Consider the following 52995-nt stretch of genomic DNA (forward strand, 5'->3'; position numbering starts at 1 on the left):
AGTTCGGCAGCCCGGGGGAGGACAAGGCCTTCAGTGTCTCGGTCGCACCTGACGGCACGGTCTACGCGGGCGGAACCGCCGCCGGTGCGATGCCGCAGGCGACCTCGGTGGGCGGCTACGACGGCTGGGTCGCGGCGCTCGCACCCACCGGAGAGCTGCGCTGGCTGCAGCAGTTCGGCTCGACCTCGGGCGACCAGGTCTCGGCCGTGACGGCGACGTCCGACGGGGTCGTGGCGGCCGGCTACACCGGTGGCACGCTGGCTTCCTCGATTCCGGCCGGAGCGACCTCGGCCGGGGGCGTCGACCTGCTCGTCGCCTCCTTCGCGGCCGACGGCACACCGCGCTCGCTCGCTCAAGCCGGCAGCGCGGGCGACGACCGCGCATCCGCTCTCGTGCCCGTGGGCGACCGGATGCTCGTGGCCGGGTTCACCGACGGAGCGCTCGGCACCCCGGCGGGCGGCGTCGACGTCATCACGGCCGAGGTCGGCGCCGACGGTGTTCTCGACCCGGCGACCTTCGCACAGTTCGGCAGCCCGCAGCGCGACGGCGCCGACGAGTACGACGAGGGCAACCTCTTCGCCTCGGCGGGCGTGCCGGCGACGGCGGATACGGCGGGCTCGGTGTGGGTCCAGGGCGCGACCTACGGCGCGGTCGACGGCGCGACGAACGCGGGCGGCTCGGACGTGTTCCTGCGGGCGGTGCCGGTGGCGGCGCTCGGGGGCGGCACCGGGCCGGTCGACGGCGGCGGCGACGGATCGGGGTCAGGCTCTGGTTCGGGTGCCGGTGGGGCCGGTTCGGGTTCGGCAGGCTCGGGCTCGGGTTCTGACGGGGCGTCGGGCACGTCGAGCGCTTCCGGCGGTTCCGGCGGCTCGGGTGCGCTGGGCCTCACCGGGCTGGACGTGACGCGGGCAGCTGCGCTCGCCCTCCTGGTGCTGATCGGCGGCACGGCGGCCGCCGTGTGGTCGCGTCGACGCCGTCACGCACCGGCCGGCCACTAGGCGCGGTTGCGGCGGGCGTCCCCTGCAGGGCGCTCGCTGCAACGCGACGTCAGTCTGCGGGACCCACGGGCGAGGGTGTTTTCACCGGTCGGTCGGCTTTCGCCGCCTGGGGCAGACGGGGACAGCCAGGGCGCGTCGTCGCGGTGCCATCAGCCCGGTGACTTCGACGCGCGGGGGCGACGATCCCCAGCTCAGAAGTGGCGGAAGCGGTCCGGCGCCAGGTCCCACGGATCCTTGCCGAGCAGTTCGGCGACCGCACGGAACACGCACGACTCGATCGCGAGGCGCCGGTGCACCTCGTCGTCCTGGTGGAGGCGCGACATCCGCTCGATCGGAAGGCGGAACATCACGACCCTGTTCTTCGACACCGCCCACCGGTCGACGTGGTCGGGCGAGCCGACGCCCTCGCGGGGCATCGTCGCGATCTCGAAGCTCACGGTCGCGAGCTCGTTCGGCCAGACGCTGCGGAGGTACTCGGCGGTGGAGGCCACGGTCTGCTCGAACAGGTCGATCCGGGAGCGGAGGAACGGCAGGTGCGGCCCCGCGACCGAGGAGCGCAGGTCGCGTCCGTGACGATTGCGGGTGCGTGCCCGGATGGCCGCGGATCGCGGCGCCCGGCGGGATCGAGCCATGCCCCCAGTCTACGGCGGCAGTCGGCCGTGCCGACGGCGGACGGGGGACGGCCGGCTGCGCACGGGGACGGCTCGCGGCGGACGGGGGATTGCCGGCCGGCGACACGGCTGCCCACTGACGGCTCCCCGAGCCGCCCCGCGGGTACCGTTGAAGGAATGACGACCAGGGAATGCTCACGGCCTTCGTGCCGCGGTGAGGCCACCGTGACGCTCACGTACGACTACGCCGATTCGCTGATCGTCGTCGGCCCGCTCAGCCCGGTCGCCGAGCCGCACAGCTACGACCTCTGCGCCCGCCACATCGAGCGGCTCTCCGCGCCCCAGGGCTGGCAGGTCATGCGGCACGCCTACATCGAGCAGTAGCAGGTACCGAGCAGTAGAGGGCACCAACCAGGGCTCAGCGGTCGGGGAACCCGTTCGGCAGGCCCTTGAGGATCGGGTCCACCCGCGCCAGCCTTTCCCGCTCGAGCACGAGCGCCCGGTACTCCCGGTCGCGCCGCACCGCGGCGACCGCCACCAGGAACAGATACGGATGCACGTTCGGCAACGGGGACACGTACGGCGCGGTCTCGCGCGCCAGCTCCTCGGCCAGCCGCCCTGCCGTCGCCGGGTTCATCGCCCCCGCCTGGGTCAGGTACTGCGTCACCCGCCGGGACAGCCTGTCCGGCAGCTTCGCCACGTCGGCGACCTCGGCCCAGCCGGCGAGCTCGGGCGGAACCCCGATCGTGAACGGCACCGGGCGCGCCACGCGTTCGTGCTGGCTGTAGGTGCCGGCGAGCAGGTCGCCGAGCCGCTTCGAGCGTGAGTTCAGCAGCGAGACCACGAAGGCCAGGCCGCCGAGGGTGAGGTAGATCTCGACGACCCCCGTGAGACCGCGGATGACGGCGTGCCGGAGCGAGGCGGCCCCGCCGTCGTCCCGCACGATCCGGGCGCCGATCGCGAGCTTGCCGAGCGACTTGCCGCGGGTGGCGACCTCGACGGTGATCGGTGCGATGACCAGCCAGAGCACGAGGAGAGAGGTGAAGAGTGCCTGCGTGGCGGCGGGATCGATGCCGGAGTTCTGCAGCAGCGCAGAGAACGCGAGCACCGAGAGCAGGTAGCCACCGACGTAGACGACGAAGTCGATTCCTCCGCTGGCGGAGCGGAGGAGGAAGCTCGCCGGCCGCACGTCGAGGGCGACCGCCTCGCCGCTGATCAGCTCACCGTCGTCGACAACGGTGCCGGATCCTCCCGCGAACGGCTGCGTCATGAATATCATCTAAGCAGATGGATATCGACGCCTACTCCGCAGCCCACCGAGACGAGTGGGATCGACTCGACGAGCTCGGCCGCCGTCGCTCGTTCACCGGGCGCGAGGCCGACGAGCTGATCGAGCGCTACCAGTCGGGCTCGACGCAGCTCTCGGCGATGAAGACGGTGGCCGGATCGACGGGCCAGGGTGACCGCTTGTCGGTCGCGCTCTCACGGGCGCGGCTCCGGTTCACCGGCACCGGGGCGAACGTGTTCCGCCAGATCCCGGCGTTCTTCGCGCTGCAGCTGCCGGCCGCGCTCTACCGGTTGCGCTGGCTGACCCTCGCGGTCGCGGTCGCGACGGTGCTGATCGCGGCGCTCTACGCGATCTGGATCCTGCAGGACCCAGCGGTCATCTCCGCGATGGGATCGGATGCGGATCTCAAGAAGTTCGCCGACGAGGACTTCGTGAACTACTACTCCGAGAACCCCGCCGCCTCGTTCACCGGGCAGGTCTGGACCAACAACGCCTGGATCGCGGCGCAGTGCGTCGCCTTCGGGGTGCTGGGCGTCTACGTGCCGGTCGTCATCCTGCAGAACGCCCAGAACCTCGGGGTGAGCACGGCGATCATGTTCCAGTACGGCCAGGGCGACAAGTTCTTCCTCTACATCCTCCCGCACGGCCTGCTCGAGCTCACGGCGATCTTCGTGGCCGCGGCCGCGGGGCTCAGGATCTTCTGGGCCTGGGTCGCTCCTGGCGCCCTCACCCGGGGCCGGTCGCTCGCCGAGAACGGCCGCTCGCTGTTCACCGTGGCCATCGGCCTCGTGTTCGTGCTCTTCGTCTCGGGCGTCGTCGAGGGCTTCGTCACCCCGAGCGCCCTACCGGCCTGGGCCAAGATCGCGATCGGTGCGCTCGTGCTGGCCGCGTTCCTGTTCTACATGCTCGTGATCGGGCGCCGCGCGGCGCGGGCCGGCGAGACCGGCGACCTGGCCGAGTTCGACGCGGGGGCCACGCAGCTCGTCGCGGGCTGAGCGAGCCGCGGGGGTCACCAGCCCGGCAGACCCGGGCAGGCCCAGACAGGCCCCGGCAGGCCCCGGCGGGTTCAGAGCCGCCCGGCCGCCTTCAGCGCGATGTACCGGTCGGCGAGAGCCGGGGGAAGATCGGCGGGCGAGCCCGTGACCACGTCGGCGCCGAACTGCTTGAGCACCGTCGTCACCCGGGCGACGTCGAGCAGCGCCCGTTCGGCGGCGGCCGCGCGGTAGACCTCTTCTCGATCCGAGCGCCGGTGCACCCCGGCGAGCACGTCCGGGTCGGTGACCGAGCTCACCACGACCATGTGGTTGCGGGCGAGCTGGGGCACCACGGCCATCAGCTCCCGCGAGATGCCGGGCGCGTCGATCGCGGTCGCGAGCACCACGAGCGAGCGCTGCGTGGTGACCTGGCGCACGAGTCCGGGCACGGCCGTCCAGTCCATCTCGATCAGCTCGGGCTCGACCGGCGCCATGACGTCGACCATCCGCGAGAGCAGCTCGGGCCCGGATGCCCCGTGCACCCGTCCGCGCAGCCTCCGGTCGTAGAGCACCAGGTCGACCCGGTCGCCGGCGCGCGTGGCCAGGGCGGCGAGGAGGAGGGCGCTCTCGAAGGCGGTGTCGATCCGAGGCTCGTCGTCGATCCTGGCGGCCTGCGTGCGGCCGGTGTCGACCACGATCACGACCCGGCGGTCCCGCTCCGGGCGCCAGGTGCGCACCATGACGTCGCTGTGCCGGGCGGTAGCCCGCCAGTCGATCGACCGCACGTCGTCGCCGCGCACGTACTCGCGCAGGCTGTCGAACTCCGTGCCCTGGCCGCGGATCATCACGCTCGCACGGCCGTCGAGCTCGCGCAGCCGCGCCAGGCGCGAGGGCAGGTGCTTCCGGGCGTTGAACGGGGGCAGCACCCGGATGCGCCCCGGCGCCTGCAGGGTCGCCTGTCGGGCGGCCAGGCCGAGCGGCCCGAAGGAGCGGAGGGTCACCCGGTCGCTCCGCCGCTCTCCGCGTCGGAACGGCGTGAGACCGATCGTGATCGCCCGGCGTTCGCCCGCCGGCACGCTGAGCGGCGAGCGGGTCGTGCTCGCGCCGGCCGAGGGCTGCCAGGCGTCGCGCACGACGGCCCTCAGCATCCGACGGCCCGTGTTGGTCACGTAGAGCGTGCTCGCGACCGTCTCGCCGAGCCGCACCCGGGAGGGGAGCGTGCGAGCGAGCGCGACCCGTCGCGGCGACCCGGCCGCGATCAGGTCGATCGCCGCGAGCACGACGACGAACAGCAGCCAGCCGGCCAGCGCGGTCAGCGCCTGGTCGTAGAGCTCGCCGAGGAGCACCACCGGCACGATGCCGAGGGCGACCAGGGCGACGAGCCGGCCGGAGACCGTCATCAGATCGGCACCTGCACCTGGGTGAGGATCGAGCGCAGGATCGAGTCGACCGACACGCCCTCGAGCTCGGCCTCGGGCCGCAGCTGGATGCGGTGGCGGAGCACCGGCAGCACCATGGCCTGCACGTGGTCGGGCGTGACGCCCGGGTAGCCGTTCAGCCAGGCCCAGGCCTTCGAGGCGGCCAGGAGCGCGGTGCTGCCTCGCGGGCTGACCCCGAGCTTGACCGAGGGGCTCTGGCGGGTGGCCCGGGACAGGTCGACGATGTAGGCCAGAACGTCGGGCGAGGCCTGCACGCCGACGACCGCCTGCTGCGCGAGCTTCAGCTCGGCCGCGCTGAGGACGGGGGTGACTCCCGCGCTCACGAGATCGCGCGGGTTGAAGCCGTTCGCGTGTCGCTGCAGCACCGCGACCTCGACGTCGCGCTCGGGCAGGTCGAGGACGAGCTTGACCAAGAAACGGTCGAGCTGGGCCTCGGGCAGCGTGTAGGTGCCCTCGTACTCGATCGGGTTCTGGGTCGCGGCGACGAGGAACGGGTCGGGCAGGGGACGGGTGACACCGTCGGCCGAGACCTGGCGCTCCTCCATCGCCTCCAGCAGCGACGACTGCGTCTTCGGGGGCGTGCGGTTGATCTCGTCCGCCAGCAGGATGTTCGTGAAGACCGGCCCCTCGCGGAACGAGAACTCGCCCGCCTTGGCGTCGTAGATCAGCGAGCCCGTGACGTCGCCGGGCATCAGGTCGGGCGTGAACTGCACGCGCTTGGTGTCGAGGCTGAGCGCCTGGCTGAGCGAGCGCACGAGCAGGGTCTTCGCGACGCCGGGCACGCCTTCCAGCAGCACGTGGCCGCGGGCGAGCAGCGCGATGATCAAGCCGGTGACGGCGCCGTCCTGGCCGACGACCGCCTTGCCGACCTCGGCGCGCACGCGGCCGAGAGCCTGCCGCAGGTCGTCGGCGGTCGGCTGGTTCTGATCGGTCATGCGGGGTTCCTTACTCGTGCGGACGGGCGGGGGTCGCGGGTGGGGGTGAGGGTCTGGGTCACAGCCGAGTTCGCGGCCGTGGTCGGGGTCATGTTCAGGGTCATATTCAGGGCCTCCGGGCACGCTCGACCTGCTGCTCGAGCAGCAGGAGGCGGTCGGAGAGGGCGAGGAGATCGCTCTCGCTCTGCGGCACGGCACCGACCAGTGTGTCGTGCACCTGGTCGACCGGCAGGCCGGTGAGTGAGGAGACCGTCCGGCTGACCTCGAGCACGCTGGCGTGGCGGGGGAGCCCGAGCAACCCGGTGAGCCGGGCGATCGTGCCGATCCGCAGCGCGTCGAGCGCTCGGCCGTAGGCGCTCTGGCGGGCGTAGAGCCTCGCTCGGCCCTCCATGGTCTCGCTCGCGCGCACGGTGACGGGCAGGTTCTCGACGACGACCGGGCCGAAGCGCCGGCCGCGCCAGATCCCCGCGGCGATGACGGTGACGATCAGCAGCAGGATGACCGGGGTCACCCAGCCCGGCGTCAGGTCGCCGAGGGTCGGCACCGGTGACCCGTCGGCGGTGAGGTCGGCCCCCGTGGGCAGGTACCAGACCAGCGTCGGGTTGGCGCCGAGCACGCCGAGTGCGAGGGCCGCGTTGCCGCTCTTGGTGATCACGTCGTTGGTGAGCGAGTCGCCGGCGCCGTAGGCGGTGACCGTCGTGCCGGCCGTCCCGACGGATCCGGCTCCGGACTCGCTCGTGATGACTGCGAAGGAGTCGCCGTAGGAGGGGAAGCACTCCGAGACGGTCGTATCGGGGTCGGTGGAGATGACCCGGTAGGTCGAGGTGGGCTGGGAGATGCTTCCGGCCCGTACGGCGGCCGGCAGATCGCACTGGGCCGCGACCTCGTCGGCCGTCTCCGCGGCCCCGGCGGTCGCGATGTCCGGCGCGAAGCTGTCGAGCTCGGCGGTTCCCGGCTCGAGCAGCACCACGTCGGTGTCGAGATCGGCCAGCTCGTCGAGGCGCGAGCCGTCGAGGTAGCCGTAGGGGTCGCTGAAGAGCAGGGTCGCCTGCCCGCCGGACGACTGCGCCGCGTCGACGGCCGACTTCGCCTCGTCCAAGGAGTCGGCCCGCACGACGTCGACGCCCTGCTGCCGCAGCACCTCGGCGAGGGCCCGGCTGCCCGTGGGGCCGGCGTTCTCGATCGAGTAGCGCCCGGTGTCGGGCACCGAGGAGGCGGTGAGGCCGATGCTGATGATCGCGAAGAGGGTGGCGACGACCGCGATGACGATCCAGAACACCCCGCGCCGGGCCGTGGTGCGGAACCGGGGGGTCTCGACCGGCGCCTCGACGATCTCGCCGGGGGCAGGCACGGGCGCAGGTGCTGCTGTCGTGGCGCTCACGAGACTAGCTCGCCGGGGAGTCGGTCGAGGGTCGCGGGCCGCGCGGACTGGAGGTGCCGATCGAGCGCGGCGACCCGGTCGTAGTCGCCGCGGCCGGCGCGCTGCTCGAGGTAGCGCACACCGTCGAAGAGGCGGGCGCAGGTGGAGAGCTCGTTCGTGGCGTCCGGAAAGGCGGTGCCCGCGCGTCGGGCGAAATCGACCGCCGTCGTGCCCGGAGCGGTCAGCACGATCGTGCGCTCGGTGAGCTGACGGGCGAGGGCGCGGAAGGCCTCCTCCACGGCGAGGTCGAAGTCGCCCTCGGCGGCGGCTCGCTGGGCCGAGGCGCGCAGCTCCGCGGCGCTCCGGGAGTCGTCGGCGCCGAACAGCGCGCCCGAGGCCACCTGGCTCCGGCGGTTGAGCCTGGGCCGGCCGAAGACGAGGAACGCGACGACGATCAGCGCCACCACCACGATCACGACGATGAGCGGTACCAGACCGCCGAGGCCCGACCCGTCGGGCAGGCGGAGGGAGTCGAGCCAGTCGCCGATGCCCTGGGAGAGCCGGTCGAACCAGGTCGGCCTGGCCGCCTGGTAGGGCGGTTTGCCCAGTTCGTTCACGAGCCAGTCGCGCGCCTCATCGGCGCCGGGCTCGACGGGCACCTCGGCCACGATCGCGCCGACGACGGCGGAGAACAGACTCATGGATCGACCTCAGCCCTGCGTGCCGTAGGGAGGCGGCGGCGGGTAACCCGGGCCGGCGAAGCCGGGCTCGGCATAGACCGGCGCCGCGGGCCGGGGGAGGTAGGGGTCGGGCCACTCGTCCGAGCCGTCCTGGCGCTGCTCCACGAAGCGGGCGAGCTCGATGTCCAGACCCTCCTTCCGCATCCGGAGGTCGATGTAGATCACGGCGACGGTGGCGGCCTGGATGGCCGCGGTCAGCGCGCTCAGCACGATCGTGAACGCGAGGAAGAGCACGTAGAACACGATCAGGATCGCGATTCCCGAGCCGGTGTTGTTCGGGTCGACGAGCGTGATCAGGATCGGCGCGATGAACGAGAAGGGGGTGCTGATGATCTGGGTCGCCAGGTAGCAGATACCGAAGACCAGCACGATCACGCCGAAGGTGCGCCAGAAGTTGCCGCGGGTCAGCTGCCACGACCGGCGGATCGCGGCGCCGACGCCGACGCGCTCGAGCACGATGACGCTCGGCACCGCCGAGAGCTTCGTGCCGAGCCACGCGGCGAGCACGAGCATCCCGAGCCCGAGCAGGAAGCCGAGGATGAGGCCGAGTGCGAGGAACGAGGTGCCGAGTGCGGCGAACAAAGCGATGACCAGAACGAGGATGCCGATGCCCACGACCGCGGCGGCGAAGATGATCGCGAACCACCCGGCGAGCGGCAGGATGCGGCGGAAGGCCGCCTTCCAGAGCTCACCGAGGCGGCGCTTCTCGCCGAGCGTGGCGCGAGCCACCTCGAGCACCAGCACACCCTGGAGCAGGGCGCTGCCGAAGAGGGAGAGGACGAGGGGGATGACGAGCGAGAGCAGCACCACGAGGACGTTGCCGGAGTCGATCGTCGCCGCGTCGCTCGTGCCCGCAGCCGAGACCGCGCGGCTGACGGCCCAGACGGTGGCTGCCCCGACGAACAGCACGGTGATCAGGGTGATGGCGACCTGAACAATCAGGCCGCTGCCGAAGGTGGCCTTCGGGTTGCGCCGGACGACCTGGAACGAGGCCCCGAGCAGCGTGCCGAAGCCGAGCGGCCGCAACGGGATGAGCCCGGGCTTGGGCGGCGGCGCCCACTGGCCCGGCGCGGCGGCCGGCCCGGCCGCGTACTGCCACGACGGCTGCTGCCCGTACTGCGGGGCCCCGTACTGCGGCACCCCGTATTGGGGAGCGCCGTACTGCGGTGCCGGCGGCGCGTACTGCCCATACTGCGGTGCGCTGCCCGGGGCAGGCGGAGGTGCGTACTGCCCGTACTGCGGCTGAGTGGATGCGGCGGGCGCCTGTGGGGCGGGCGGCGGCGCGTACTGCCCGTATTGCGGTTGCGCAGGTGCGGCGGGCGCCTGCGGGGCCGGCGGCGGTGCGTACTGTCCGTACTGCGGCACAGCGGGTGCGGCCTGGGGTGCCGACGGCGGTGCGTACTGTCCGTACTGCGGCACAGCGGGTGCGGCCTGGGGTGCCGACGGCGGTGCGTACTGCCCGTACTCGGGTCCGGCCACGCCCGTCTCAGGCGCCCCCTGCCCGCTCACTCCCGCATCCGGCGCCACCGCCGGAGTCGCCCCCGTGCCATCGCTCCCGGGCGCCGCCCACTTGCCGTCATCGCTCATCGCCGCCACCGCTCATCGATCTCGCTCATCGGTCGTTCCCGGCTTCCGCGCCGGTGGGACCCACCCCGTCCCACGTCCTCCATGCTTTCACACTCCCTCGGAGTTTTCTCGGCATGTGGACGGAGCCTCCCCGGCGCGCGCCTGTGCAGGAGCGGGCCTCGACTACTCTGGTCGCCATGGACCCTCGCATTCTCGTTGTCGACGACGACACGGCCCTTGCGGAGATGATCGGCATCGTCCTGCGTGCCGAAGGATTCGACCCGACCTTCTGCGCCGACGGCAGTGAAGCCCTCGACGCGTTCCGGGCCGCGAAGCCCGACCTCGTTCTCCTCGACCTCATGCTCCCCGGAATGGACGGCATCGAGGTCTGCGGCCTGATTCGCGCCGAGTCGGGCACCCCGATCATCATGCTGACCGCCCGCACCGACACCTCCGACGTCGTGAAGGGGCTGGAGTCCGGCGCCGACGACTACGTCGTGAAGCCGTTCAACCCCAAAGAACTCGTCGCGCGCATCCGTACCCGCCTGCGCCCCGCACCCGAGAGCACGCCCGACCTGCTGCAGATCGGCGACCTCCAGCTCGACGTCGCCGGCCACGAGGTCAAGCGCGGCGACGAGCGCATCAACCTGACCCCGCTCGAGTTCGACCTCCTGCTCGCGCTCGCCACGAAGCCCCAGCAGGTGTTCACCCGCGAGATGCTGCTCGAGCAGGTCTGGGGCTACCACTACAAGGCCGATACGCGCCTCGTGAACGTGCACGTGCAGCGCCTCCGCGCCAAGGTCGAGGAGGATCCGGACAACCCGAAGATCGTCATGACGGTCCGCGGCGTGGGCTATCGCGCCGGCGCCTCGTCATGACCCGGGCCGGATGACCCGCCAGACCCGGCTGGGCCCCGCGGTCCTCCGCGGTTGGCGCAACTGGCCCCGGCAGATCGCACGCCTGTGGCGGCGATCGCTGCAGTTCCGCACGATCGTCATCACCGTGACGCTCTCGGCCATCGCCGTCGTCGTCACCGGTACCTACATGTCGATCAGCATCGGCAACGACCTCTTCCAGTCGCGCCTGCAGCAGGTGCTGGTCGAGTCGAAGAACGCCGCCACCGCGGCCCAGACGATCTTCGACTCCTCGGACGCCTCGGGCGAGGCATCCACGATCTCCCTGCTCAACTCGGCCAAGTCGGCCATCATCGCCTCCTCCTCGAGCCGGTCGATCGCGCTCTACGCGACCCCGGGCCAGGCGGCGGGATCGACCACCGTCCTCTCCTTCGCGAGCCCCGAACTCGCGAACTCCGCGGTGATCACCCAGCAGCTGCAGGACGCGGTGGCCTCGAACCCGGACGGCGTGCAGCAGTACTGGCAGTCGGTTCAGCTGCCGGACGACCAGGGCGGCACGGATCCCGGTATCGTCGTCGGCTCGCCCCTCACCATCCCCGGCGCCGGGGCGTTCGAGCTCTACATCGGCTACAACCTCGCCGAGGCAGAGCAGACGCTCGTCTTCGTGCAGCAGACGCTCTGGCTCGGCGGGCTCGCGCTCGTCATCCTGATCGGCCTGGTCGCCTGGCTGATCGTGCGCATCGTCGTGCAGCCGATCAGGATGGCGGCCGACACGAGTGAGAAGCTCGCCGCCGGCCAGCTCGAGGTGCGCATCCCGGAGCGGGGCGAGGACGTGATCTCGACGCTCGCCCGGTCCTTCAACGGGATGGCCGACAGCATGCAGTCCCAGATCACCCAGCTGGCCGAGCTCTCGCTCGTGCAGCAGCGCTTCGTCTCGGACGTCTCGCACGAGCTCCGCACCCCGCTGACCACGATCCGCCTGGCCGGCGACCTGCTCTACGACCAGCGCGAGAGCTTCCCGCCGGCCACCGGGCGCACCGCCGAGCTCCTTCATACACAGACCCAGCGCTTCGAGTCGCTGCTGGCCGACCTGCTCGAGATCAGCCGCTTCGACGCCGGTTCGGCCGAGCTGAACACCGAACCCACGAGCCTGGTGCGACTGGCCGAGGATGCGATCGAGCAGATGGAGCCGCTGGCCGAGCAGGCGGGCTCGCCCCTCCGCCTGGTCGCGCCGGGCGGCTACTTCGAGGCCGAGGTCGACGCGCGCCGCATCCGCCGCATCGTGCGCAACCTGCTCGGCAACGCCATCGAGCACGGCGAGGGCAAGCCGATCGTGGTGAGCGTGGACAGCGATCAGGAGGCCCTGGCCCTGTCGGTGCGGGACTACGGCAGCGGCATGACCGAGGCCGAGGCCGAGCGCGTCTTCGACCGCTTCTGGCGCGCCGACCCGTCCCGGAAGCGCACGATCGGCGGCACCGGCCTCGGCCTCGCCATCTCGCTCGAGGATGCGACGCTGCACGGCGGCGCGCTCGAGGTCTGGTCGCACCCGGGCGCGGGCAGCTGCTTCCGGCTCACCCTTCCGCGCGTGCGCGGTCTCGTGGCGGGCGGATCACCGCTGCCGCTCGAGCCCGCCGACGCGTTCGGCGAGGCCGCCGCGGTCGCCGAGCTCCGACCGCCGACGCATCCCGTGCCGGCGCAGCCGGTCCCTCTCTCCGCCGAGCCGCTCTTCAGGGACACGCTCTCCACGAACTCACGGGAGGCCGATCGTGGCTGAACCCAAGACGCGAGCCCCTCGCCGGTCCTTCCGCGGTGCGCGCAGTGCCTCCCGCGGCGCCCTCCGCGGCGCGGCGGTCGCGCTCGCCGCCGTGCTCCTCGTCGCGCTCGCCGCGTGCAGCGGCATCCCGCGCACCGGCTCGGTCGAGGCGGGCAACGCGATCGGCACCGACGACCAGATCGACGTCATCTTCCTCGCCGCCGACCCTGTGCCCGGCGCGACCCAGCAGGAGATCCTGAACGGCTTCATCCTCGCCGCCAAGAGCCCGCAGGACGACTACGCGATCGCCCGCCGTTACCTCACCCGCGACGCCGCCGCGACCTGGAAGCCGAACGAGTCGACGACGGTCGACACCGGCAGCCGCCCGATCTCGGCGGTCGGCGACGCACGCCTGCAGATGAGCGTCACCCCGGTCGCGACGGTCGACTCGAACGGGTCGTACACCGAGAGCACCTCCAGCGCTCCGGCCCCGCTCACCTTCGACTTCACGCAGGACGACGGGGAGTGGCGCATCAACGCGCTGGCGAACGGCATCGTGATCGAGGACCTCTTCTTCGACCAGGTCTTCAGCTCGCACGCCCTCTACTTCTACGACCCGAGCTACACCTATCTCGTGCCCGACCTCCGGTGGTTCCCCACCTCGGCCTCGGTGGGCACGCGGATCGTGCGCGCGCTGCTCGCGGGCCCCTCGAGCTGGCTCGGCGGGGGAGCGGTGGTGACGGCCTTCCCCGAGGGCACGCAGACCTCCTCGGTCGTCACGACCGGGGGGCAGACCCAGGTCGAGCTCTCCAGCAACGTCCTCCAGGCCGACGCCAACGACCTTCAGCGGATGAACTTCCAGCTCAGCGCGAGCCTCAGTGACCTCGCCTCCGCCTCGCGGGTGGCGATCTCGGTCGATCAGAACGTCGTCCCCATCCCGGGCTCCGACGTGTCCGAGCCGAACGTCGCTCCCCGGGTCGACGCCCAGCCCCTCGTCCTCCGCGACGGGTCGTTCGGCTACCTCTCGGGTTCCGGGGTCATCCCGATCCCGGGTGTGAGCGACCCGGTGCAGGATCTCGCCCCGCAGGCGGTCGCCTACTCGAAGACCAGCGGCACCGCTGCTGTCAAGGCCGCGAGCGGCGCCGTCTACGCTGTGCGCCTCTCGGGCGGGCAGGGCGTGCCGACCCTGCTCGACCAGCGGATCGACCTGATCGAGCCGGCCGTGGATCCCTTCGGCTACGTCTGGTCGGTGCCCGCCGATCAGCCCACCGCGCTCACCGCCACCGGCGCCAACGGGTCCCCGATCACCGTGCCGACCACCTGGGACGGCGCCTCCGGCATCACCTCCTTCGAGGTCTCCCGCGACGGCACGCGGGCCCTGGCGTACCTGACCAGCGGAGGGCTGCCGAAGCTCGTCGTCTCGGCCGTGATCCGCGACCCGAACGGCGTGCCGCGCGGGCTCGGCGAACCGATCGCGCTCTCGACCTCGGCGGGGACTCCGATCGCCGCCACCTGGGTCGACCAGCTGACCGTGGCGTCGCTCGCGGTGCTGCCCTCCGGGGAGACCCGGGCGAGCGCCCAAAAGCTCGGCGGCCGCAGCACGACGCTGGGGGCTCCTCCCGCGGGCGTGGCGATGGCCGGGGGCAACGACCTCGAGGGCCTCCGAGTCCTCTCCTCCTCGGGCGACCTCCTGCAGCAGCGGGGGAGCGCCTGGCAGGCCGTGGTCTCGGGGATCGGAAAGCTCGCTACGCAGAACTGAGTCGCGGCGGCGCACCTACTCCTCCACATGCCGGCTCCTCCACAAGCCGGCTCCTCCACAGGAGGGCTCATCGAGTCCGCCGTCCACAGATCTGCCGGTGGGCGGTCGTCTGGGATGCCTGGCAGCCAGCATTGCTGCATGTCCATCACCCTCTCGTTCCGGCCACACCCCTGGATCGCCGACGCGGCGGCCCTCCTCTCCCCGGTCGGCTGCGCCGGCTGCGGCCGGCGAGACCGCGGGGTCTGCGACGACTGCCGTGCCGAGCTCGTCCCACGGCTCGAGTACGTGAGCGCCCCCGCGCTCGGAGTGCCGGTGCGGGTCGCGCTCGACTACGGCGGCGTCACCGCGCGCGTCCTCCGCGCACTCAAAGACGGCGGGCGAACGGATGCGGTGGCCCCGCTCACCCCGGCGATGCGCGCGCTGCTGGCCGGCATCCCGCCCGGGGTTCGGCTCGTGACCATGCCCTCGGCTCCGTCCGCCGTCCGCCGGCGCGGCTACCGGCCGGTCGATCTCCTGGTCCGAGCGGCCGGGTTCCCGCTGCCCCGGAGGCCGGGACTCGTCCTCAGCCGCGAGGTGGCCGACCAGGCGGAGCTCAGCGCCGAGGAGCGGCGGGCCAACCTGCGGGGCGCGATGCGCGCATCCCGAGCCGTCGCCGGCAGGCCGGTCGTGCTGGTCGACGACGTGCTCACCACCGGTTCGACCCTGATCGAGGCCGAACGTGCGCTCGTCGCCGCCGGATGTCCAGTCGTCGGCGCGGCGTGTCTGGCCTACACAGTGAAACGGAAGGTGTCCGGCAGGTAATTGGGTGGTGACTCGCGGGGGTGCCCGTACTAGCTTGGGGGGACAAGGCGCGAACGGTCCCGGCTTGTCGGTACCACCGCCATCAATACGGCTAGGAGGTCTCCATGGAAGTCAATGTCACTGGAAGAAACCTAGGGATCACTGATCGCTTTCGCGAGTACGCGAGCGAGAAGGCGGAGAAGGTCGCCCATCTGTCCGACAAGGCTCTCGCCCTCGAGATCAAGGTCTGCCGGCACAACTCGGCCAACGGCACCCAGAGCGGGGACGACCGGGTCGAACTGACGCTGATCGGGCCGGGGCCGATCGTGCGGGCCGAGAGTGCGGCGTCGGACAAGTACGCCGCCTTCGACTTAGCCCTCGCCAAACTCATGCAGCGCGTGCGGCGGGCGAAGGACCGCAAGAAGGTGCACCGGGGTCAGCACCGGCCCGTGTCGCTCCACGAGGCGAGCACGGGTGGCTTCAGTCTGATCGACGTCGAGCCCGCGAGCCCCGACCTGATCGACGGGCGGCTGCGGAGCTCGTCCGAGGCGGCTTCGGCCGCGGGATCGGTGGATGCCTCCGGCGAGGTCGACGCGACCGACACCGACGAGGAGTACTGCCCCGTGGTCATCCGCAAGAAGGTCTTCGGTGCCGCGCCGATGACGGTCGACGACGCGCTCTACCACATGGAGCTCGTCGGCCACGACTTCTACCTGTTCATCGACGCGGAGTCGAACCGGCCGAGCGTGGTCTACCGCCGCAAGGGCTGGGACTACGGAGTGATCGGGCTGGACGAGAACGCTGCGGCGTTCGCGGAGCTCGAATCCGAGACGGTCGGCCAGGCCGCCGGGTAGCCACGGGGGTGCGGAGCTCTCCCACTGCGATCGCAGCGGATGCGCCGCCGACGTCCAGGTGTGAGCAACTAGTATGGCTTACGCTTGCGCGGAGCGCGCAGCACCGAATGCAGTGGGAGAGACTCCGTGGCCTCAGTCCTTGAAAAGGTCCTTCGTGTCGGCGAGGGCCGAACCCTTCGCAAACTCCAGAACTACGCGAAGGCGATCAATGCGCTGGAAGAAGACTTCCAGGCGCTGTCCGACGAGGAGCTCAAAGACGAGACTCCGCGACTGCGTGAGCGGTTCGAGGCCGGCGAGAGCCTGGACCACCTGCTCCCCGAGGCGTTCGCGGCGGTCCGCGAGGCGGCCAGCCGCACGCTGGGCCTCCGGCACTTCGACGTGCAGCTGATGGGTGGCGCGGCGCTCCACCTCGGCAACATCGCCGAGATGAAGACCGGTGAGGGCAAGACCCTGGTCGCCACGACCGCGGCCTACCTCAACGCCATCACCGGCAAGGGCGTGCACGTCATCACGGTGAACGACTACCTCGCCGGCTACCAGAGCGAGCTGATGGGACGTGTGTTCCGTGCCCTCGGCATGACCACGGGCGTCATCCTCGCCGGGCAGACGCCGGCCGAGCGCCGCGTGCAGTACGAGGCCGACATCACCTACGGCACGAACAACGAGTTCGGCTTCGACTACCTGCGCGACAACATGGCGTGGCAGGCCTCGGACATGGTGCAGCGCGGCCACAACTTCGCGATCGTCGACGAGGTCGACTCGATCCTGATCGACGAGGCGCGCACCCCGCTCATCATCTCCGGCCCCGCCTCGGGCGAGGCGAACCGCTGGTTCAACGAGTTCGCGCAGATCGCGACCAAGCTCGTGGCCGACGAGGACTACGAGGTCGACGAGAAGAAGCGCACCGTCGGCGTACTCGAGCCCGGCATCGAGAAGGTCGAGGACTACCTCGGCATCGACAACCTCTACGAGTCGGCGAACACCCCGCTGATCTCGTTCCTGAACAACGCCATCAAGGCGAAGGCCCTGTTCAAGAAGGACAAGGACTACGTCGTGCTGAACGGCGAGGTGCTGATCGTCGACGAGCACACCGGCCGCATCCTGGCCGGGCGTCGCTACAACGAGGGCATCCACCAGGCCATCGAGGCCAAGGAGGGCGTGGCGGTCAAGGCCGAGAACCAGACGCTCGCCACCGTCACCCTGCAGAACTACTTCCGTCTCTATGACAAGCTCTCGGGCATGACCGGTACCGCCGAGACCGAGGCGGCCGAGTTCATGAGCACCTACAAGCTCGGCGTCGTCGCCATCCCGACGAACCGGCCGATGCAGCGCATCGACCAGGCCGACCTCGTCTACAAGAACGAGCAGTCCAAGTTCGACCAGGTGGTCGAGGACATCGTGGAGCGTCACGAGAAGGGCCAGCCCGTGCTGGTCGGCACCACGAGCGTCGAGAAGAGCGAGTACCTCTCGCGACTGCTCGCCAAGCGCGGGGTACGCCACGAGGTGCTGAACGCGAAGAACCACGCACGCGAGGCCGCGATCGTCGCCCAGGCCGGCCGGTACGGCTCGGTCACGGTCGCGACGAACATGGCCGGCCGTGGAACGGACATCATGCTCGGTGGCAACGCCGAGTTCCTCGCGGTCGCCGAGATGAACGCCCGCGGGCTCAGCCCCGTCGAGACCCCCGACGAGTACGAGGCCGCCTGGGACGAGGTGTTCGCCTCTGTGAAGGCCGATGTCGACAAGGAGGCCGAGCGGGTCATCGAGGCCGGTGGCCTCTACGTGCTCGGCACCGAGCGCCACGAGTCGCGCCGCATCGACAACCAGCTCCGAGGCCGCAGCGGTCGTCAGGGCGACCCGGGCGAGAGCCGCTTCTACCTGTCGCTCACCGACGACCTCATGCGCCTGTTCAACGCCGGCGCGGCCGAGAGCCTGATGGGCCGTTCGGGTGTGCCGGACGACCTGGCCATCGAGTCGAAGGTCGTCTCGCGCGCCATCCGTAGCGCCCAGTCGCAGGTCGAGAGCCGCAACGCCGAGATCCGCAAGAACGTGCTGAAGTACGACGACGTGCTGAACCGCCAGCGCGAGGCCATCTACAGCGACCGCCGGCACATCCTCGAGGGCGACAACCTCCAGGACCGCGCGCAGCGGTTCCTCGAGGACGTGGTCGAGGAGATCATCTCGGAGCACGCCGCCGCCGGAAACGGCGACGACTGGGACTTCGACGCGCTCTGGACCGAGCTGAAGACGCTCTACCCGATCTCGATCTCGGTCGACGAGGTCATCGCCGAGGCGGGGAGCAAGGGCCGCGTCAACCGCGAGTTCGTGACCCGCGAGGTGCTGTCGGATGCCAAGCTCGCCTACCAGCGCCGCGAGGAGACCCTCGGTGAGGCCGCCATGCGCGAGCTCGAGCGCCGCGTGGTGCTCTCGGTGATCGACCGCCGCTGGCGCGACCACCTCTACGAGATGGACTACCTGAAGGACGGCATCGGCCTTCGCGCGATGGCGCAGCGCGACCCGCTGGTCGAGTACCAGCGCGAGGGCTTCGCCCTGTTCCAGTCGATGATGGGCCAGATCCGCGAGGAGACCGTCGGCTTCCTGTTCAACCTCGAGGTCGAGGTCAATGCCTCGCCGACCGAGGTGGGCACGCCTAACGTCGAGGCCAAGGGCCTTGGCCAGAACGCCGCTCCGGCCGAGAAGCTGAGCTTCTCCGCTCCGAGCGACTCGGGCGGAGTCGAGGTGCGCAACCAGCGCGGCCAGATCGAGCAGGCCGCCACGGCGCGTGCGCAGCAGGCCGAAGAGAAGTCGGTGCCCGTCGCCAGCGCGTTCTCGCGCGGGGGAGCGGCCGCTGGTGCGGGTGCATCGGCGTCGAGCGGATCGGGCACCTCGGGGTCCGCGCCGAAGCAGGGCGGCCAGAAGGCCTCGGGCCAGAACTCGGGCGGCCAGAAGGCCTCGGGCCAGAACTCGGGATCGCAGAACTCCGGGTCGCAGAACTCGGGCGGCCAGAACTCCGGGGGCGCGAGCTCCGGCGGATCGAACAACCGGGCGCAGCGTCGCTCGCAGGGCAAGAAGAAGCGCTGACCCTGAGGTCGTAGCGATCGCCCCGGTCCGGCTCACCTCCGGCCGGGGCGATTCTCTTTTCAGAGCATGTGCTGTCAGAGCACGTGGATGGCGCTCGCGCGCCAGCGCGTGCCGAGCATCTCGAGCCGGATCGCCACGGCCCGCGACCGCGCGCGGCCGTGGACGATCACGACGGCCTCGACCACGCCCTCCCGCGGCTCGCCGAGCACCGTGCTGCCCATCGTGAACGCGGGCCGGGTCGGCGAGTCCCCGCGCGTGTGCCGCGCCCGCCGCGACAGCACCACGCGCTTCGTCAGGTGCGCGTACACGTCCGACGACAGCCACCGGGCGATCTGGTCGAGCTCCCGCGTTCCGGCCAGGATCTCGACCACGCAGCGCGCCAGACTCTCCGCGAGCGGGCGCGGGTCCGGCCACTCCGGATGCTCCGCCCGCTTCCCAGCGTCGGGCCGGCCCTGCCGGTCCGGTCGCTCGTGGCGTTCCACGGCGGGCGGCAAGGTCGCCTCAGCGGGACGGACGGCGAACGTGGTCGAGGTCGCGGTCAACGGGGCTCCTTCGGTGCGGGTGAGCCCTCGCCGCGGCGCAGCTCTCGTGCAAGTAAGCATTGCTCAGCAATGTGTCGAGGGCTGTTACTCAACCAGTGTCGGAAATCCTTGTCCAGGAGCGTTTGTGCCCTGTGGAATACGCACCGAGCGCCATCCTCATTAGGTGGAAATTGCTCATAACACCCCCGGGCCGGATGCTGATGGACTGTCCTCACACAACAACACGAGTTTCCGACCGGGGTGCCCGTTCCCCCGACCTACCGCTACCCCGGTCGGAATGAAACGGCCCCCGTGATCGGTTCGTAGGGAAACGCGATCACGGGGGCCAGTCATGTCCCCCTCCAGTGACCTTGCGGGCCGCGTGATGCTCCCCGCGAATGCCGGCTCGGCCTGATCGCATCACGTCCTCACATCAGAACCGCAGATCGACTCCCCGTAGGCTAGAACCGTGTCAACTCTCAGTGATCTCGTCACCGCGCACGGCAGCTCGAATGAGGCCGACGTCGAGTGGCTGCACCTCCTCGTCAGCGACTGCCAGCTCCTCGCCGATCTCGCCTTCGCCGACATCGTGCTCTGGGTGCCCACGCTCGACGACACCTTCGTCGCGGTCGCGCACTCGCGCCCCTCGAGCTCGGCGACCCTGTTCTACCGCGACTTCGTGGGCCAGACCATCAAGCCCGAGTGGCGCAAGCAGGTCACCGACGCGTTCGAGAGCGCGCAGATCGTCGACACCGCGGCCCCCGACTGGTACGAAGAGACCCCCACCCGCGTGCGTGCGGTCCCCGTGCTCCGGCGCCTGTCCGTCTCCGAGCAGACGACCACCGAGCGCCCGATCGCCGTCATCACCCGGCACACCAACTTGAGCGAGGCGCGCACCCCGAGCCGCCAGGAGCTCACCTTCAACGAGTGCGCCAACGACCTCTTCTCGATGATCGCCGCCGGCGACTTCCCCGACCTGGGGGCGCCGACCGGTCCGCGCCGGGGCGCACCCCGTGCATCCGATGGTCTGATCCGGCTCGACGTCGACGGCATCGTCACCTTCGCGAGCCCGAACGGCCTGTCCGCGTTCAACCGGATGGGCTTCGTCGGCGAGCTCGAGGGCCAGTCGCTGGCCGAGGTCACGACCGGGCTGCTGGCCGGCCGCCTGATCGTCGACGAGTCCCTGCCCCTGGTCGTGACTGGCCGCGCGCCGTGGCGCACCGACATCGAGGCCAAGGGGGTGACGGTGTCGCTCCGCGCCATCCCGCTCCGCACCCGCGGGCACCGCTTCGGCGCCATCGTGCTGAGCCGTGACGTGACCGAGCTCCGGCACCAGGAGCGCGAGCTCATCACGAAGGACGCGACGATCCGCGAGATCCACCACCGGGTCAAGAACAACCTGCAGACCGTGGCGTCGCTGCTGCGTATCCAGGCGCGCCGCACGCACTCCGACGAGGCTCGGGATGCGCTGACCCAGGCCATGCGCCGGGTCGCGGCGATCGCGGTCGTGCACGACACCCTCTCCGAGGGCCTCAACCAGCGGGTCGACTTCGACACCGTCTTCGACCGCGTGCTGCTGCTCGTCGCCGAGGTCGCGTCCGCGCACAACACGACGGTGCACCCCAAGTCGACGGGAAGCTTCGGCGTCCTCCCGAGCGAGTACGCGACCCCGCTCGCCCTCGCGCTGACCGAGCTCGTGACGAACGCGGTCGAGCACGGCCTCGCCGGTCAGGAGGGCGAGGTCGAGATCGCCGCGACGCGCTCGGAGGAGACGCTCACGGTCGAGGTGCGCGACAGCGGCACCGGCCTGCCCGAGGGCAAGGTCGGCTCCGGGCTCGGCACGCAGATCGTGCGCACCCTGATCCAGGGCGAACTCGGCGGCACGATCGACTGGCACACCATGGTGGGCAGCGGCACGGTCGTGACGATCGAGATCCCGTTCCGGTGGCTCAAGAAGCCGTGAGCAGGAGCCGATCGGGCTGTGCTGCCGGATAGAGGGCAGATGCGCTACCGGTCCCGAAACGGCACGAAGCCCCGACAACCGGCGGAAGCCGGCCCATCGGGGCTCGTGGCGTGAGTGTTCGGGAAGGTCAGGAGGCGCGTCGGGCGCGAGCGGCCCGGCGCTTGAGGGCGCGGCGCTCGTCTTCGCTGAGGCCACCCCAGACTCCGGAGTCCTGTCCGGTCTCGAGGGCGTACTGGAGGCAGACCTCCGTGACGGAGCATCGAGCGCAGACCGCCTTCGCTTTGTCGATCTGATCGACAGCAGGTCCGGTGTTTCCTACGGGGAAGAAAAGTTCCGGGTCAGCGGTCAGGCAGGCGGCTTTGTCGCGCCAATCCATAGCGGGAGCTCCTTATGTAGCGAGGGTGCTTCGGTCGAACGACCTAAGGGATTCGGGTGAGATAGTCAATGGCACGGTGGACGCTGCAATCAGAGGAGATTGCACCCGCTCACGTCACTGTGAGCAACATTGACCTCAGATATGTTTGCATACTGGTACATGCAAATCAAGGGTTTTCTACGGAGTACAGGCGTGATGGACGAGGCGAACGCAGGGCGAACATCCGGTGAAACCGGTGCGAACGGCACGCCCGGGCGCCCCCGTCGGCCCCTGCTCCTCATCCTGCTGGCCCTCATCGTGGGCGCCGAGGCGGTCGTGATGATCGGGGTGACGATCTGGCTGCTGCTGGAGGTCGTGACCGGTCAGCAGACCTCGATCGAGACGGCCCTGGGCATACTCGTTCTGTCGGCGGTCGCCGCGGTCTTCCTGTCGTTCGTGGCGATCCACACCCTGCGCGCCCGGCCGTGGACCCGGGCCGCCACCCTGGTCTGGCAGCTGCTGCAGATCGTGACCGCGTTCGCCTGCTTCCAGGGCCTGGTCGAGGATGCTCGGGTCGGCTGGTACCTGCTGGTCCCGGCGGTGCTCGCGCTGGTGCTGCTGTTCACCCCGCCCGTCGTCGCCGCGACCCGGCGCGACTAGGCCCGCGCGACCCGGCGCGATCAGATCCGCGCGACCCGATGGGCCGCGCAGCCACGACTAGGCGTCGATCTTCAGCTTCTTGCGCAGCGACGCGACGTGCCCGGTGGCCTTGACGTTGTAGAGCGCCAGGCTCACGACGCCCTCCTCGTCGATCACGAAAGTCGAGCGCAGCACGCCGGTGACGGTCTTGCCGTAGAGCGACTTCTCGCCCCAGGCTCCGTAGAGGCGGTGCACGGCGGCATCCGGATCCGACAGCAGCGTGAAGTTGAGGCCCTGGTCGTCGATGAAACCCTTGAGCTTGGCAGGCTGGTCTCGCGAGACGCCGAGCACGGTGTAGCCGGCGCTCTTCAGCGAGTTGAGGTTGTCGCGGAAGTCGCAGGCCTCTTTGGTGCACCCCGGCGTGCCCGCCTCGGGGTAGAAGTACAGGATGACGCGTCGACCGCGGTAGTCCTCGAGCGAACGGGAGACGCCGTCCTCGTCGAGGAGGGTGAACCCGGGCGCCGGCCGGCCGGCTTCGATGCGAACGCTGGTGTCGGTCATGACTCCAGTATTTCGCATCCGGAAACCGAAAACGGCCCGGACGTTTGTCCGGGCCGTTTCTCTCGGTGCACCCCCTGGGACTTGAACCCAGAACCCACTGATAGCGAGTGCGGGTGCCGAAGACTAAGGGCTGATTCCGACTAGCCCGGAGTCGCGGGGGAGTAGCCGGTTTCGGGTTCCGGTGACTTCCGACGGATTCCGAACAACTCGGATCGAAAGTAACGAGTAAGTAGCGGGCGCCGGTCAGGCATCGGACCGCATCAGCCTGGTCGCGCGCTCACGCATGCGCCGGTCACGGCGATCACGGAGCCGGTAGAGCAGCTGCGGGTTCGCGGCTATCGCGTCCTCACGGTCGAGGAGACGGTGGAGGGCCTGCAGGTACTGGGTGTGCTTCATGCCCAGGACGCGCTGCACGGCCATCTCCCGGCCCGCGAGGGGCTGGTCTATCCACTTCTCCTCGAACGCGAGGATCGCACTCTCATGGGCCGTCAGCATGTGTTCATGATGCCGCGAGCCCCCGACACTTGACTTGGCGTGTTGTCGGGGGTCGTGCTTACGATCGTGCTGCGCGGGCCGGCGCGCTCCCTGAGAGAGGAGCACCGTTGGCCGAGTGGCACCCGATCGAGACCGTCCGCGCGAACTCGTGGATCTTCCCGAGGCCCGGCACCGACGAGCCGCTGGCTGAGATCCGGCATCTGTCCGTCACAGTCGGCGACCGCCGCGTGTGGACCTTCCGTGCGGTGACGTGGTCCGAGCCGCGTGAGCTCATCGGGGCCGGCTACTTCGACACGTTGCGCGATGCCGCGTTCGCCTGTCATCGGTACGCGCTGCACGTCGCCATCCGGCCGCAGCTGAACGAGACAATCCGGTGAGTAGAGTCGTCCGCATGATCGTGCGCGCCGGATACCTCGTCGACGGAGAACCACGCGAGGACCAGACTGAAGCGCCCACCTACGACGCCGCTCTGGCCGCCCTGCCCGTGCGCGAAGCGCAGCGTCTCTGGCTGAAGGTCGAGCGGTAGTGCTCCTGTTCCTCGCACGCGGCATCGAGAGCGATCACTACTGGATCGTGCAGGAAGTCGACGGCACGCTCGTCGAGACGCCGTGGCGGGTCGAGCACGAGTCGGACGGGTACCGGCTGAGTCACGCTGATGACTCCGCGCAGACCGCTCGGGTGTTCGCGCTCGGTGCTTTCGAGTTCCCAGAGCAAGCAGTCTCGGCCCTTCGCGACATCCTCTGAGGCGCTCAGGGATTTACGCGCACGCAACAACCGTCAGCTACGCTCTGTCCCATGGGGCGCGGGGAGATCATCACATCGAGCCGGCCGCTGCTGGCTGGCCTGACCGGCATCCGTGCCCTCGCCGCGGCCTGGGTCATCCTCGAGCACTTCGAGAAACCGATCTACGCGCTACTGCCAGGCACCGTGCCGCTCGAGCCGTGGATCAACGCCGGCTACCTCGGCGTCGAGATCTTCTTCATCCTCAGCGGCTTCATCATCGCCTACAACTACGCCGAGCGTTTCCGACGCTTCACGTGGGGGAACTACCGCCAGTTCCTCGAGCTCCGGGTCGCACGCATCTACCCTGTGCAACTGGCGACCCTCCTGCTGGTCGGTGTGCTCGTCATCGCGGCTGCTGCGGTCGGTGTCTCTCTCGAGGCGGCCGACAAGTTCACGGTCCCGAACTTCATCGCGAACGTCTTCATGCTGCAGGCCATCCCGCCGTTCGAGGCATGGAACGGGCCCGCCTGGTCGATCTGCGCCGAGTTCGGCGCTTACCTCGTCTTCCCACTAATCGCCCTAGGCGTCGCCGGGGTGCGGTCACCGCGCACCGGGTTCCTGCTCAGCGCCGCCATATGCGCGGTCACGGTCGTCGCGCTCATGCTGTACGGCACCTACGTCGACACCTCGCCGACCAGCTACGGGATGATCTGGCTCCGCATCGCTGGCGAGTTCTCCATGGGCTGCTTCCTCTACAGCGGGTGGCGCTACCTCGGCACCCGCCAGACCGGCCGAGGCTGGGCCATCGCCGCCGGCGTATCCATCATCGCCATCGGCATCGTGATCGGCTTTTCGACCGAGAAGTACCAGTCGCTCCTCGCGCTACCCTTCATCGCTCTCTTCGTGCTCAGCTGCGCCGGAGCGACGGGCATCGTCGGCCGCGTGCTGCAGTCGCGCGTGATGATCTGGGGCGGAAAGGTCTCGTACTCGTTCTACATGACCCACTTCATCGTCCTGATGGTGGTCGGGAAACTCCTCCCTTGGGAGTCCTTCGAGCAGTCGTCGCTCGTCGTCAGGATCGGTGTGCTCGTCGCCTACTTCGTGGGGGTCTACGTCGCGGGGACGGCGTGCTACTACCTCGTCGAAGAACCGGGGCGGAAGCTCATCCGACGCCTCGTCAAGAGGTCGCGCAAGCAGCCGCTTCCCACACAGGTGCGGTCCCTGTGATGCGAGACGAATGGTGGCGTCTGTTCAAGAAGCCCTCCACCGCGTTCTGGCTCGGCGGCGCGGCAACCCTGCTGGGACTCTGCTTCCTCCCCTTCGCAGCCAGCGATCCCGACCTCGGGTTCAGCATGGCGGCGATGTTCCTCGTGATCGCCGCACTCCTGTTCCTGAGCGGTTACGCTTCGACCGTGTCCGACAGAATGCGTGACAAATGAGCACCACCTTCCACCGCTCGACCGAGGTCGCGCAGATGGAGAAGCAAGACTTCGCCCTCAAGGCCGGGCGGGTGCTCCTCTACCTCGGATTGACCTTCGTCTCGATCACGGTGCTCCGCTTCGGTGAATCCGGGATCACCTTCGGCGACATCTTCATCTTCGCCAGCCTGGTCTTCACGATCCTCTCCAGGCTTGATCGCAGCGACCTCTACACGCTGAGGCCCGGAGCGGTCATCATCACCGGGATGCTCGTAATCGGTGGCCTGCTGGCGACGTTCTCAGCGCTCAACCCCCTTGGGTCCGCGCTCGTCCTCGTCCGCATCCTCATCGTCGCCGTGATCCTGCCCTGGCAGGCGATCTACCTGCTTTCAGACACCCGCTTCCTCTACCGGGGCGCATTCGCGTTCGCCCTCGGCGGGGGCATCACCGGCGCCGGAACGATCGCCCAATCCGTGCTCGGACCTGGCGTGATCCCCGGCACCGAGATCACGAACGCCGGCCGGTACACCGGCTTCGCGCAGCACGTGTCCGACACTGGCGGCATCACCAGTGCAGCGCTCATCGTCGCGTTCGGGTTGATCATCGCCGCGACCACCCGACGGCAGCGCTTCGGCGCGGCCGCAGTTGCACTCGGGGCGGGCATCGGGCTCATCCTCAGTGGCAGCGTGTCCGGTCTGATCGCAGTCGCGGTCGGGTTCCTCATCTTCGTCATTCGCAGAGCCATCCGCCCCGGCACAGCGGTCCTCATAGCCGTGGCCGGCGCCGCTGTCTTCTGGATCGCATCGGCCATCCAGGCGGCGACCTCGAACGCGCTCGACCCCTGGCAGCGAATCCTCCAAACCCTAGGCCTCAGCGCGGGCGGCCGGTACGCGACCTCTGAGATCCGTGCATCCACCTACCAGACCGCGGTCGACAAGACCTTCCTCAACCCCTTCGGCTACGGCCTAGACCCCGCCTCCTCGATCGTGGACGGAACCTTCCCGGCTCACAACCTGCTCCTCGCCGCGCTGTACCAAGGCGGCTTGATCTTCGCGATCGCCATCCTCGCGCTCATCGTCCGCCCCTTCCTGGGCAGATGGCTGCGCACCGACCCCTCCACCCTCACGACCGCGATTCTCGCGACTGCTGTGTCGGCGTTCGTCTTCGCGATGACAGCGCCGAGCATGTACAACCGCTACTTCTGGGTTCCCATCGCGCTGCTGCTAGTTGCCCGGTCGCTCGCGGGAACGACGAAAGACCCCCTCAGGGCCAGCCCGAAGGCCAGCCCCAAGGGGGTCTGAGGTTCCGCGTTACCCGCTCACGCGAGCGGGAGAGTGCGCACGCTCTCGTAGTAGCCGACTCCAGCGGAGTGAGCCACGCCGTGCTTCGTCGAAGCAGCCATGACTGTGGGCGTTCCTCCGGCCAGGCCGTCGACTGTGTCGTAGCCGGTCCAGATGCTCACTCCGTTGATCCGGAAGTCGAGCGCGAGGCCGTTCCGGTAGCACTCGAGCACGTCACCGGCAGCAATCGTGACGGTGGTCGTCACCAGAGTGGCGACGGTCGTGCTTGCGGCCGCGCAACGCTTGACCAGACGGTAGTGGAGATCCGACCCCGACACGCGTGTGAGCGAGTAAAGGTTGGACCCGTCGACCATCCGTTCGCACAGTCCCGTAAATCCGGCTGAGCCTGGGTCCGCGACCACCACCCGGGTGATGCCGTTGAGGTGGGCGTCGTTGTAGGTCCAGTACACGACCCCGCTGGTGCCAGTCAGCTTGCCCTTGTTGCTCTCGATGGCGGCGGTTGATCCGCTTCCGGTCGACGCCCAGGGGAAGCCGCCGGTAGGAGTCGAGCCCCACCCCGAACCGTCCGACCTATGGAAGTCGTCGAGGCCATAGATCGTGGGGTCCGGGTCAGGTGGCGGCGTGGTCGGAGACTTGCGCATCGAGTAGGTCTCGAACGGGATTCCCTTCTTGGCCGCCGCGGTCTGGGTGACCGAGAGGCTGAGGATGATCTCCGTGATGAGCATGATCGCGTAATGGAGTGCGCCGAGGTAAGTCGGGTGCGCTCCGTCGTCCCACATGAACCAGTCAACGGAACCGTCGAGCACGCGGTTGTTGCGCTTGCCCTGGTACTTCCCGTAGAACCACTGCTGCGTCCGGGGCGAGAACTGGGTCACGATCGAGCGGCCGGCCGCGGCGGCTTGAGCCTCCTGCTCCATCTGAACCATCCGAGCCTCGTTCGGGTCACCGATGGAGTACCGGATCTGCGGCGAGATCATGTAGATGGTGTCGAGGGTTGGGCACTCAGCGGTTAGACGGTCCAGGATGACACCGATCCCCGTCTGGAGGTCGCCGGCGGGGAAGGGGATGTCGTTGATCGACAGCTCGAAGATGAACTTGGTCGCGCCTGAGGCGTTGACCGCGTTGATGAGCGGAGTGAGTCGGACCGGGTCCTGGTAGTTCCGCGATCCGGCGGGGCCCGTGTTCAGCACACCGGTTCCGCCTTGGCCGCTGAACGAGAGGCCCCAGTTGAGCGCCTCGGCAGTGATCGTCGGCCAGTTGAACGGGATTGGCGCGAACTTCCCGTCCGCCCACCAGGAGTCACCCACGCCCACCGCGAAGATCGGGCGCTTGGGAGGAGCCATGGCAACCGCGCCCGCGGAGACCGCCAGCTTGCCGAGGGTGCCGTTGACGGCCGTCAGGCGCACCCGGCGGACCTCGTCTCGGTCGAGCTTGAACCGGAGCCAGCCCGGCGCGGGAGTGCTCGTGGCTTCCTCGTTGGTGAGGAACATCTCCTGAGCGAGCTGATTGTCGAGCCAGAGCTGCACCCTCATGCTCGCGTTGTTGGGCCGGGCGTACACCGCGAATTCGGGCCCGCCGAGGATGCTCTCATAGTCGGAAACGCTGCCGGTGCTGCGGACGAACGCGCCGGTGCCGGAGGCGACGATGGCGCCGCTCGAGCTGATGTCTTCCCGACCGCCGCGGGTGAGCGTCCAGGCCGAACCCTCGGTGCTCTTGAGGTCGTAGATGGTGCCGGGCGCGGCCAGGCCGGTATCGCTGGAGGAGGCGATCCAGTCGGCGTAGAAGCTCTTGCCGCTCTTGCCGTAGGCGCGGGCGACCAGCATCTCCGCGTACTCCGTTGCCATGTACCCACCGCGGTTCGGCGTGCCGACAGCCGAGCCCAGCGCAGCCTTGGTGAGGGCACCTGTGCCCACGTTGTTCGCGGTCTGCGCGTCGGAGGATGTCCCGACGGCGGCCGCAGCAACCGCTGCGGCTTCTGCCCTTTGCGCGGCTTCGAGCGCTTCCTGAGCGGATGCGAGGGCATCCTGAGCGGCCTCGAGCGCCTGGTCGGCGTAGGTCGGTCCGTACTCCGGAGGCTGCACCGGCTGAGTCTCCTTCATCGTGGAGTAGTCCACGGGGGTGCCCGTGGCGCCCTCGAAGGTGCGGAGCTCGACACGGGTGTCGCCGATCTGACGATTCACGCTGTCGAAGTCGCGGAAGGCGAACTCCCAGACGAGCCAGTCACCGTCGTACGTGGTTTCCACGTTGTCGATCGTGACCTGCCCGTTCTCGAGCTTGAAGGTCTTCGCGATCGGCCAGTTGATCGTCGTGCCGTCGACGAACCGGTACGCCGGCTGCACGTCGACGGTGGTGTTCTTGTTCGCCACGCCGGGCCCGATGACGGACTTCACGAGCAGGGACTTCTTCGCCATCAGGCGCTCCTCACAGCAGGGGGACGGGCAGGATCAGGCGTGCTTCGCGTCGTACGGTTCCGCCGGCGCGTTCGGGACCACGGCGACACCGATCGCGGCGAGGGCCGCGAGGAAAATCTGCAGCCACTCGGCGCCGGTCACACCGTCGGTGAGGACACTCGCGAGGGCGGTCAGGGCGGCACCGAGGATGGCGACGATGAACTTGAAGTAGCGGGCCAGGCCGTCGTCGAGGTTCGGCACGAGGTAGACGCCGACGGCGGTGACGATCGCGATGGCGACGTTCACGAGCTCGGGCACGGTCACGACGTTGTCGGACAGCGCCGCGATCAGGATCGTGACGGCCGAGGCGATGATCGTGAGGATGGACTTCGCGTAGGTGGTGAGCACGGTGTTACTCCTTGATGAGGTCGGGGTTCAGTTCCGGGTGGCGTCGAATCCACTGCGGCGGGATCGTGTCTTCGACTTCCGCAATGTCGGCGGGATCGAGGTTGGGTCCGCGCGGGTCGCCCTTCCACTGATCGGCGATGGCGCGAAGGATGCGAGCGAAGGCAGAGGCACGCTTCACGGCAGCGTTCTCGACCTCGTCGAGGCGGGTGTAGACCCGGGCGAGTTCGCCGTCGAGACGGGCGTCGATCCGAGCGTCGAGGGCTGAGCGTGCGTCGGCCTGGGTCTTGCCCCGGGTTCCGAGGTACAGCAGGGCTGCGGCGATCGACGTGCCGATGACGCCGACGAGAGCGGGGAGGATGATGTCGGGGTTCACGCGTCGCTCTCCTGCTCCTTGTGGCGCTCCTTCCACTCCTCGCCGAGCATGGTGAGGCGGAACAGGGCGAGCGGGAGGCCGAAGCCGAGCATCGCGACGATGAACCAGTTCGGGGTTTCGTCGGGCGATGGTGTCGGGTAGAGGATCACGGACGCCATGTAGGCGAAGACCATGCCGACGAGCAGCGACTTCCCGACCATCTCGATCGCCCACAGCCGCGGGAACGCAACCGCGAGGAGGCACACCGCGGCGACCACGGTGAACGCGATCCCCACGAGGTCGAGGAGTTCTTCGCTGAGGAGCCGGTTGAGGAGCCTCGAACCGAACACGACGGCGTTGACCCCTGCCCACATGGCGAGAAGGTCGTAGAGCGGGAGCCACACCCGTTTCAGGTTGCGGTATTTCCACTCGTCGACGGGGATCGCCCCGTGAGCCCAGATGGATGCGGCGAACAGACGGCGCATAGTGTCCCCTCCCAGGGTCGAGGAGTTCAGACGGAGACCGTGATCGGCGCGTGCCCGTGCTCGACGCGGGTGCGGTTCGCCTGGTCGACGAGGAACAGGAAGTCGTCGCGGGACACGACGCGCTCCCCGAACTCGTTGTCCCGGGTGGGGCGCAGCAGGCCGAGATTCACCATGCGCTCACGCTCATCCCCGACGAGCTCGCGGACGAAGCCGTCAGCGATGCTGATTGCCCACTGGCGCGGGGTGCCGTCGATCCGGTATCCGAGGATGTTCGTCGACGCGGCCGGCGTGAGCTTCAGGATCTCCTTGAAGATCAGCCCATCCGGGCCGGTCGCCGGGTTCTGGGTGGTCGCCTGGTCCATCTGCAGCCGAAGCCGGTACTCGAGCGTGTGGTCCTGGCCGACGGCGCCCTGGCGCAGGAAGGCGTCGAACACCGCCTGCGTGGCGATCTTGAGCAGCTGCTCTTCGGTGTAGGGCATGTCGTCTTCCTCCTCGGGGAACGGGGTGAAGTCGGAGCTGGCCCAGTCAGACCACCCGCCGACGTAGTTGAAGTGCCACGGCTCGCCCGACGGTTTGCCGACGAGCTCCCACGACCAGCCGAAGCGGGGCGCGTTCGCGACGAGCCAGCGGTGCCGGTCGGTGTTGCCGCCGTTGCCGTACACCCACGAGTTGATGTCGACCGCGAGACCCTGCCCGTGCGAGGACGTGCCCGGCACCGCCGCGACGTTGCCCTTCCCGGAGCGGTACAGGTTGTAGAGATACTGCTGGGTGGGGATGTCGCGGAACGCCTCGCTGATCGTGAACGCGACCCCGAAGGCCGCCTCGAAGGCCTCCGCGAAAGCACGCAGCGACCGGGCGGCGGCCGGCTGCAGGAAGTGGCCGAGCCCGTCGAAGTCGAGCATCAGCCGCTTCGCCGCGACGTCGCCGTTCTGCAGCTGCGGCGCCCACGGAATCGCGCCCATTAGGGCACCACCAGGAAGCGGGCGGTGAACGTGGTGTCTGCCACCGGGTCGCCCGTCGCACGGCTGCGGAGGACGCCACGGACGAGGGTGTCGTCGAAGCCGGTGAACTCCATGGCGAGGTTCTCGTCGCGCATGTCCGGGACGATCGTGGCCGGGCGAACGCTGAGCCCGTGAGGGACAGCGAACACCCCGGCCGCGTTGGTCTCAGTCGTGACTGTCGTGGCGTCCACGGCGTCCTCCTATCGGGTGCTGCGCGGCTTGTCGCCGATCTCGACCGACGTGTCACCGGTCTCGAACTCGACGTAGTTCGTGAGGTCGATCCAGTCGACGACCCAGGAGCCGTCGACCTTCACGAAGCGGCGGAAGTACACGCCCATGCCCTGCCGCACCGGCCACGTGTAGCCCACGCAGCGGATGATCTCGGGGTAGATCGTGACGCCGCGGTAGTCGACCGGGTTGCTGAGGTCGCGGATGCCCTTCAGCGGGTCGAACACCCACAGGTTGTCGCCGACTTCGACGTTCTGCCCGATGTCGTACTGGCGGGTGGTGAGCTTGATTTCCTCGTGGGGCAGCTTGTTCAGGTTCTGCAGGTTGTTCGCGTACTGCGCCTCCGACCCGACTGGGGCATCCCAGGACTCGTACCGCTGATCCATGCGCAGCACGGACCCGTCGGGCCCCCGGTAGGGGAAGTCGGCGTCCGACACTGTCGGCGTCGAGAACGTGACCGTGGGTGCGTCCTGGTCGCCCGAGTAGAGGTTCACGCGGCGCACGATGTTCTTCACGTCGCGCGGGGCGCTCACGTCGCCGGGGATGCCCTGCACGTTGAGGTCGCGGCCGGCTTCGCTCTCCTTCGCCACGACGACGGCGACGGGGTCGACGCGGAACAGGTCCGCGCGCTTCCCGATGTCGAACGCCAGCGCGGGGGTGACGCGCCACTCGGCGCCGAAGTAGAGGCATACCTCATCGAGGGGGTCGCGGAGGTTCGTCCCGAAGTAGGTCTTCGGGAACCACCCGGCGATCGTCGACGTGATCCCGGGGGTCAGCTGCGCCGGCCGAAGCCGGGTGACCCAGTCCGCGAACTTGCCGTCCGGGGTCGAGAGCCCTTCCGCGTAGAAGGGGCCCTTGCCGTTGCTGTCGGCGACCCACATGTTCGGCCCGAGCCCGCCGAGCGATACCCGGTCCTGCTCGCGGTACACGCCGGTGTAGCGGGCGATCGGGAGGATCGCGTCGCCGAGCGCGACGTCGACGGGGACGGGCGTGACGACGATGTGCCCGAACCCGGAAGTGCGCACGTCGAGGCGGTCGAGGACGCTGATCGGGGTGTCCTCGACGAGATCGAGGGACCACTGGCCGACACCCATGAGCCGTTCGGTGACCGTCACTGCGCCACCACCGTCTGCTTGTCCGTGCCCGCCCAGAAGTACTCGCGGATGGCCCGGTCGTAGGTCAGCGTGTCCGAGTTGAACTCGTCGGCGTGATTCGACATTCCGAAACCGAACGACCAACCGTCCGTTCGAACATGGACGCCGCCGGCGGCCGGCTTCACGTTGGCGTCAGGCCCTAGGTCCACAGGAATTTCTCCCGCCGCGGGGTGTGTCTCGTCCTCGAAGATGACCGGTGTCGGTGAGGCGAAGACGAGAACCTCGCCCGCGTTGCCGGGACCGAGCGTCTTCGTGTATCCGCCCGTCTTGGCGTCGGCACCGTTGAAGTCGCCAAGCCTGAGGGTCAGGTACACGCTCGCGAGTCCCTGAAAGTGGACCGCGGCGATGCGAGCGCCACGGCGAAGAGCAATATCGACGGTCACCGGACGCCGGGATCCGATGTTGTTCTCCCGAGCCGTTGTCACGAGCCGGATCACGACCATCTCAGGTGAGTTCCGGAGCACCGTGATGGTGTGCGGCTCGAACAGCTCGTAGAACGGCGGGAACTTCAGGGCCGAGCTGCCGATCCGGAGCGTGTGCCAGGTAGACCACCCGTCGGTCTTCCACGCCCGGTATTCGAGAGTGAAGGACGAGCCCTCCTTGAGTCGGACCTGGAGGATGCCGTTCGAGAGCAGCCATTCCGTCGGATTGTTAGGCACCTGGCGGCCGGCGACCGTGCGACTCGCAACCTGCAGCGTCGAGGCCGCGTCGTAGTAGCGATCGGGCGCCACGTAGTACTGCACGACACACGAGTCGGCGATACCGCTTTGGACGACGACGTCACGGCCATCCTCGCCCTTCCGGGTCTGGGCGGCTCCACCGAGCCCCGGGTCCCCATCCCGGTATTCGATGAACGACCGGGCCGACGCGGGAAACCCGACCCAGGACTGGGCGAGGACGCCCAGAGCGGACGGCCGCGCAGTGCCAAGCACGACGTCCTCGATCAGCGGGGCGGCGAACCCCTGCACCCGGACGAGGGTGACGGAGAAGTTCAGGACGCCCGCCGGCGCGAGCCCGGCGACACCACCGACAGACGCGCCCGACACCCGGTAGAACCCGTCGATCTGCGGGGTCTCGTCCCAAGTGACGGGCACGAACGACTCATCGGCGTGATCGACGTAGCCGAGGATCTGCTGCTCGAGCGCACGCGCCTGCTCCATGTCGGAGTACGCGGTGCGGCCCGTGATCTTCAGGGTGCCGCCGTCCGTGTCGGTGGATGCGACAGTTCCGGCGGCGAGGTCGAGGCCGAACCGTCCGATGGTGAGCGTCATTCCAGTCCCTCGTTCCAATCGGCGACCGCGTAGGCGATCTCCTTCTTGTCGATCTGCACGCTGATACGCATCGGGCGCGCGGTGCTCTCGCTGCCCGCCCCGCTGATGTCCGGGTCGACGACCGCACCGGCCGGGAGTCGCAGCATCTCCGGGCCGTTCTCGCCAACGATGACGCTGCCGGACCGGAGGATCGTGCCGCCCGTGGCAAGCATCGGCAGGTGCGGGATCGAGATGTTCAGCCCGATCGCGCCACCCACCGCGCCGGCGACAGAGTTGATGCCGTCGATGACCCCGTTCACCGCAGACGAGATCCCGTTGATCACGCCGCGCACGGTGCTGACGACCCCGTCGAACGCGCCGCGCACGATGTCGCCGATTGCGTTGAAGACGTTCGAGAACGTCGTCTGCACGTTGCTGATGACGGACAGGATGCCGTCCCAGATGCCGCCGAAGAACGACGAGATCCCGGACCAGATGCCGTTCCAGATCGAGGCGATCGCCTGCCCGACCGCGGAGATGATCGACCACACCGTGTTGATGTAGTTCGCGACCGCGCCGACGATCCAGTTCCAGATCGATCCGATGAAGTCGCCGATGCCCTGCCAGAGCCCGTTCCACCAGGTCGCGATTGCGGCGCCGATGATCTGCAGGCCGAGGAGGAACAGGTTGAAGGTGTCGGTGACCCACCCGATGAACCCGTTCCACACGTCGGTGACGAAGCCAATGAAGCCCGCCCACACGCCGTTCCACCAGCCGGCGAAGCCGTTCATGACTCCGGTGATCCAGCCGATGAAACCGTTCCAGGTGTCCGTGAGGAACGTGACGACGGTGTCCCAGTTCATGACCAGGAGCACGATCGCGGCGATGAGCGCGATGATCGCGAGCACGATCCATGTGACCGGGTTCGCGAGCAGCGCGACGGTCGAAGCCCAGATCGACACCGACCATGCGATGAACGCAGCGACCAGGGTCACGCCGATGATGATGGCGAGGGCGATGAGAACCTGTTGGTTCTGCGACAGCCACGTGATGGCCGGTGCGAGGGCGCCGCCGAGAGTCTCGGTCACGGAGCGCTGCAGGGCGACGAAGGACTGCTCGAGGTTCGCGGAGTTCGAGACCGCATCCTCTGCCTTGGTGGAGATGTCCCCGATTCCTGCGGCGGCCTTGCTCGGGTCGAGGGCGAAGAGCGCGGACCCGAGGTCTTCTGCCTGGGTGCCGAACAGGGCGACCGCGGCGGCATCGCGCGCCACCGGGTCCTCGATCGCCTTCAGGGAGTCGAGCGTGGTCTGCAGGGCCGCGGATGCGGTAGGCCCGCCGGCGGCGATCTGAGCAGCCATGGACGCCGCATCCAGGCCGATCGCCTGGAACCCTGCCGCCGTGCTCTCGGAGCCATCGATCGCGCGGATCGAGAACTCCTTGATGGCGTCCGCGACGAGGTCGCTGTTCCGGGCGCCGGCCTGAAGACCCTGGTTCAGGAGACCGAGCGCTGCGGGTCCCTCGAGGCCGAGCTTCTCGAACTGGACGCCGTACTCGTTGAAGGTGTCGAGGAGGTCGCCGCCGGAATTCGCGCCGGACTGGAACCCCACGGTGATCAAGTCGATGGCCGACTCGATGTCCGGGGAGAGCCCTGTGCGGACCAGCTGCGACGCGGCAGTAATGGTGCCGTTGACGTCTTCGCCGAACGTGTCGGAGAGGACCATCGCCTGCTTCGTGACCTCGGAAAGGTCCGCGTCGGAGCCGAGCGACTCGAGCGCGCGCGACACGGTAGCCACGTCGGTGCCGACCGACTGGAGCGATTCGCCCCATCCGTCGCGGTAGATGGCGGACGCAGCGGAGGCGGCACCGGCGACGAGCTCGGTGTCACCCAGCTGGGCGGCGAGCGAACCCGAAAGATTGATCTGGCTGAACGCCGACTCGACCACCGACTTCACGCCGGCAGCTGCGATGGCCGCGACGACTACGGTGCCGAGAGCCTTGAGGGCGCCTCCGAACCCGTCCGAGAAGCGCTCGCCAGCCTTGCCGCCGGACTGCTCGGCATCCCCGGCCGCCTTCGCGGTCTCCTTCGCGACCGAATCCTGCACGCCCTCAGCGGAGAACGTAAGGCGCACCCATGCGGTTGCGAGCTCGACACCGGATGCAGCCATGCGGACACCTCCCGGGTCGTCAGATCAAGCCGCGTCCTGCGACTCCCACCACTCGTCGAACTCCGACACCGGGATCGGCTCGGAGCCGATCGTCTGTTGGCGGGACTTCAACTCCCACGGCCGCGGCGTGCGCTTCGGCTTCGGGGTGTTCTTCTTGCCTGCGCGCTGCCAGTTCGCGAGCCGCAGGGTGTCGAGCATCTCGGCGAGCAACTGCGCCTCGATCGACCAGATGATGCCGTGCACGGACTCCTGCGTGGCGGTGCCGGGCATCTTCTGCCACCGGCGCACCATCAGCAGCAGGTCCGGCCACGACAGCGCCTGAGTGCCGAGGTCGTCGAGGTTCTTCCCTCGTTCGAGCAGGTCGTATGCGACGGCCTCTCCGTGCTCCATCAGGAACAGGTAGAGGCCTAGGATTCCCCCAGCTGCACGCCCTGCTGCCCCTGGGCGGAGGCTTCCTGCCAGGCCCGGAACAGCTGCGCGAGCTGCTCACTGTCCACCAGAGCGCGGACGCCCGGGCAGTAGTGATCGAAGATCTCCTGCTGGATCGTCATCAGCGCGATCGCCTGCTCAGGCGTGGGCTTGCCGCCGGCCTCGACGATGGGCTTCAGGACGATCGCTTCGGCCTGGAACCGTCCGAGAAGCTCGGAGTTGATGTAGGCCTGCTTCGGGATCGACCAGGTCTTCTTCGTGCCGGGCACTTTGAACTCGAAGACGTTCTGCTTGATCGACGCTTTCGATGCGGGAACCTCGTACATGGTGGGAACCTTTCAACTGGGTGGGAACCGGTATGGAGTGAGACCGGGCGGCGCGGGTTCCCGTCGCGCCGCCCGGTCGTTCGTGGGTCAGGCGGAGAACACGCCGTCGTCGGTGTAGATGTAGATGTGCTTGCCCGCGGCGTCCGCGAGAGCGGCGAGGGTGACCGGGAGCATCACGGCGGCAGAGTTCACGAGCGAGATCTCGCCGCGCTCGGTGATGACACCGTGGGGCACGAAGACGACGACTCGGCGGGCACCGTCCTTCATCTTGAAGTAGTAGGCCTTCGCGCTGCCGTCGGCCTTCCCGAGGGCCATCCGGATCTGCTTGCCCTTCGTCGAGGACGCGGCCGACACGGCGACGTTGGCGTCCCCGAAGTAGGTTCCGCCGGACTCCGCGTTGAGCTCGAGGTGAGTCCACGACAGCTCGCCGGAGAACTCGGTGAGGATGCGGCGGATCTCCGCCCCCGACCAGTCCTTGATCGACTCGTTCGAGTCGGACGGGGTGATCGTGACGCCGTCCTCGGACACGTACCCGGAGGAGAGCAGCGACGTGTAGACGAAGTCGCTGATCTGCGCGGGGATGGTGTCGGTCTCGGGGCCGGTGAGGATCGCGCCGGTCGTCGCCTGATCGGGCGCTCCGACGAAGACGTTCTTGCTGGTGGGTGCACCCATGTGCGTTGCCCCTTTCAGAAGGCATGACGAAGCGCCGGCCCGGTCGGGTCGGTGCGAGGGAAGGCGGGAACCTAGACCGCTGCCATTCGCAGGTCAGCGGAAATCGTGAAGGTGTAGCGGCGCCGGTCTGGCACGAGGGGATTCGGGAGGTTCCCGGGGCGAGCGAACGACTGCGCCTGGTAGCAGGGCACGCCGCCCATCGAGCCGGCGCGGGCTGCAGCGAGGAGGACGGCGTGCGCTCGGGCGGCCATGCGCTCAGCGCGGGCCTCGCGGAGCGCGTACGCCTCGACGGTGATCGACGGGTTGTCGGTGACCAGGTCGCGGTCGGTGCCGCCTGTGACGATGACGCGGAAGAACTCAGGCGGCTGTGTGGCGGGGATGCTCGTCGCCACGATCGGGTTGACCTCGCCCGTGTCGGGAAGGCGCTGCTTCAACTCGGTGACCGCTGCGAGCTCCGCGTCCTCGGCGACGATGATCTCTGTCATCGGCCGGCTCCGATCGCGCGGGTGAGCTTCCGATCCTCGGCTTCGGCCTTGCGACCCTTCCGGGTGGCGGTAGTCACGAAGCCCATCGCGCGGCCGAGCTTGCTCGAACCTTGACGCACCTCGACGCGGGCCTTGAAGTCCGGTTCCCCGCCAGCCGCGTTCGCGATGGCGCGAGTGCGCTTCTGAAGGTCAGCCTGCACTTCGTCGGACTGGAGAATCTGTCGCACGGCGCTCGAGGAGACCTTGATTTTGGTGACCTTGGCCATCAGCCCTCCCAAGTCTTCAGCAGGATCACGGTGTGCTTCACAGCGGGGCTGCCTGGCCATCGCGCCGGCTTCCCGTCGACGGCGTACGTCTCGCCCTGGTACTCGATGTCGTCGGTTGCGGTCACGTCGGGGTGGCCGGGTGCGAATACTGTCCACTGCACGAGTGCGCCATCGCGGTTCTGCAGGTCCTCCTGAGTCGCGCCGGGCTGCACGTCGCACCCGGGGATCGGGAGGATGTCTGGGTTGGCGCCGCGATCGCGTTCTTGGCCGCCGTGGCCGTCGTCGATGAGCGGGTACCGCTTCCGGATGATGGTCTCGCGGTCGATCACGGCAGCCTCGCGATTCGGTACTCAGCGAGTGCGTCCTTCTCGTGTGCGAGGAGCACGGTCCCGCCGGCGACGCCCTGAGCGGTCAGGGAATGCGAGACGGACCGTTGCCCGGACTGCTCACGCGTGTACCCGAGCGGGGCACCGAGCGCGCGCGAGGCGATCATGAGGGTGAGATCGACGATGTCCTCAGGGATCTCGTCCAGGTCGTCTTCATCGCTGTTCGTGTCCGGGATGGAATACCCGTGGGTGAATGTGATGGCGACGTCGCAGCCGGCCGTGTTGGACCACCCGGTGTCGGGGTCGAAGGTGACGGGGTTCTCGTCGAGGTCGACGGGGGTCCCGCGCGAGGTCAGCGAGTCGATGCTTGCGATGTGCAGGGACGGGAGAAGCAGCTGGCCGCCGGTATCTTCGCGGTAGCGGAACACGGTCTGTATCACGGGGGCGATGTGCCAACCGCAGCTATTCCTGATCAGGCGTGATGCCGCCCGGAGCGAGAGCTCGAGGAACGGAGTGTCGGCGGGGATGGCGCCGCGCGAACGGTCGGCCATCTGCTCTTTGCTTGCGAACGACTTCATCCCCGCCTCCCCTCTAGTTCGTTGCGGGCGCGGGCGCCTGCTTGTTCTGGGGGGCCGGGGCCTGCTTGGCCTTGACCTCCTTGGCGTTCTTGTACTGCTTCACGTCCTCGTCGGACAGCTGCAGCGTGTGGTTGATGCCGTTGATCTCGACGTCGTACTGCTTGAGAGCCATTTGTGCTCTCCTTTCGGGGTGAGGGTGGGCGGGGCCGCTTGAGCAACCCCGCCCGTGGGAACTGCTAGGAGAGGACGACCTTCACGACCGCCGAGGGGATGCGCGCGGCGAGTGCCAGGCGCTCCTCGATGCGGGTCGTCACGATGTTCTTCGTGAACTTCCCGAGGTCGCTGTTGGTCGACTCGACGCGCACGCCGCCCTTGCGGTAGACGGTCGCGGCCGCCTTGAACGCGCCGACGACGACGGTCTTGGCGGGCACCGCGGCGGAAACCACGGTGGGGACGCCCCAGAGCGGCGGCTGGAACGAGAGGCCGCCGTTGCCGTACTCGCCGGAGAAGAAGCCTCCGCCGAAGTACTGCCCGTTGGCGTCCTTCGACAGGCGCAGCGCCTGGTAGTCGGCCGGGTTGATGATGATGCCGTCGGCGGTGAGGCCGGTAGCGGTCTGCACCGCGGTCAGAGCGCGGAAGACCGCGTCCTGTGCGCTCTCACCGGTGAACCCGGTGGAGGCCTGCGTGACGACCTGCACGCCCGATCGGTTGAGGAGACCGGTCAGGTTGCTACCGGTGCCGTCGCCGGAGAGCAGCTGGGCTTCCTCGGCGAGGGACAGCAGGTAGGTGCCTCGGTTGTTGATCTCCGACACCATGAAGGGGACGTCCTCAATCATCTCGTCCGAGGTGTCGAACCACGCGGCGATCTTCTTGAGAGCGTCGGTGACGGCGGTCGGGTTGATGACGTGGATCTGCGGCTTCTGCCCGCCTTCAGCCACGGTCGCGAACGCGCCTTCGACAGCGCCCTCGACGTAGTAGGTGATGGAGGAGCCGTTGATGGTCCCGACGCCAAGCAGGTCGGACACGACCGGGCGACGATACGCCTGGACGATGGTCCGGTCCACGTCGGTGACGACCGCGCCGAAGGCGGAACCGACCGTGTTGGGATCGGTGTTCGCCTTGAACTCAGGCGCCTCGACGGTGCGTCCGCGGCTCTTGAGCGACGCGAAGCCGTCCTGACCGATGGCCTTCGCGAAGTGCTCACCGAGCGACTTCGCCTGACCCGCGGTCGGTTCGGTCGAGCTGGGCTCGCTGTCCGACTTCATGCCGCCGATGGACTCCATCAGCGCGGCGGACTTCTCCGAGCGCTCGATCTTGCCCTTGAGCTCGAGCGCCTCGCTCGACTTGGTCTCGAGGAGAGTGACTTCCTCATCGGTCAGCTCGCGCTCGGCCGCCTTGGCGCCGTTCACGATGTCCTGGCACGCCTTCTGCAGGGCTGCCAGCTTTTCCTTCGGGTTCACGGTGTGACCCCTTCCTCGCTCCTCAGAGCGTCTGGATGTACTGGTTGACTGCCAGTGCTCGGGCGGACGGGCTGACACCGGACTCCTCCGACTTGGCCCGCTGGGGCTCCTCGTCGTTGGTCACGGCTTGACCGCTGGCCTTCTCCTGGTCATCGCCTGCCTCGATCTGAGACAGGACGTTCTTGAGTGCGGAGCGGGTCGAGTCGAGCGACTCGATCGCACCCCGCAGGGTCTCCTCGTTCTTCGCCGACAGCACCCGGCCCGCCTTCGCCGCGGAGGCGAAGTCCTCTGCCATCGCCTTGATCGCGACGATCGAGGTGTCCTGGTTGGCGCCGATGGGCACGAACGAGAACTCGTAGACCTTCAGCTTTCGGAGCTCGTTGACCTTGCGGCCGTCGTCGAGCTGCACGGCGCCTTCTTCGAGCACGTCGTACGCGAACGACAGCTGCGCGAGCCGCCCCGACTTCGCGAGCCGGTACGTCTGCGGGCCCTTCGGCGACTCGAGGTCGAAGGCGCCCTTGACGCGCCACCCGATCTCGTCTTCCGCCATGTCCGCGCCGACGGCACCGCCGACGAAGAAGTCGGGGTCGTCCATGCGGTGCCCGTACAGGGCGGGCATCGTCAGCCCTGAGGCGGTCCACTCGGCGATGGTGTCGGCGAACGCCCCCGGGGCGACGATGTCACCGTAGGAGTCGGGCTCCTTGATGAACGTCGAGGGGTAGACGATGAACTCGCCTTCGAGCAGCCCGTCATCAGGGCCGGCCTTGATGCGCACCGGCATCTGCTTGGTCTTCATTCCGATCCCTTCGGTCAGGTGGTGATGCTGATCTCGACGTCGCAGCTGCAGCCAGCGACCTCGTCGACGTCGAGCGCCGAGGAGTCGCCGGGCCAGTTGGCGCCGTTCGAGAAGGTGGAGTCCATCGGCACGGTCTCCCCGTTCAGGGAGGCGTGAGACGGACGCGGATTCGAGGAGGTGACGACCCACGTCTTCTCGGCGCCACCGTTCTGGCGGCCCACCTCGACCGTCGAGAACGCGGTGACGGTCGTGACGAGCGTGAGCCCGGCCTTCGCAGCGCGCTCACCCTCGGCGAGGTCGAAGACATGGCCAGGACCGTCCGCGTCTTCGGGGCCGTCGCCGTCGAGGATGGCGATGATCTGTTCACGGGTCGTGCCGTTGATGGCGTCGGCCCGCTTGTCGGCGATCGCGCGAAGGAACGCGTACGTCTGCTCGGCGTTGTACTGGTCGGCGTCGAGTCCCGCGCGAGCGAGCACCGACTTCGCGACGTCCAGCGACACGGTCGCCGACAGCGCATACAGGTCGTCGGAGAGTTCCGAGTTCCACCGGTCCTCGTCCCACCACTCAGGCGCCTTCGATCCCAGCCGAGCCAGGACAGATGCGCGCTGCCGCTTGAAGAACGCGCGCAGCACCTCCTCGGCTTTCGCTACGTGGTTCGGGTTCCGCTGCGCCTTCACCCGACGGGTGGGCGCCTTGATCTGCGGCAGCTCGCCGAGATCCTTCGGGCCCTCGTTTTGGGTTCCCGAATCGCGAGGTGACGCCTGCCCGCCGATGAGCACGTTGAGGGGCACCACAAGTTCGCCAGCGTTTCCACCGAGCGCCGGCATGTTGAACCGCGCACGTGCCTCGTCGGCAGTCATCCAGGGGCGCCCGGTCGAAGTCGAGATGACGGCGGCCTGTTCCTCGAAGTCGCCCTGCAGCTTCTCCGCGATGTTGAACTCGACGTAAACGGATTTCTCGCCCACGAGGCGGGGCACGAGGAAGGCGTTGATGCGGTCTTCGATCATCGCGAGCGTCGGTCCGAGGGTCTCGGAGTAGAGCATCTTCCGGAACTCTTTGGTGTTCGAGAAGTTCGCGTTGTCGAGGATGCCGACCATCACGGGGTTGACGTGGTAGACGCCGGCGATGGTCCCGAGGGACAGCTTCGATACGGCCACCCACTCTTCCTCGCGAGCAGAGAAGCCGAGCCGCTTGAGCTCCATGCCCTCTTCGAGGATCGGGGTGCCGCCGGCCTTCGCGCCGTCGATGCCCGTCCACCGCTTCTTCCACTCCTCGGCGAAGTTCTTCCGGGCGGTATCGGACCATGCGGCGCCGGCGGGGCGGGTGAGGTACGCACCGACGCGGCCGCCGCGCTGCCAGATCTGCTCCCGGTAGGACCAGGCCTGCACCTGCTCGGCGAGTATCTGCTTGAGGGTGTCGATCGGGGACGCGCCATGCTTCGGCCGGCCCGGGTTCCAGCCGTGGAACGCGAGCATGCTCTCGGCGGGGATCTCGGTGCGGGTGCCGTCAGGGTTCTGGATGAGGTATGCGGAGGGGGCGAAGAAGTTGCCGCCGCGCTGCTCGACCACCCACGATGCGGGGATCGGCTGCACCGACCATCCAGCCGCAGCGTTGGCGTCCTCGTAGAAGAACCAGTAGGCGCAGTCGTACAGGCCGAGGTCGGAGACCAGCGACTCGAGCAGCTCGTATCCGGTCATCGTCGCGTTCGGCCGCTTCAGCAGCATCGCCAGAGGCCCCGTGCGCACGCGGCGGCGGTCGTTCTCGCCGACCCGCTCGAACGCCTGCAGGCCGAGGTGGGCCACGTTTCGCGCCACGAACGAAAGCACGATGCGCAGGTGCGGCTGGGTGCGGTACAGCTCCTCGGGGGTGAGGCCGAGGATCATGCTGCGGAACGTCGGGCCGAGGTACTCGATGTTCGGAGTCCCGTTGATCCCCACGAGTGAGGCCAGAGCTTCACGTACGCCCACTGTGGCCTCCATGTTGATCAGTCGAGGAACACGAGCCCCCGCGTCTCGTAGACGCTGACGGTCGGTTCGGGGTTCGTGTTGAGTAGGCCGATGGCGCCGATTGCGGCCACGAGTGGTGCGGCGTCCTCGGGGGACTTGTCCCGGTCGATCGCCCACCCGTCGCCGAGCGCCTTGATGCGGGCGGAGGTCGCGGCGAGGTCGAGGACGGGCTGGATGCCGTGCGTGAGGGTGAGCTCGCCGCCGTCGGCCTCGTCGTCCATCGAGCGGCGGATGCCGTCATAGAAGACACCGGACCAGCGGGCCAGATCAGCGCCACTCCACGGAGCAAGCTCGATACCGGCCTGCTCGAACTCGGCGACCATCGACGAAATCGGGGCGCCATTCGTCTGCAGGGTCACGTGCTCGGGCTTCACCTTGCGGGCCGGCGACAGCAGCCAGGGGATGATCCACTCGGTGCCGGCGCGTTTCGCGACGATCTCCACCCGCCGTCGGCCCTCGGTGTCCCAGAACGCCAGCGCGATGTACGCCATCTGCCGGTTGTGGGACAGGTCGACGCAGTACGCGGCGGGCCGCGCGGTGTCGCGCTGCACCCTCGGCACGGACGTCTTCTGCCACGACCCGTTCGGGAACGGACCCTGCCCGGCCATGTTCACGAACTGGCACAGCACCTCAGTGCGGAACTCCCAGTCCGGGTCGGAGAACGCGGCCGCAGCGATCGCGCGCTCGTCGAGCTCGGAGTAGCCCATCGACGGGTTCGCTTCCGCCCACCCCTCGCGGTCCCACTTCGACGTCGGCATCCCGTTGCGTTCCTCGGCCGCCGACCACTCGAACAGGCCGATCGAGTCGAGGTCGACCTCGGCGAGGATCTCGTCGGGGATGCCCTCGGGCGCTTCCCCGTTGATGCCGGCCAGCGCGACCGTGCGCAGATGCCGCAGCACGACCGAGGTCGAGTCGCCAGCGTTCGAGACACCCCACACCTGGGCGCGGGCCCGGGCCATGGTCGTCTTCGACGTCGCCGACCACGCCTTCCAGTCCTGATGCTCGCGGAGCTCGTCGAAGATGACTAGGTCCCCGCGGAAGCCGCGGCCGCCGCGACGGTTCGCCGACGCGATCTTGAACATCTCGCCGCCGTCGAGCCACAGCAGCTCGGAGCCCTTGCCCTCGTTGACCTTCTGGATCTCGTCGGCGAGTTCCGGGATGGCCTCAGCGATAGCGACCGCTTCGAGCCACGCCTGCTTCGCGTGATCAAGGGACGCGTGCGTCTCCATCACCATGCGGGCGCGGTCCTGGAACATGCGCCACAAGATCAGGACGGTGAGCAGGACGCTCTTCCCGTTCTGGCGGGCCACCAGCAGCAACACCGTCCGGAACCGGAAGATCGCGCCGGGCCGGTCGAGGAGCTCGAGCGCGTGGATTAGCAGCCACCGCTGCCACTCGAGCGCCCGCGGGATCAGACCCAGGTAGTCGGTGTCGTCCTCCGGGGTGCGACCGGCGTCCAGTTCCTCGAGGCGGTCCCGCATCCAGTCCCAGAACTCGATCACCTCAAACCCGAGGGACGTGTCAGGGGTCAGCGGCCGAAGCGGCGGCGTGAACAGGCGCGGAGTCTGGCAGCCGAACCGCTTACCGTGCGCGCTTTTCCGGGCGGCGGAGCGCCGTGACGTTGCCGCCGGCCGACGACCCGCCTTCGCTGCTGCCTTCGCCATCGGAACCTTCGCTCTTCGTCGTCGCACGCAACGAACGCAGCTCGTGCTGCATCCGCACCGTCGGAGTCCCGCCCAGATCAGCGAGCACACGCGACAGCGCGCGCTGCGCCGACAGCGCCTTCGTCGTCTCCCCGGCATGACGCAGCAGGTCAACGTCCTCCGCGAGCATCCGAGCCTGCGCCTTCGACGCCCGATCCGACTCGACCAGCCACTTCATCGCAGCGATCGCAGCCTCGACCTCGTCGCGCATCGTCGTCGGCGCGGACGTGTCCGGAGTGTCCGCGCCGACGCGTCCGGTGGCCTTCACTGCAGCCGCCTCGGCTCGCTGCTCGGCACGCCGCCGACGCTTGCGCTCAGCATCCCGAGCGCGACGCTCATCTTCGCTGGTCGGCATCGCGATCCTCCCGGATTCACTAGGGCCGCGAGGCACACCCAGAGCCCCGCCGCCGCCAGGAATCGAACCTGGGACTTCGCCGCGCCATGTGACGTACTCTCCCACTGAGTTACGGACGACGGGGTTGGTCTAAAGAGGGTCTCACGCGGACGCGGACACCGTGTTTTGGAGAACTCACTCACCGATGGGGGAAATCACTGCCGGCGGAATGCCCTGGGTGGTGTGCTGCAGCGATTTTGACCCCCCTGCCCCTAGGTGTACCCATTTGGGGTCGGAAAGTGGCTTAGGCGGGCGTATAGCGCCGCGTGGGTGGTTAGGCGTTGATGAGTGCGCGGGTGATGGTGGTGATGCAGCCCACGAGGGCGATGGCTACCAGGGTGATGACGAGCAATCCGAGGAGGACGCCTGCGGTGTACCCGTGGCGGTAGGTCTTCGTGGTCTTGTCGATGCGGCGCATGGTGGGAACCTGCTCTGCTACTCAGGGGTGTCGGCGGTGGGCGCGGGCTGCTGCTCGAGCACGGTGACCTCGGCAGTGCCGACTTCGGGTGTCGGGGTATCGGGCTTCGGCTTGCGGGGCGGTCGCGGCTTGGCCTTGGCGGGCTCCTCGTCGGGGTGCCAGGGTGCGTGCTTGGGGCCGACCGTGTAGTGGCCGCCGTCGACGTTGATGTCGAGGCGGGTGGTGTCGTCGGGTACGTCGTACTCGTTGCCGGCGAGGGGGCCCTCTTCGATGGTGATGCGCTTCACGGTGTCTCCTGTGTTCGGGTGGTAGGTGGCTGCGTGCTTGTCGTTGGCGCCCATCACCATTCCTCGCTGGTCATGCCGAGGTCGGGGACGGTCTGCCCTGCACCCTTGTGCCGGTTACACCTGTGGTGGGTGGGGCGTGCGTTGGAGGGTTCGAACTCGAGCTCCGGGTAGTTCACGCGGGGCAGCTTGTGGTCGAGCTCGAAGGAGTCGGGCTGGTTCTTCGGCCCGTCCCAGTCGATCGTCGCCTGCCCGCACTCAGCGCATGGGGCGTTGATCGGTTCCCACTGGGCCTTCATGTCGTCGCGGAACTGCTGGGTGCGGTTCGCCATCAGTCGTTGGGGTCCAGTGGGCCGGGGTCGGCGGGTGAGAGTCGCAGTGAGTAGAGCGCGGCGAGGACCGCGAGCTTCATGAGGAACAGGCCGACGAGGAGGACCGGGAGCGGGCGCATCAGGACACCGTGGTGCTCTTGCGTGCGGTGATGAACTGGGCGCCGTCGCGCAGCTGCAGGGGCTCGTTCCGCACAGCGTGGTCGCCGTTGCTCATCGGCAGCGCGAGGAGGTCGTAGCGTTCCGGGGAAGTGATTCCGGATGCGCGCATGAGCGTGCTCGGCAGGACCGGTCCATCCCCGACCTCGAGGGTTTCGCCGTCAACAGTCACGGTGGTCATCGGTGTCTCCTTCGACGTGGTTGCCGCTCCGGTCACCGCGCCGCGTGTCAGGCGGGCTGGGTGAGGTACACGGCCGAGAGGTGGACGGATGCTCTCCGGTGGACGAGTTCGGCAGACGCCCATGTCCAATGCTGCCCCTGGCTAGGCCACTACGACCCGAGCTCGGCATCCGTCCGGCTGTTGGGGGCGGCCGGAGAGATGCGCTCCCAGGCCGGCCGCCCAGTGACGAGTTCGCACCCCCAGGTGCCAGGTTGTCGCCCTGTATCGCCTACCGGAGAGAGTCGGTGGCGGGTTCGTGATGCACGGCACCCACCGGGAGAAGGTCTCGAACCGGTGGGTGTGGAAGTGCTTACCTTGTAGTGAAACTGTGCAATGCCGTGAGCGTCAAGTAGCGGACCTAATCTTTTTTCGTGAACTGGTGGAGGCGTTCGTTGTGGATCCTCACGCGGAGCATCTTGAGGAGGTCGGCGTGGGCGATGTAGCGCCGGCCCCCGATCAGTTGGAACGGCATCCCGTGGCGCATCCAGTAGTAGATCGAGCGGCGCGAGCGCTTCACCCGGCGCGACGCGCTCCGGATGTCGTAGAGCTCGCGGTCTTCCATCAGTCTCGGTTTCCCCACTCGGTTCGGCGGCAGTCGCGGCAGAGGCGGCGCGCATCGCCGTCCTTGTACGTGCGCGGGTTGAAGACGATGCCGCAGGTCAGGATGACCACGTTGAACGGGACGCCCGTGCTCGGCGCGGTCACCGAGTAGCCGCAGCCGTCGCAGGTGACCGTCGGCGGGTCGAGCGTCAGGCCGTGCACGAGCGGGCGCTGCTCGTCGACGCGGTGCCCCGCGCGCACCCATGAGGTGACGCCGCTGTCCCGCGCGAGCTCTGCGCTCATGGGGGTGCGCGAGAACGGGGCTCGTGCGGGCATCTGCGCGTACTCGAGCGCGACCCGGGCGGGGCGGTCGTCGTCGAGGTCGAAGAGCGTCGGCTGCATCAGCGGTTCGCAATCCGCAGCAGCACTGCTCCATGGCAGTGGTCGGGCTCGCCCTCGGCCGGCACGGGGCACCAGCACGCGAGGTCCCTGCCCGCGAGCTCGGCCCTGATGGTCTCGACGCTCGGGCGGTCGGCGGCTTCCGCGCCGAGGTAGTCGGTTCGCCCGTCGGCGTACCGGCCGTCGCGGAGGGAGTTGCTGAGCCAGTTGGCGAAGAACTGCACGGCCTGCTCTCGGTCGTCGGCTCCATGACCCACCACGAACGGGTTGCCCCACTTCGACGGTCGGGCGACAATCACCGCGTCGGGGTTGTCGGCCCGCCACGGGCGCTGTCTGCTCATCTGGATGCGCTTCGGCATCACTTCACCTCCCGGATCTCGGCGGCACGAAGGTCGGCCTGCATCCGGAGCGACCCAAGGATGTTGCGCGCGGTGAGCGCCGGCCGATCGTCGACCATGGCCTGCACCCTCTCAGCGGCTTCGCGCCATGCTTCGGCTGCGGCTTCCCTCTTGACCCTGGCAAGCCAGTCATCGAAGACTTGGCCCGCTATCGCCTTCTCCTCGTCGGCGCTACGGCTCAGTACGGGCATGCCGCTCGTAGCGCTCAGCGTGTAGATCTGCCGAAGCCGCTCGGTCTTCAGTTCGTAGCTCACTGGTCGCCTCCTGCCCGGTAGGGGTTCTCGGACTCGAGGACGCGGTTACCGATCGGGCGGTGCTCCCATTGGGCGGTGACGCCCGCCCACCATGCTTCGGCCTTGACGCGAGCAAGCACTTCCTGTGATCGGGTTGACTCGAACGCGGTTCCGATCCACTGAATCATCTCGGCATCGGTCGAGCCCAGAATGCTTGTGGCCTCCATGAGGGCGACAACGACGGCTTCTGCTTCTGCCGCCCGGGCCTCAGCCTGGATCGCGTCTGCCGCGTTGTTGTTCGCCTGATCCTCAGCTACCCGCAGTTCAGCTTCGAGTTCGATGATCCGTTCGTCGCGGGACCGCACCGCAGCCACCAGGGCAGGGACAGCCGCACGAAGTTCCACCTGCGCGCGCTTGCGGGCCTGAAACACGTCCGACAGCTCTCCGATCCGCCATTCGCCGGGGACCGCCCTGCGTGCGAGTTCTTCGATGCGGGCCAGGTCGTCAGGGGTGAGAGCGGTCACGAGCGGGCCTCCTGAGCCTTGTCTAGGTCGCGGAACACCCGAAAGACCCGGTTGCTGTCGGCTATGCGCTGGTCTTCATCGTTGGCCCGCAGCTCGGCGGCGACCATCACGTCTCGGCTGGTGAGGCCGGATAGCTCCGACACCAGGCCGACGATTGCGAGACGTTCGGCAGCAGTAGTGCGCCATGTCAGGTAGCCGATGCACGACTCGTGGTAGACCTTCCCGTCGCGGTTGCCGAAAGAGAAGCGGTAGTCGCGCTTCCATCGGAACCGGTGGCCGCAGTGCTCACACCGCAGAGTCGACCAGCGCTTCACCTCGCGTAGGTCCATCCATTTCGCGGTCACGAGGGATCACCTTCCATCGACGCCTTCAGCACCTTCTCGAGCTCGTCAGCCATCGCCGTCTCCCAGCCGCGTGAGGCGATGTGAACGCCGTTGAGTGCGTCCTGGATGATTTGCAACTGCTCGCGGCTCATCTGGACAGTGATAGGGGTGTCGCCGAGCGGGTGCCAGATCCGATGCACGTGCTCGGCTTCGGTCTTCTCTTCGTTCTCGTTCATGGTTGCCTCCTCAGGCTGCTCGGTGTTCGTGGTGGCAGTCGCATGGGCACTCGGCCCACCCGCACTGCTTGTGCTTGCCCTGCTCGCAGGGAAGCGAGATCGTGACCGTCGCGGCCCGCTCGGCGGCCTTGAAGTCGGGTGCGTGCTCGGCGGCGTCGATGACGGTTCCGCAGTGCTGGCACCACACGTACAGCTGGTGCCCGAGGCCCACCTCGGCGGCGACGGCGTACTCCTCGCACTCGGGGCACCGGCGGGGCGACACGACCCGTTCACGGGGCGCGGTGAGCTTGTAGCGGCCCCGGAACTCGCGTCCGATGTCGGCGATGTCCTCCGTCCACGCCTTCACTGTGAGCGGCGGGAGCCCGGACACGATGCGGCGCTCGTGGGTCTCGTACCAGGCGGCGAGGTCGGTCATCACGAGGCGGGCGGCGTACTCGTCGGCCCAGAAGTCGGGCAGCCGCTCCCCGGACCGCCGGTACCAGGTCAGCATCACCAGCGACGCGCCGAGGCCGAGGGACTCGTCGAACTGGGCCATCCACTCGTTCACCCGCTGGAACAGGTCGTGGGAGTCCTCGACCGCCTGAGCGTTCAACGGGATCGGCGCCTCACGCGTCCCCGACACGCGGGGGCCGCGCGCCGACTCCATCGACGGCTGCACCTGCGACCGGATGAACGGCAGCACCTCGATGAGGTCTCGCAACTGCCGGCGCGCCCGACCGAAGCACGGCCCGCACAGGTGCCCGAACTTCGCCAGCGCCGGCTCGATGCCGCACACCTCGTCGGACTCGCCGGTGCGCTTCCAGAAGTGGTTCACGCACGTCTTCACGCACGGCTGCACCTCCGGATCGTGCCCGGCGGGCAGTGAGCAGTTCCACCGCCCGGAGAGTGTGCATTCCCGGGAGGCCACAGCGGCCTCCACGGCGTCGATAGCGGCCCGAATGGACTCCCGGGCATCCGGGGTGCCGTTCGCCGCCTCACGGGCCGCCTGGGACGCCATGACCTCGGCTGACTCCTCGTCGATACCCATCGCGAGGTAGTCCTCGACGGTCAGGACGGCCCGCACCTCCGTGAGTGCCCGGTCGACGCTGTCAGCGAAGGCGCCGATCGTCGGCCAGGTGGTGGTTTCGTCGGTCATGACTGGTCCTCCCGGATCTCGATTGCGTGCCTGTCGATGGGCAGGTCGTCGATGAGGTTGTGCTCCCACTGCGCGAGCGGTGCGGCGTCGATGCGCTGCTGCGCGACCCGGTTGTGCTCCGCGAGCATCTCGATCGCCTCAGCGGCAGCGACGGTCAGTTCCGCGGCGAGTTGCTGAGCCTGCTCAGGCGAGTAGTCCGTGCACTTCCGGATCTGCCGCAGCTCGATCCGGTAGCCGTCGTTCACCTCGACCTCCGCGATCGTCATGGGGGTCTGTTCGATCACACTCATCTGCTTTCCCTTCGTCATTTGCTTGCTTCCCACGGCCACGTCGATCCGCGCCACAGCGTCTTCGGCCACGGCCTATCCCTGTCCCGGCCGCCGCGCCACGGCACGACGTCGACCGCCTGCCCCGGCTTCCCGATGTGCGACGGCTTCAGCCCGAGCCCGAACTCCGGCCACCCGAGGAGGGCCGCCGACCCGCGCGGCCTGAGGTCCCGGTCGCCGTTCGCGCCGGCCGCCTTGCCGGCGTGCGCCTCCATCACCAGGGCGAGGCCCCGGTCGCGGAGCGAGTCGAGGGCCACGATCAGCGGCGCGGCGTCGTCGTCGTTCGTGATCGCCCCCTGCACGAGCTTGTAGAGCGGCCCGATGTAAAGCAGGTCAGGCTTCTGCGCGTCCACCAGCCGGTGAATGTCCGCGAGGTCCGGGCCCGACGTGATGTCGATCCGGGACCCGGCCTTGATCTGGATGAAGTCCTGCGGGTCGCGGACACCGTGGTGCTTCGCGCCGTCGATGATCCACTTCACCTCGCGCCGCCACTGCACCTCCGTGTTCTCGGCGTCGACGACGAGGACCCGCGCCGGCGTCATGGGCGCGAACGTGATCGGGTGGATGCCCGCGGCCGCCAGGATCACGAGCTGCCGGGAGAGCGTCGTCTTACCGAGGCCCTCGGCGCCGGTCAGGATCAGCCGGTCGCGGCGCTCGAGCAGGTTCGGGATCACCCAGTCGTATTCGTCGGTCCCGCCCTCCATGACCTCGCGGAGGGTCTTCGTCAGCATCCGGCCCGACGAGCCGCCCTCGATGACCTTCGTGAGCTGCGACAGGACGCTGGTGGCGACGTCCGACGGTGAGCGGCCCTGCTGCAGCTGCCCGCTGATCGTCGAATTGACCGTGCCCAGCGCCCGACGCATCGCATCCGTCCGCACCGTCCGCGCATACTCGCCCGCCGCGTACGCGACGGTCATCTCCGCGTCGATCCAGTCGAACTCGGCGCCGGCCTCGATGCCACGGATTCCCCACTCGGGGAAGTTCGTCGACACCGTGCCGATCGGCACCGGCGACCCTGCCGCGGCACGCTCGAGCATGCGGGCAAAGATGATGCCGAGACGCTGATCCTCGAAGTCCGTGCCCGACACCATGCCGTGCACCGCCCGCGCCTGAGACGGATCCAGAAGGATCGCGCCGAGGAGGGACCGCTCGGCCCGCGACCCGGTCATGCGAGCCACCCCCGCGCCGTCGTCCGGATGCCGGTCTTCTGGATGGCTCGAGCGAGCCCGACGGTCATCGGCCACGGCAGCGGCAGCCGGTCGATCTTGCGGGCCTGCTTCGTGACGCGGAGCACCCCAGATTCGCTTCGGACCATCAGGCCCCAGCCGGTCGGGAGCTCGTCGAGCTTCGCGACCCGCGCGTCCGACGCCACGAGCCACCAGTAGTCGCAGTAGGGCCGGAACGCCTCGGCCTTCTCCGGGTCGCGCAGCTCGGTGAGCCAGTCGGACCGCGAAACCTTCACCTCGTGGCCGTGGACGACGTGCCGCTTCGACTCCCATCCGTCGATCGCGATGAAGTCGGCAGTGCGGAGCGGGCCGGCGCAGCGTCCCGAGAGCTGGTCATAGCCCATGAAGCCCGTGCCGTTGCGGACGTGCTCGGCGCGGATCCACCGGTCACCGTTGCCACCGT

65 protein-coding genes and 1 tRNA gene (2 of these 66 running past the window's edge) are annotated in these 52995 nt (G+C 68.7%); 17 read left to right on the forward strand and 49 right to left on the reverse strand.

What is annotated here, in order from left to right:
- On the forward strand, positions 1-998 hold the final stretch of the coding sequence (locus tag HSO01S_RS12390; protein ID WP_169799983.1) for an alpha/beta hydrolase-fold protein. The gene continues 1606 nt to the left of window position 1, outside the view; only the last 998 of its 2604 coding nucleotides appear in the window; its start codon lies beyond the left edge, outside the window; it ends in the stop codon at positions 996-998.
- A 191-nt stretch (positions 999-1189) separates the two neighbouring features.
- On the opposite strand, the gene HSO01S_RS12395 is transcribed toward HSO01S_RS12390, so the two are convergent.
- On the reverse strand, positions 1190-1630 hold the full coding sequence (locus HSO01S_RS12395; RefSeq protein WP_066041830.1) for a metallopeptidase family protein: 441 nt from the start codon (positions 1628-1630) through the stop codon (positions 1190-1192).
- Between the two features lie 156 nt (positions 1631-1786).
- Here HSO01S_RS12395 and HSO01S_RS12400 point away from each other — a divergent pair, with 156 nt between their 5' ends.
- Positions 1787-1993 carry a DUF3499 family protein gene (locus HSO01S_RS12400; protein ID WP_066041833.1) on the forward strand — a complete coding sequence of 69 codons (207 nt, stop codon included), beginning with the start codon at positions 1787-1789 and terminating at the stop codon, positions 1991-1993.
- Between the two features lie 34 nt (positions 1994-2027).
- Here HSO01S_RS12400 and HSO01S_RS12405 read toward each other — a convergent pair whose 3' ends face one another.
- The gene (locus HSO01S_RS12405; RefSeq protein ID WP_066041835.1) at positions 2028-2879 is read right to left on the reverse strand and encodes an RDD family protein; all 852 of its coding nucleotides are present in this window, start codon (positions 2877-2879) and stop codon (positions 2028-2030) included.
- 17 nt (positions 2880-2896) lie between these two features.
- Between HSO01S_RS12405 and HSO01S_RS12410 the strand changes: the two genes are divergently transcribed.
- Positions 2897-3892, forward strand: coding sequence for a stage II sporulation protein M (locus tag HSO01S_RS12410; protein WP_066041838.1), 996 nt, complete (start codon positions 2897-2899; stop codon positions 3890-3892).
- Positions 3893-3963: 71 nt separating this feature from the next.
- Here HSO01S_RS12410 and HSO01S_RS12415 read toward each other — a convergent pair whose 3' ends face one another.
- The 5 genes from HSO01S_RS12415 to HSO01S_RS12435 form a co-directional block, all read right to left on the reverse strand.
- Positions 3964-5271, reverse strand: a complete 1308-nt coding sequence (locus HSO01S_RS12415; protein WP_066041840.1) for a DUF58 domain-containing protein — start codon at positions 5269-5271, stop codon at positions 3964-3966.
- Positions 5271-6245: an AAA family ATPase gene (locus HSO01S_RS12420; protein WP_066041842.1), complete on the reverse strand. Its 975-nt coding sequence runs from the start codon at positions 6243-6245 to the stop codon at positions 5271-5273. Before HSO01S_RS12420 ends, HSO01S_RS12415 begins: the two co-directional genes overlap by 1 nt.
- A gap of 106 nt (positions 6246-6351) precedes the next feature.
- Positions 6352-7596, reverse strand: a complete 1245-nt coding sequence (locus HSO01S_RS12425; protein ID WP_066041845.1) for a DUF4350 domain-containing protein — start codon at positions 7594-7596, stop codon at positions 6352-6354.
- A 26-nt stretch (positions 7597-7622) separates the two neighbouring features.
- Positions 7623-8306, reverse strand: a complete 684-nt coding sequence (locus HSO01S_RS12430) for a DUF4129 domain-containing protein (RefSeq protein WP_066041847.1) — start codon at positions 8304-8306, stop codon at positions 7623-7625.
- A gap of 9 nt (positions 8307-8315) precedes the next feature.
- The gene (locus HSO01S_RS12435) at positions 8316-9932 is read right to left on the reverse strand and encodes a DUF7847 domain-containing protein (protein ID WP_157079048.1); all 1617 of its coding nucleotides are present in this window, start codon (positions 9930-9932) and stop codon (positions 8316-8318) included.
- Between the two features lie 176 nt (positions 9933-10108).
- Between HSO01S_RS12435 and mtrA the strand changes: the two genes are divergently transcribed.
- The 6 genes from mtrA (at position 10109) to secA (ending at position 18992) form a co-directional block, all read left to right on the forward strand.
- A complete protein-coding gene (gene mtrA / locus HSO01S_RS12440; RefSeq protein ID WP_066041851.1) occupies positions 10109-10789 on the forward strand; it encodes an MtrAB system response regulator MtrA in 681 nt (226 codons plus the stop codon).
- Positions 10790-10799: 10 nt separating this feature from the next.
- Positions 10800-12539, forward strand: a complete 1740-nt coding sequence (gene mtrB, locus HSO01S_RS12445) for an MtrAB system histidine kinase MtrB (protein WP_066041853.1) — start codon at positions 10800-10802, stop codon at positions 12537-12539.
- Entirely contained in the window at positions 12532-14277 is a 1746-nt protein-coding gene (locus tag HSO01S_RS12450) for an LpqB family beta-propeller domain-containing protein (protein ID WP_066041855.1), read from the forward strand. Before mtrB ends, HSO01S_RS12450 begins: the two co-directional genes overlap by 8 nt.
- Positions 14278-14415: 138 nt before the next feature.
- The gene (locus tag HSO01S_RS12455; RefSeq protein WP_066041858.1) at positions 14416-15078 is read left to right on the forward strand and encodes a ComF family protein; all 663 of its coding nucleotides are present in this window, start codon (positions 14416-14418) and stop codon (positions 15076-15078) included.
- A 104-nt stretch (positions 15079-15182) separates the two neighbouring features.
- The gene (gene hpf / locus HSO01S_RS12460) at positions 15183-15911 is read left to right on the forward strand and encodes a ribosome hibernation-promoting factor, HPF/YfiA family (RefSeq protein ID WP_066041860.1); all 729 of its coding nucleotides are present in this window, start codon (positions 15183-15185) and stop codon (positions 15909-15911) included.
- 126 nt (positions 15912-16037) lie between these two features.
- Positions 16038-18992 (forward strand): preprotein translocase subunit SecA, encoded by a 2955-nt coding sequence (gene secA / locus HSO01S_RS12465; protein ID WP_084361630.1) that lies wholly within the window; start codon positions 16038-16040, stop codon positions 18990-18992.
- Between the two features lie 74 nt (positions 18993-19066).
- Here secA and HSO01S_RS12470 read toward each other — a convergent pair whose 3' ends face one another.
- Complete coding sequence (locus HSO01S_RS12470) at positions 19067-19534, reverse strand: Rv3235 family protein (protein ID WP_174522989.1); 468 nt, start codon at positions 19532-19534, stop codon at positions 19067-19069.
- Between the two features lie 448 nt (positions 19535-19982).
- Here HSO01S_RS12470 and HSO01S_RS12475 point away from each other — a divergent pair, with 448 nt between their 5' ends.
- A complete protein-coding gene (locus HSO01S_RS12475) occupies positions 19983-21476 on the forward strand; it encodes a sensor histidine kinase (protein WP_066041861.1) in 1494 nt (497 codons plus the stop codon).
- A 127-nt stretch (positions 21477-21603) separates the two neighbouring features.
- Here the strand turns inward: HSO01S_RS12475 and HSO01S_RS18360 are convergent, their stop codons facing one another.
- Positions 21604-21852, reverse strand: coding sequence for a WhiB family transcriptional regulator (locus HSO01S_RS18360; RefSeq protein ID WP_077055322.1), 249 nt, complete (start codon positions 21850-21852; stop codon positions 21604-21606).
- 195 nt (positions 21853-22047) lie between these two features.
- Between HSO01S_RS18360 and HSO01S_RS12480 the strand changes: the two genes are divergently transcribed.
- Positions 22048-22491 (forward strand): hypothetical protein, encoded by a 444-nt coding sequence (locus HSO01S_RS12480; RefSeq protein WP_066041862.1) that lies wholly within the window; start codon positions 22048-22050, stop codon positions 22489-22491.
- Positions 22492-22548: 57 nt separating this feature from the next.
- Here the strand turns inward: HSO01S_RS12480 and bcp are convergent, their stop codons facing one another.
- Entirely contained in the window at positions 22549-23031 is a 483-nt protein-coding gene (bcp, locus tag HSO01S_RS12485) for a thioredoxin-dependent thiol peroxidase (protein ID WP_066041864.1), read from the reverse strand.
- A gap of 243 nt (positions 23032-23274) precedes the next feature.
- Positions 23275-23526 (reverse strand): DUF3263 domain-containing protein, encoded by a 252-nt coding sequence (locus tag HSO01S_RS12490; protein WP_066041866.1) that lies wholly within the window; start codon positions 23524-23526, stop codon positions 23275-23277.
- A 107-nt stretch (positions 23527-23633) separates the two neighbouring features.
- Between HSO01S_RS12490 and HSO01S_RS12495 the strand changes: the two genes are divergently transcribed.
- From HSO01S_RS12495 to HSO01S_RS12515, 6 genes are read left to right on the forward strand one after another with little or no spacing between them, the layout of a single operon-like run.
- Positions 23634-23903 carry a hypothetical protein gene (locus HSO01S_RS12495; RefSeq protein ID WP_066041868.1) on the forward strand — a complete coding sequence of 90 codons (270 nt, stop codon included), beginning with the start codon at positions 23634-23636 and terminating at the stop codon, positions 23901-23903.
- A complete protein-coding gene (locus HSO01S_RS18765; protein ID WP_157079049.1) occupies positions 23900-24052 on the forward strand; it encodes a hypothetical protein in 153 nt (50 codons plus the stop codon). Before HSO01S_RS12495 ends, HSO01S_RS18765 begins: the two co-directional genes overlap by 4 nt.
- A complete protein-coding gene (locus HSO01S_RS12500; protein ID WP_066041871.1) occupies positions 24052-24270 on the forward strand; it encodes a hypothetical protein in 219 nt (72 codons plus the stop codon). The genes HSO01S_RS18765 and HSO01S_RS12500 overlap by 1 nt, the downstream gene beginning before the upstream one ends.
- 51 nt (positions 24271-24321) lie before the next feature.
- Positions 24322-25476 carry an acyltransferase family protein gene (locus tag HSO01S_RS12505; RefSeq protein ID WP_066041873.1) on the forward strand — a complete coding sequence of 385 codons (1155 nt, stop codon included), beginning with the start codon at positions 24322-24324 and terminating at the stop codon, positions 25474-25476.
- The gene (locus HSO01S_RS12510) at positions 25476-25688 is read left to right on the forward strand and encodes a hypothetical protein (RefSeq protein ID WP_066041874.1); all 213 of its coding nucleotides are present in this window, start codon (positions 25476-25478) and stop codon (positions 25686-25688) included. The genes HSO01S_RS12505 and HSO01S_RS12510 overlap by 1 nt, the downstream gene beginning before the upstream one ends.
- The gene (locus HSO01S_RS12515; RefSeq protein ID WP_066041876.1) at positions 25685-26968 is read left to right on the forward strand and encodes an O-antigen ligase family protein; all 1284 of its coding nucleotides are present in this window, start codon (positions 25685-25687) and stop codon (positions 26966-26968) included. Before HSO01S_RS12510 ends, HSO01S_RS12515 begins: the two co-directional genes overlap by 4 nt.
- 17 nt (positions 26969-26985) lie before the next feature.
- Here HSO01S_RS12515 and HSO01S_RS12520 read toward each other — a convergent pair whose 3' ends face one another.
- The 38 genes from HSO01S_RS12520 to HSO01S_RS19090 form a co-directional block, all read right to left on the reverse strand.
- Entirely contained in the window at positions 26986-29379 is a 2394-nt protein-coding gene (locus HSO01S_RS12520) for a hypothetical protein (protein WP_066041878.1), read from the reverse strand.
- Positions 29380-29412: 33 nt separating this feature from the next.
- Positions 29413-29766, reverse strand: a complete 354-nt coding sequence (locus HSO01S_RS12525) for a hypothetical protein (RefSeq protein ID WP_066041881.1) — start codon at positions 29764-29766, stop codon at positions 29413-29415.
- 4 nt (positions 29767-29770) lie between these two features.
- The gene (locus HSO01S_RS12530) at positions 29771-30139 is read right to left on the reverse strand and encodes a hypothetical protein (protein WP_066041883.1); all 369 of its coding nucleotides are present in this window, start codon (positions 30137-30139) and stop codon (positions 29771-29773) included.
- The gene (locus tag HSO01S_RS12535) at positions 30136-30603 is read right to left on the reverse strand and encodes a hypothetical protein (protein WP_066041884.1); all 468 of its coding nucleotides are present in this window, start codon (positions 30601-30603) and stop codon (positions 30136-30138) included. The genes HSO01S_RS12530 and HSO01S_RS12535 overlap by 4 nt, the downstream gene beginning before the upstream one ends.
- 26 nt (positions 30604-30629) lie before the next feature.
- Positions 30630-31565 carry a M15 family metallopeptidase gene (locus HSO01S_RS12540; protein WP_066041886.1) on the reverse strand — a complete coding sequence of 312 codons (936 nt, stop codon included), beginning with the start codon at positions 31563-31565 and terminating at the stop codon, positions 30630-30632.
- On the reverse strand, positions 31565-31795 hold the full coding sequence (locus HSO01S_RS12545; protein ID WP_066041888.1) for a hypothetical protein: 231 nt from the start codon (positions 31793-31795) through the stop codon (positions 31565-31567). Before HSO01S_RS12545 ends, HSO01S_RS12540 begins: the two co-directional genes overlap by 1 nt.
- A gap of 9 nt (positions 31796-31804) precedes the next feature.
- A complete protein-coding gene (locus tag HSO01S_RS12550) occupies positions 31805-32947 on the reverse strand; it encodes a hypothetical protein (protein WP_066041890.1) in 1143 nt (380 codons plus the stop codon).
- Positions 32944-34257, reverse strand: coding sequence for a hypothetical protein (locus tag HSO01S_RS12555; protein ID WP_066041892.1), 1314 nt, complete (start codon positions 34255-34257; stop codon positions 32944-32946). The genes HSO01S_RS12550 and HSO01S_RS12555 overlap by 4 nt, the downstream gene beginning before the upstream one ends.
- A complete protein-coding gene (locus tag HSO01S_RS12560; protein ID WP_066041895.1) occupies positions 34254-36401 on the reverse strand; it encodes a phage tail tape measure protein in 2148 nt (715 codons plus the stop codon). Before HSO01S_RS12560 ends, HSO01S_RS12555 begins: the two co-directional genes overlap by 4 nt.
- A 24-nt stretch (positions 36402-36425) precedes the next feature.
- Positions 36426-36791: a hypothetical protein gene (locus HSO01S_RS12565; RefSeq protein WP_066041897.1), complete on the reverse strand. Its 366-nt coding sequence runs from the start codon at positions 36789-36791 to the stop codon at positions 36426-36428.
- 17 nt (positions 36792-36808) lie between these two features.
- A complete protein-coding gene (locus tag HSO01S_RS12570) occupies positions 36809-37156 on the reverse strand; it encodes a hypothetical protein (protein ID WP_066041899.1) in 348 nt (115 codons plus the stop codon).
- Positions 37157-37243: 87 nt separating this feature from the next.
- Complete coding sequence (locus tag HSO01S_RS12575) at positions 37244-37828, reverse strand: phage tail tube protein (protein WP_066041901.1); 585 nt, start codon at positions 37826-37828, stop codon at positions 37244-37246.
- A 71-nt stretch (positions 37829-37899) separates the two neighbouring features.
- Positions 37900-38313: a hypothetical protein gene (locus HSO01S_RS12580; protein ID WP_066041905.1), complete on the reverse strand. Its 414-nt coding sequence runs from the start codon at positions 38311-38313 to the stop codon at positions 37900-37902.
- A complete protein-coding gene (locus HSO01S_RS12585) occupies positions 38310-38579 on the reverse strand; it encodes a hypothetical protein (protein ID WP_066041907.1) in 270 nt (89 codons plus the stop codon). Before HSO01S_RS12585 ends, HSO01S_RS12580 begins: the two co-directional genes overlap by 4 nt.
- Positions 38579-38908, reverse strand: a complete 330-nt coding sequence (locus HSO01S_RS12590; protein WP_066041912.1) for a hypothetical protein — start codon at positions 38906-38908, stop codon at positions 38579-38581. The genes HSO01S_RS12585 and HSO01S_RS12590 overlap by 1 nt, the downstream gene beginning before the upstream one ends.
- Positions 38905-39483 carry a hypothetical protein gene (locus tag HSO01S_RS12595; protein WP_066041914.1) on the reverse strand — a complete coding sequence of 193 codons (579 nt, stop codon included), beginning with the start codon at positions 39481-39483 and terminating at the stop codon, positions 38905-38907. Before HSO01S_RS12595 ends, HSO01S_RS12590 begins: the two co-directional genes overlap by 4 nt.
- 13 nt (positions 39484-39496) lie before the next feature.
- Complete coding sequence (locus HSO01S_RS18770; protein WP_157079050.1) at positions 39497-39655, reverse strand: hypothetical protein; 159 nt, start codon at positions 39653-39655, stop codon at positions 39497-39499.
- Positions 39656-39719: 64 nt separating this feature from the next.
- A complete protein-coding gene (locus HSO01S_RS12600; RefSeq protein ID WP_066041915.1) occupies positions 39720-40943 on the reverse strand; it encodes a phage major capsid protein in 1224 nt (407 codons plus the stop codon).
- Positions 40944-40965: 22 nt separating this feature from the next.
- Positions 40966-41739 (reverse strand): HK97 family phage prohead protease, encoded by a 774-nt coding sequence (locus tag HSO01S_RS12605; RefSeq protein WP_066041918.1) that lies wholly within the window; start codon positions 41737-41739, stop codon positions 40966-40968.
- A 14-nt stretch (positions 41740-41753) separates the two neighbouring features.
- Positions 41754-43718, reverse strand: coding sequence for a phage portal protein (locus HSO01S_RS12610; RefSeq protein ID WP_084361632.1), 1965 nt, complete (start codon positions 43716-43718; stop codon positions 41754-41756).
- A gap of 5 nt (positions 43719-43723) precedes the next feature.
- Positions 43724-45247, reverse strand: coding sequence for a terminase large subunit domain-containing protein (locus HSO01S_RS12615; RefSeq protein ID WP_066041922.1), 1524 nt, complete (start codon positions 45245-45247; stop codon positions 43724-43726).
- Positions 45248-45326: 79 nt separating this feature from the next.
- Positions 45327-45803, reverse strand: coding sequence for a terminase small subunit (locus HSO01S_RS12620; RefSeq protein WP_157079051.1), 477 nt, complete (start codon positions 45801-45803; stop codon positions 45327-45329).
- A 47-nt stretch (positions 45804-45850) separates the two neighbouring features.
- Positions 45851-45923 (reverse strand) — tRNA-Ala (locus tag HSO01S_RS12625).
- A 193-nt stretch (positions 45924-46116) separates the two neighbouring features.
- The gene (locus HSO01S_RS18775) at positions 46117-46260 is read right to left on the reverse strand and encodes a hypothetical protein (RefSeq protein ID WP_157079052.1); all 144 of its coding nucleotides are present in this window, start codon (positions 46258-46260) and stop codon (positions 46117-46119) included.
- 17 nt (positions 46261-46277) lie between these two features.
- Positions 46278-46601 (reverse strand): hypothetical protein, encoded by a 324-nt coding sequence (locus HSO01S_RS12630; RefSeq protein ID WP_066041925.1) that lies wholly within the window; start codon positions 46599-46601, stop codon positions 46278-46280.
- Complete coding sequence (locus tag HSO01S_RS12635; RefSeq protein WP_066041927.1) at positions 46601-46876, reverse strand: hypothetical protein; 276 nt, start codon at positions 46874-46876, stop codon at positions 46601-46603. Before HSO01S_RS12635 ends, HSO01S_RS12630 begins: the two co-directional genes overlap by 1 nt.
- Positions 46877-46994: 118 nt before the next feature.
- A complete protein-coding gene (locus tag HSO01S_RS12640) occupies positions 46995-47213 on the reverse strand; it encodes a hypothetical protein (RefSeq protein WP_066041928.1) in 219 nt (72 codons plus the stop codon).
- 397 nt (positions 47214-47610) lie between these two features.
- Positions 47611-47814 (reverse strand): hypothetical protein, encoded by a 204-nt coding sequence (locus tag HSO01S_RS12645; RefSeq protein ID WP_066041932.1) that lies wholly within the window; start codon positions 47812-47814, stop codon positions 47611-47613.
- The gene (locus HSO01S_RS12650; RefSeq protein ID WP_066041933.1) at positions 47814-48194 is read right to left on the reverse strand and encodes a hypothetical protein; all 381 of its coding nucleotides are present in this window, start codon (positions 48192-48194) and stop codon (positions 47814-47816) included. Before HSO01S_RS12650 ends, HSO01S_RS12645 begins: the two co-directional genes overlap by 1 nt.
- Positions 48194-48532: a DUF4326 domain-containing protein gene (locus tag HSO01S_RS12655; protein ID WP_245635999.1), complete on the reverse strand. Its 339-nt coding sequence runs from the start codon at positions 48530-48532 to the stop codon at positions 48194-48196. Before HSO01S_RS12655 ends, HSO01S_RS12650 begins: the two co-directional genes overlap by 1 nt.
- A 17-nt stretch (positions 48533-48549) precedes the next feature.
- The gene (locus tag HSO01S_RS12660) at positions 48550-48843 is read right to left on the reverse strand and encodes a hypothetical protein (protein WP_066041936.1); all 294 of its coding nucleotides are present in this window, start codon (positions 48841-48843) and stop codon (positions 48550-48552) included.
- Positions 48840-49346, reverse strand: a complete 507-nt coding sequence (locus HSO01S_RS12665; protein ID WP_066041938.1) for a hypothetical protein — start codon at positions 49344-49346, stop codon at positions 48840-48842. The genes HSO01S_RS12660 and HSO01S_RS12665 overlap by 4 nt, the downstream gene beginning before the upstream one ends.
- A complete protein-coding gene (locus tag HSO01S_RS12670) occupies positions 49343-49690 on the reverse strand; it encodes a hypothetical protein (RefSeq protein WP_157079053.1) in 348 nt (115 codons plus the stop codon). Before HSO01S_RS12670 ends, HSO01S_RS12665 begins: the two co-directional genes overlap by 4 nt.
- Positions 49687-49905, reverse strand: coding sequence for a hypothetical protein (locus HSO01S_RS12675; RefSeq protein WP_066041941.1), 219 nt, complete (start codon positions 49903-49905; stop codon positions 49687-49689). The genes HSO01S_RS12670 and HSO01S_RS12675 overlap by 4 nt, the downstream gene beginning before the upstream one ends.
- A gap of 10 nt (positions 49906-49915) precedes the next feature.
- Positions 49916-51040: a hypothetical protein gene (locus HSO01S_RS12680; RefSeq protein ID WP_066041943.1), complete on the reverse strand. Its 1125-nt coding sequence runs from the start codon at positions 51038-51040 to the stop codon at positions 49916-49918.
- Complete coding sequence (locus HSO01S_RS12685; RefSeq protein ID WP_157079054.1) at positions 51037-51399, reverse strand: hypothetical protein; 363 nt, start codon at positions 51397-51399, stop codon at positions 51037-51039. Before HSO01S_RS12685 ends, HSO01S_RS12680 begins: the two co-directional genes overlap by 4 nt.
- Entirely contained in the window at positions 51345-52535 is a 1191-nt protein-coding gene (locus HSO01S_RS12690) for an AAA family ATPase (RefSeq protein ID WP_066041947.1), read from the reverse strand. Before HSO01S_RS12690 ends, HSO01S_RS12685 begins: the two co-directional genes overlap by 55 nt.
- Positions 52532-52995 carry the 3' portion of a hypothetical protein gene (locus tag HSO01S_RS19090; protein ID WP_066041949.1) on the reverse strand. It continues 64 nt past the right edge of the window, so the window shows 464 of its 528 coding nt (coding positions 65-528); the start codon falls outside the window, past its right edge; the stop codon is at positions 52532-52534. The genes HSO01S_RS12690 and HSO01S_RS19090 overlap by 4 nt, the downstream gene beginning before the upstream one ends.

This window comes from Herbiconiux solani NBRC 106740, assembly GCF_001571005.1.
GTDB classification, from domain to species: domain Bacteria; phylum Actinomycetota; class Actinomycetes; order Actinomycetales; family Microbacteriaceae; genus Herbiconiux; species Herbiconiux solani.

Bases quoted from the DNA above. Each gene is read 5' to 3' on its own strand.
- HSO01S_RS12395 (WP_066041830.1), bottom strand. From the start codon at position 1,630: ATGGCTCGATCCCGCCGGGCGCCGCGATCCGCGGCCATCCGGGCACGC.
- HSO01S_RS12400 (WP_066041833.1), top strand. From the start codon at position 1,787: ATGACGACCAGGGAATGCTCACGGCCTTCGTGCCGCGGTGAGGCCACC.
- HSO01S_RS12405 (WP_066041835.1), bottom strand. From the start codon at position 2,879: ATGACGCAGCCGTTCGCGGGAGGATCCGGCACCGTTGTCGACGACGGT.
- HSO01S_RS12410 (WP_066041838.1), top strand. From the start codon at position 2,897: ATGGATATCGACGCCTACTCCGCAGCCCACCGAGACGAGTGGGATCGA.
- HSO01S_RS12415 (WP_066041840.1), bottom strand. From the start codon at position 5,271: ATGACGGTCTCCGGCCGGCTCGTCGCCCTGGTCGCCCTCGGCATCGTG.
- HSO01S_RS12420 (WP_066041842.1), bottom strand. From the start codon at position 6,245: ATGACCGATCAGAACCAGCCGACCGCCGACGACCTGCGGCAGGCTCTC.
- HSO01S_RS12430 (WP_066041847.1), bottom strand. From the start codon at position 8,306: ATGAGTCTGTTCTCCGCCGTCGTCGGCGCGATCGTGGCCGAGGTGCCC.
- HSO01S_RS12435 (WP_157079048.1), bottom strand. From the start codon at position 9,932: ATGAGCGATGACGGCAAGTGGGCGGCGCCCGGGAGCGATGGCACGGGG.
- mtrA (WP_066041851.1), top strand. From the start codon at position 10,109: ATGGACCCTCGCATTCTCGTTGTCGACGACGACACGGCCCTTGCGGAG.
- mtrB (WP_066041853.1), top strand. From the start codon at position 10,800: ATGACCCGCCAGACCCGGCTGGGCCCCGCGGTCCTCCGCGGTTGGCGC.
- HSO01S_RS12455 (WP_066041858.1), top strand. From the start codon at position 14,416: ATGTCCATCACCCTCTCGTTCCGGCCACACCCCTGGATCGCCGACGCG.
- hpf (WP_066041860.1), top strand. From the start codon at position 15,183: ATGGAAGTCAATGTCACTGGAAGAAACCTAGGGATCACTGATCGCTTT.
- HSO01S_RS18360 (WP_077055322.1), bottom strand. From the start codon at position 21,852: ATGGATTGGCGCGACAAAGCCGCCTGCCTGACCGCTGACCCGGAACTT.
- HSO01S_RS12480 (WP_066041862.1), top strand. From the start codon at position 22,048: ATGGACGAGGCGAACGCAGGGCGAACATCCGGTGAAACCGGTGCGAAC.
- bcp (WP_066041864.1), bottom strand. From the start codon at position 23,031: ATGACCGACACCAGCGTTCGCATCGAAGCCGGCCGGCCGGCGCCCGGG.
- HSO01S_RS12490 (WP_066041866.1), bottom strand. From the start codon at position 23,526: ATGCTGACGGCCCATGAGAGTGCGATCCTCGCGTTCGAGGAGAAGTGG.
- HSO01S_RS12505 (WP_066041873.1), top strand. From the start codon at position 24,322: ATGGGGCGCGGGGAGATCATCACATCGAGCCGGCCGCTGCTGGCTGGC.
- HSO01S_RS12510 (WP_066041874.1), top strand. From the start codon at position 25,476: ATGCGAGACGAATGGTGGCGTCTGTTCAAGAAGCCCTCCACCGCGTTC.
- HSO01S_RS12515 (WP_066041876.1), top strand. From the start codon at position 25,685: ATGAGCACCACCTTCCACCGCTCGACCGAGGTCGCGCAGATGGAGAAG.
- HSO01S_RS12520 (WP_066041878.1), bottom strand. From the start codon at position 29,379: ATGGCGAAGAAGTCCCTGCTCGTGAAGTCCGTCATCGGGCCCGGCGTG.
- HSO01S_RS12535 (WP_066041884.1), bottom strand. From the start codon at position 30,603: ATGCGCCGTCTGTTCGCCGCATCCATCTGGGCTCACGGGGCGATCCCC.
- HSO01S_RS12540 (WP_066041886.1), bottom strand. From the start codon at position 31,565: ATGGGCGCGATTCCGTGGGCGCCGCAGCTGCAGAACGGCGACGTCGCG.
- HSO01S_RS12555 (WP_066041892.1), bottom strand. From the start codon at position 34,257: ATGACGCTCACCATCGGACGGTTCGGCCTCGACCTCGCCGCCGGAACT.
- HSO01S_RS12560 (WP_066041895.1), bottom strand. From the start codon at position 36,401: ATGGCTGCATCCGGTGTCGAGCTCGCAACCGCATGGGTGCGCCTTACG.
- HSO01S_RS12565 (WP_066041897.1), bottom strand. From the start codon at position 36,791: ATGGAGCACGGAGAGGCCGTCGCATACGACCTGCTCGAACGAGGGAAG.
- HSO01S_RS12570 (WP_066041899.1), bottom strand. From the start codon at position 37,156: ATGTACGAGGTTCCCGCATCGAAAGCGTCGATCAAGCAGAACGTCTTC.
- HSO01S_RS12575 (WP_066041901.1), bottom strand. From the start codon at position 37,828: ATGGGTGCACCCACCAGCAAGAACGTCTTCGTCGGAGCGCCCGATCAG.
- HSO01S_RS12580 (WP_066041905.1), bottom strand. From the start codon at position 38,313: ATGACAGAGATCATCGTCGCCGAGGACGCGGAGCTCGCAGCGGTCACC.
- HSO01S_RS12585 (WP_066041907.1), bottom strand. From the start codon at position 38,579: ATGGCCAAGGTCACCAAAATCAAGGTCTCCTCGAGCGCCGTGCGACAG.
- HSO01S_RS12595 (WP_066041914.1), bottom strand. From the start codon at position 39,483: ATGAAGTCGTTCGCAAGCAAAGAGCAGATGGCCGACCGTTCGCGCGGC.
- HSO01S_RS18770 (WP_157079050.1), bottom strand. From the start codon at position 39,655: ATGGCTCTCAAGCAGTACGACGTCGAGATCAACGGCATCAACCACACG.
- HSO01S_RS12605 (WP_066041918.1), bottom strand. From the start codon at position 41,739: ATGAAGACCAAGCAGATGCCGGTGCGCATCAAGGCCGGCCCTGATGAC.
- HSO01S_RS12610 (WP_084361632.1), bottom strand. From the start codon at position 43,718: ATGGAGGCCACAGTGGGCGTACGTGAAGCTCTGGCCTCACTCGTGGGG.
- HSO01S_RS12620 (WP_157079051.1), bottom strand. From the start codon at position 45,803: ATGCCGACCAGCGAAGATGAGCGTCGCGCTCGGGATGCTGAGCGCAAG.
- HSO01S_RS18775 (WP_157079052.1), bottom strand. From the start codon at position 46,260: ATGCGCCGCATCGACAAGACCACGAAGACCTACCGCCACGGGTACACC.
- HSO01S_RS12630 (WP_066041925.1), bottom strand. From the start codon at position 46,601: ATGGGCGCCAACGACAAGCACGCAGCCACCTACCACCCGAACACAGGA.
- HSO01S_RS12635 (WP_066041927.1), bottom strand. From the start codon at position 46,876: ATGGCGAACCGCACCCAGCAGTTCCGCGACGACATGAAGGCCCAGTGG.
- HSO01S_RS12640 (WP_066041928.1), bottom strand. From the start codon at position 47,213: ATGACCACCGTGACTGTTGACGGCGAAACCCTCGAGGTCGGGGATGGA.
- HSO01S_RS12645 (WP_066041932.1), bottom strand. From the start codon at position 47,814: ATGGAAGACCGCGAGCTCTACGACATCCGGAGCGCGTCGCGCCGGGTG.
- HSO01S_RS12650 (WP_066041933.1), bottom strand. From the start codon at position 48,194: ATGCAGCCGACGCTCTTCGACCTCGACGACGACCGCCCCGCCCGGGTC.
- HSO01S_RS12655 (WP_245635999.1), bottom strand. From the start codon at position 48,532: ATGAGCAGACAGCGCCCGTGGCGGGCCGACAACCCCGACGCGGTGATT.
- HSO01S_RS12675 (WP_066041941.1), bottom strand. From the start codon at position 49,905: ATGAACGAGAACGAAGAGAAGACCGAAGCCGAGCACGTGCATCGGATC.
- HSO01S_RS12680 (WP_066041943.1), bottom strand. From the start codon at position 51,040: ATGACCGACGAAACCACCACCTGGCCGACGATCGGCGCCTTCGCTGAC.
- HSO01S_RS12690 (WP_066041947.1), bottom strand. From the start codon at position 52,535: ATGACCGGGTCGCGGGCCGAGCGGTCCCTCCTCGGCGCGATCCTTCTG.